This is a genomic window from Acinetobacter sp. V89_4, from assembly GCF_029967875.1.
Lineage (GTDB): Bacteria > Pseudomonadota > Gammaproteobacteria > Pseudomonadales > Moraxellaceae > Acinetobacter > Acinetobacter oleivorans.
The window spans coordinates 1-42,605 of the sequence record NZ_JASCAI010000002.1; the positions used below are offsets into that span (position 1 = coordinate 1).

The following is a 42,605-nucleotide window of genomic DNA, read 5'->3' on the forward strand; positions in this document are numbered from 1 at the left end:
AACTCGCGACCCCAACCTTGGCAAGGTTATGCTCTACCAACTGAGCTATTCCCGCGTGCCGCTTATAATACATTAAGCGAAACATGGGTCAACAACTTTATGCAAATAAATATGCTGATTGCATAAAATAAAAACAGAAATGAGCAATTAGATGTATTTTTATCGTTAAGTTGCCGAATAAATAGACATTTTGTTTGAGGCCAAAGCATACAAGAGCAACTTTTGTTTGTGTGTAGACAGGGTATACTAGGTTCAAATATACGAATAATCGTAAAGGAAAAGCTATGAGCCTTGAACAACAATTGATTGAACGGTTACAAACCCTTGCACCTAGCCATTTGGAAGTTATTAATGAGTCGGCTGGACATGGTGGTTATTTCCCAGGTAAAGAGTCACATTTTAAAGTGATTGTAGTGAGTGAAGAATTTAACGGATTACGTTTAGTTCAACGTCATCAAAAAGTTTATGCCTTAGCTTCAGACTTAATGAATCCAGGTCAAATTCACGCTTTAGCAATTCATGCCTATTTACCAAGTGAGTGGCAAGGACAAGCACCTGCTAGCCCAGAATGTGCACATGCACCTAAAAGCTAAGGGCTAATTTCATGGATGCACATTTACTCACTAAAATTATTCATATGACTGCCGTGGCTGCCGCACTTATGGTTTTTGTCTTGCGCGCTTCAACTCTGTTTGTAGGCGTGCAAGGGGAGCAACCAAACCCCGCGGGACGTAAAATATTAGTTGCCTTACAGCATCTATCATTTACCGTAGTTTTTATTACGGGCGCAATTTTATTGGTCATGAAAGACTTTCAGGTACAGCCGTGGTTTTACGCTAAAATTATTCTATTTTTAGTCTTGTTATCTTCGCTGATGAAAGCCTTTAAAAAAGATGACACTCTTTTATTGGCACAACGTAGGGCGGGTTTAATCATTAGTGCGATCGCATTTATTGCTATTATTATTTTAGTAATTGTGAAACCTGTTTTTGCTTAATTGTTCTACATTCTTTGCCTTTTTGCTTAAGCTCTAGGTTAAACTGCGTACAGTAAAAAAATATGCAGAGGGAAACATGTTAACTCGTGTGGTGTTTAACCAAAAAGGCGGTGTAGGGAAATCAAGTATTACTGTAAATTTGGCCGCAATTAGTGCCAAACATGGCTTAAGGACGTTGGTCATTGATCTTGATCCTCAAGCCAACTCTAGTCAGTACCTTTTAGGGGATGACGCAACCTATTCTGCTGAAAAATCAATTTTAGAACCAAATATCGAAAATTTCTTTGATGATGTGTTGGGAAATAATCAACAAAAGGGGTTAATCGGTAATGCATTAGGTTCGATTTTAAAAGCCCCACGAAATAAAGATATTGATAGCTTTGTACACTCAACTCCCTTTGCAAAATTAGATGTGCTTCCTGCTAGCCCAACACTTGGTGCTCTTGAACATGCTCTTGAAAGTAAACATAAAATTTATAAATTACGTGATTCAATTCAAAACTTAATTGGACGATATGATCGTATCTATATAGATACACCACCTGCATTTAACTTTTTTACTTTATCGGCACTCATAGCAGCAGATAAAGTCTTAATTCCCTTCGATTGTGATGTCTTTTCAAAGCGTGCGTTACAAACATTGATTGAAAATGTTCTCGAAACGCAAGATGATCATAATGATCGCTTGGAAATTGAAGGAATTGTCGTCAACCAATTTCAAGCTCAAGCAAAATTACCTCGGGAAGTGGTTCAGCAGTTGAAAGATGAAGGGTTGCCTGTACTTAATAGCATGTTACCGCCTTCGGTTTTAATGAAAGAATCGCATCAGAAAAATTTACCTTTGGCTCATTTGGCACCAGAACATAAATTGACTCAAGCTTATGAGACATTGTTTGGTGAAATTGAGCCAAAACGATAAGAGAAAAATGATGAAAGGCTTATATATTGCGCCTTTGGTGGCAGCCACTTTATTACTCGGCGCTTGTGCTACGACGGTAAAACCGACTTACGTGTCTCCGACTCAATATCAATCTTTGGGCTGTCAGCAGCTACAAAGTGAATATAACCGTATCCAACAATATATCGATAATGGTGTACAAACTCCGAAAAGTACCGGTATGGGTGTTGGACTTGGACTCGGCGGTGGTTGGGGACGAGGCGGTTGGGGATTCGGTCCATCTATCTCTGTAAATATGGGACAATCTTCTTCAACGAAAAATACCGAACTTTCACGTGTTTTAGGTCAGCAAGAAGCAATAGTTCAGGCTGCTCAGTTTAAAAATTGCCCGATTATTGTTCGAAAAAAGGTGAATTAATAGTCGATTTTGCATCACAATATGCTAATTAAGGCATATTGTGATGAATAAAGTTTAGCAAAATGTTTCATAATAAAATTAATATAAATCAATGTATTTTAAATTTTAAAGCTTAATAAATTCTGTATTTTCTATAATCAAAAGCCCTCACAAACTTGCTATATTTTGCCTATTTCGTTTAAGGTGGCCCCATCTTGGATGTTGTGGAAATTTTATGATTGAGAGTTGGTTTTTTGTATTGGCAATGTTGGCTGTTTTGCTTATTCCGGGGCCGACAAATGCTTTACTTGCAACCGCTGCTCATTCTCAAGGTTTATCTAAAGCATTCTGGCTTATCCCAATGGAATGGTTAGGCTATGCCTACGGTATTAGCTTTTGGGCTGTCTTTATTCATTTAGCTGCTCCAATTTGGCCAGCACTACTGCTCATTTTGCATATTACGAGTGTACTTTATGTATTCTGGCTTGCTTTTCACTTATGGAAGAACACCCATTTACAACAGTTCAGTCAAAGTCATCGCAATATTCGGCCACGTCAATTATTCTTATCAACCTTAAAGAATCCTAAAGCTTTGCTATTTGCAGCCGGTATCTTTCCTGTTGAAGCATGGAATTCGCCTGAAAATTTTCTTATTGTATTTGGTGTTTTTACATTAATCCTGATTCCGGCAGCAAGTTTCTGGATGCTTTTTGGACGAGCGTTGTTAGCGGGTCCAATCAAAAAAATAAAAGCCGATCATTTATATAAAGGATCGGCCATGTTGCTCATTTTATGTATGCTTCCGGTGGTATTCCGTTTCTTCTAATTAGTCTTGAACATTGGCTTTTCGGTTTTTGAGTTTTTCACGTATAAATCCGATGATGCCTGGTAAAACACTAATAATAATGATGCCGAAAATAAGATGGGTAAAGTTATCTTTAACGATTGGCATATTTCCAAATAAATAGCCTAAAGTGACAAAAGAAGCGACCCAACACAATGCTCCAATCAGGTTATAAGTTAGGAAAAACTTATAGTTCATGCTACCAGCCCCAGCAACAAAAGGCGCAAAGGTGCGGGCAAATGGAACGAAGCGAGCAAAAATAATCGTCTTGCCGCCATGGCGAGCAAAGAATTCTTGAGTTTTAACTAAGTGCTGTTTATTAATGAATCGGGAATTCATTTCAAACACACGTGGACCGATAAAACGTCCAATATGGTAGTTTACTGTGTCACCTAAAACGGCAGCAATGAAGAGTAGAGTGCCCAGTACCCATGGATCCATCGAACCTGTAGATGCTGCTAAAGCACCAGCTGCAAATAGCAAACTATCTCCCGGCAAGAACGGCATAACCACTAAACCGGTTTCAACAAAAATAATTAAAAATAGAATGCCATAAATCCACGTTCCGTAATTTATAATAAATTCGGCGAGATGTTGATCAACGTGTAGAATAAAATCAATAAGTTCCATGATAAGAGCAAGTGGTAAACCGTGCTCAAATCCTAGCAGTGAGCCTATAGAAAGTCAGTATAAAGCATCAAAAAAATACAAATTGATCATCTCGTTTATGCAACGATATATATGGATTTTGAGTATTTAATTATCAATGTCCCAAACCTAGAATGAGCTCATCAATAAATAAGCATTTAAATAAAGGTGGCAATATGTTTAATCCAAATGTAGTGGTCAAAAATATCGTAACGCAATCAGGCGCAGACAGTTTCATTAGCCTTATTGCGCGTCTTCTTATCGCCTATATCTTCCTTGTTGCAGGTTGGGGGAAAATTACCGGTTATGCAGCAACTGCTGGATATATGGAAGCAATGGGGGTTCCAGCTGGAATTCTTCCTTTAGTGATCTTGGTTGAGTTTGGTGGTGGTTTAGCCTTGTTATTTGGTTTCCAAGCACGCTTTGCGGCTTTTGGACTTGGAATCTTTAGTATTCTTACTGCATTTTTATTCCACCAAGGTGGTGCTGATGCAGCAGCGCAATATAACAATGGCATCCATTTCATGAAAAACCTTGCAATGGCAGGTGGTTTATTCTTCCTGATGCTTCATGGCGCTGGACGTATTAGTTTGGATCATGCAATCGAGAAATAATATTCAAGACAAAAAAAAACCGGATGATTAACTCATCCGGTTTTTTTTATTTCTAGGAACGTAAAATTAGAGCATGAACTGGATTTGTAATTCCCCAACCACAAAACCAAGTACTGCACCTACTGCAATGAGTGCCCACTCATCTTCTTTAAACGCAGGACGTAACATACCTTCAAATTCAGATGGTGTTAGTTTTTGCATACGTTCAATTAAAGTACTGCGAATATTCATAGCATCTTCTGCATAAGATTCTACGTATTTCATCGTCTCTGGAAGTCGTTGCATAATACGTTCAGCAACTTGCGATTTCATATCCTGATATTTTTCTCCGCCAATTGCGTAAACAACAAGTGGACGAATCACACCTGCTTGCATATCAATTTCTTGTTTGACATGGCGGTTAACCAGATCAATAACACGTGCAGAATGTGTACCAGAAAATAATTCTTCCATCATGTGGCGAGAAGTTAAAAGCTGTTTGGAAATTAACGCTGCGTAGTCGGCGGCAACTTCATTTTGACGTTTAATAAACAAACCTTGCCACGTATAACCCAATATTTTCTTAGGATAAAGTGGTCTAAACATCATTTGTAATGCAATCCAGTCACTGAAAAAACCCACAAAGCCGCCAAACATTGGCAGCATCCAAGGGTATTTACCTTGCGTGATAATCCAGCACAGCATCTGAATCACACCAATACCGAAGCCAAATACAAATCCGACATTACTAAAAAATTTAAATTCTTGTTTGCCCACTCGTTTAAAAATATTGTTGAGTAGGCGTTTGTCTTTAAGCAAGTTGCTAATAACAAGATGTTTAATATCAAAATATCGGTTCACATCACGTTGTACTTCACTCATGATGTGCTCAACAATCTCGGGCGCTTTTGATTGCACACGACGAATGAGTCTTTGACGCGCAAACTCTGGCATGCCTTCCCATAATCCCGGCTGATACTCTTGCGCAACATCACGGGTAATATCTTCAGCTGCGGCAAGCAGTGGTTTTTCTATTTCTTTGGCAATACGTTTAGGATCTAGGCGTGCAAAAATTTCTTCAGGTTTAATGAGCTTGGCTGTCATGAGTTCAACAGCAATTGTTGCCATTTTCTCGGCTTTGCGTGGCACGATGCCTTGCCAACCTAGAAATGGTTTAATGCCTTTAAACTCAAGTGGCGAAAACATCATCTGAATGGCAATCACCTTGGTGATGTAGCCAATTAAACCACTCATAAAAGGAATAGAGATATACAACCAAAAATGTTGCTGGAAATCTGCAATCATAGTTTGAAGCATTGTTGTTCCTTAGATTTCTATTGATTTTGATAGGGGGCAACAAGCCATAAAAATGGATAATTGTTTAAGCACAGACAAATATCGCTTATGGTATTTACCTTTCCATGGTAATGCCTGTTTTATCGGGTCATCTTAACATCAAATTCATGGTGATGTTGCATAGAATGTGATGAATTTATCAATACGTATGAAGTTTTTAAGACTAATCCAGATGTTTGATAAATATAAGTAAATATTGATTTATGTCAAAGAATTCAACGATAGAAATGATTCAGAAATGAAAAAAATAAGATATATGATGATTTGCGGTGCGCCGAAGCGTGAAAAATGTTAAAATGGCGCGCTTAATTCTTTTGCCATTTAGTGGTTTGTCATGACTACCAATACTCAAATTACTGAAGATCGTATCCTGATTCTGGATTTCGGCTCTCAATATAGCCAGCTCATTGCACGTCGTGTACGTGAAGCCGGCGTTTACTCTGAAATGTATGCTTTTGATATGTCTGAAGAAGACGTTCGCGCTTTTAAGCCAAATGGCATTATTTTGTCAGGTGGACCTGAGAGTGTGCATGAAGAAGGCAGCCCACGTGCACCACAAGTAGTGTTTGAGTTGGGTGTTCCAGTATTGGGTATTTGCTATGGCTTGCAAACCATGTCTGAACAGTTAGGCGGTAAAGTTGAGCCGGGTACTGTACATGAGTTTGGTTATGCCGAAGTTGATATCGTTAAACGTGACCAACTGATTGGCAACTTACAAGATCGTGAAGACCAACTTCATGTTTGGATGAGCCATGGCGACAAAGTGAGCCAGATTCCAGAAGGTTTTAGCATTACTGCAAGCACACCAAGTTGTCCTGTTGCTGCTGTAAGTGACGAAACACGCCGTTTCTATGGTGTGCAATTCCACCCAGAAGTAACGCACACGGCAAAAGGTGAAGAATTACTTGCAAATTTTGTTCATAAAATTTGTGGATGTGGTGGTCTTTGGACACCTGAGCACATCATTGATTTGCGTGTAGAACAACTACGTGAACAGATCGGTGATGAAAAAGTTCTTTTAGGTCTTTCTGGTGGTGTTGACTCATCTGTCGTTGCTGCGCTTTTACATAAAGCAATTGGCGACCAGTTAACATGCGTATTTGTTGACAACGGTTTACTTCGTTTAAACGAAGGTGACCAAGTAATGCAAATGTTTGCTGAAAACATGGGTATCCGTGTTATTCGTGCAGATGCTGAACAACGTTTCTTAACTGCATTGGCTGGTGAAGTTGATCCAGAGAAAAAACGTAAAATCATTGGTCGTGAGTTTATTGAAGTTTTTGCTGAAGAAGCACGTAAACTTGATGGCGTGAAATTCTTAGCACAAGGTACGATTTACCCAGACGTAATCGAATCTGCTGCAAGTAAACAAGGTAAAGCACACGTTATTAAATCTCACCACAATGTGGGTGGCTTACCAGACGATTTAGAGTTTGAGTTAGTTGAACCTTTACGTGACTTGTTTAAAGATGAAGTTCGTAAATTAGGTACGACACTTGGCTTACCACACAGCATGATTTACCGTCATCCATTCCCGGGCCCTGGTTTAGGTGTTCGTATTTTGGGTGAAGTGAAAAAAGAATATGCAGATATTCTTCGTCTTGCTGATGATATCTTTATGCAAGAGCTTCGCGACAGCGGCTGGTATGACAAAACAGCTCAAGCATTTGCCGTATTCCAACCTGTTAAGTCAGTTGGTGTAGTCGGTGATGGCCGTCGTTATGCATGGGTAATCGCACTTCGTGCAGTTGAAACAGTTGACTTTATGACAGCTCGTTTTGCACATTTACCATATGAACTAGTTGATAAAATCTCAACACGTATTATGAATGAAATTAAAGATGTATCACGTGTTGTATACGACGTGTCATCTAAACCACCAGCAACGATTGAGTGGGAATAATTTTCCCCAGTTAGTTGGTAAGGAAAAGGACGCGTTAGCGTCCTTTTTTATTACTTAACGTTTAAAGACTAAAATTAATTTTGATAATTATCAAAATGATAGATCTATTCTTATTACTTATTCTTGAAAAAAGATATATTAAGATATATCTTAATAATTATAAAGTGATCATTTTTAGGTTTTAAAAGATGAAACAACAATCAGAACATCATCATGCTGAACACAATGGGCATCATCGAGAACATCACCGTTCAGGGCGTCGCGGAAGACTTTTTGAAGCTGGACGTATGAAACTTTTAGTACTTCACCTCATTCAGCAAAGCCCAAAGCATGGCTATGAAATTATTAAAGAAATAAGTGATTTGGTGGGTGATGGTTATACGCCAAGTGCAGGAACCATTTATCCAACATTAACCAGTCTGGAAGAAATGAACTTAATTAATTTGCTAGACGTAGAGCGTAAGCAATATCAAATCACAGAAGTTGGAGAAGCCTACTTAACTGAACAACAAGATAAGTTGAATGAGTTATTAGAAAAATTACGCCTTAGACGTGAAATTCACAGTAATGATGAATTAATCGAAATTCATCGTGCAATGGAAAACTTAAAGACTGCCTTACGTTTGAAGTTGAGCTCGGCAGGTTTACAGCAAGAGCAGATTTATCAAATTGCCGAAAAAATTGATCAAGCTGCGGTTGCAATTGGGCGATTATAGGTTGGAAATCGAAATGTTAGACCTACAGCATAAAATCAAAGAAGCGGGCCTAAAAGTCACTCATCCAAGACTTGCTGTTTTGTCTTTAATTCAGCAGCAAGCAGAAGATCTGACTGTTAAACAGATTTACAAAAAGTTATATACCCAAAAACAGAAATTAAGTTTAGCCACAGTTTATCGGGTAGTGAATGACTTAGTCGGAGCGGGTTTAATTTCAAATCGTCAGCCACAACGGGATGAAGCTAAATTTAATTTGCCAACAGTCGAGAATGATCAATTATTGCAAATTCGCTGTACAGATTTAACGGTCGCTAAACAAGACGAATTTTTAGCGTCTTTACAGTCAGTGTTTACAGCGTATCAAGTCGATCTTAAACAGGTTGAAATTATTCAAAGACATTAATTTTAAATAGAGAATTTATAAATGAAACAACATCAATACCATGTCACTGTGCAACATCTAAAAAACGCGAAAGGAGAAGCCTCTACCTATACTGAACGTCTTGAGTTCTATGCGGGAAATCATGATGATATCTTTGAAATTGTCGAACGCTTAAAAAAAGCAGATTTTTTTGATGATGAAACTACAAAATCCTTTGGAGTTGGGCTAAAACTTTTTAGCGAAGTCATGTTGGAAAATCGAGACCATCCGCTATTTCAAGAGTTTTTTCCTCAATTTGGGCAATTTATGAAAAACTTAAAACAGCTCGTTAAAACTCAAACATCTTAAGCTGCTCAATGCAGCTTTACTATTTTCTATAATTAAAAAAATTGATTGTCTCATTCATAACACCCTGTGTATTACTAAAAGACTATATTGAATAATGAGTGTATTGTTAAGATCATTAGAACAACTCATTGCAAAAGCATAGGTAAAAGAGAGTAATATCATGAGCAATAATAATGATTACGATATTTCTGATTCAAAGGATTGCGAGAAATTTGCCAATCAGTTCATTCAGGAATTTCCAATTCGCTCTGCTGAAATTGGACAGGGGACAGTCATTAAGCGGGCTTTACCTAGCCGACAAAAACGAATGATTGGAGCATGGTGTTTCTTAGATCATGCAGGCCCAGTCACCTTTCCTGCGGGTGATGGTTTAGATGTTGGCCCTCATCCTCATATTGGTTTGCAAACCTTCACTTGGATGATTGAAGGGACCATGATGCATACCGATAGCTTGGGTTCAAAACAACTTATTCGACCTAAGCAAGTGAACTTAATGACGGCGGGTCATGGCATTTCACATACAGAAGTTGCACCTGATATAGAAACTCAAATGCACGCTGCGCAGCTTTGGATTGCTTTGCCAGATCAAAAGCGCAATATGGATCCGAAATTTGAACATTACCCAGAGCTACCTGTTGTTGAAAAAGACGGTCTAGAATTTACTGTTCTTGTAGGTGAATATTTGGCAACGACTTCTCCAGTAGTGGTTCATACACCGTTAGTGGGTGTCGACTTAATTGCTACCGAAGATACTAAAACCCGTATTCCATTAAATCCTAATTATGAATATGGCTTTATGGCATTAGAAGGTGTTGCCCATGTAAATGGTCATGAGTTAACTGCTGACAACATGGTTGTTTTGGATACTGGACTGAGTGAAATTGAGATTGAAGTAAAAAAAGGCAATCGTATTCTTTTGATTGGTGGTGAACCGTTTGAAACGCCAATTTTACTCTGGTGGAATTTTGTTGCACGTACAATGGATGATTTAAAAGAAGCGCGTGAGCAATGGATTAACCATGATGTACGTTTTGGTGAAATTCCAGATTATGTTGGTGCACGTTTAGAAGCCCCTGTTCTTCCAGATCAAATGAGAGCATCAAAATGACAGCAGTAATCGCAAGCAGTAAAGCAAAGCCCCTTGCTGAACAATGGAAGGGCGAAATCACCAGTGGACGTCATCAATATTTTTGTGATGAGCCTGAAAAACTTGAAGGGCAAGACCAAGGCCCAGCACCCTATGATTTGCTCACCGGAAGTTTAGCTGCATGTACGCTTATTACTTTAAGAATGTATGCGAAGCATAAGGGTTATGATTTGGGTGAGTTCTCGGTTGAAATTGATTTTCATACCAATAGAGAGCATGAAGAACATATTGAACGTCGTATTGTTTTTAAAGACTTACCAGATGAAGAACTTCAGCAAAAAATCTTAACGGTATGTAGTAAAACGCCAGTGACTAAAACTTTGTTACGTAGTTTAGACATTCATACTGTGCTTGTTACAGTGTAAAAATGCTATTTTGTGGAGGTGGATGATTTTATATCCATTCCACAAATGGAATAAAACAGCATGTTCACATGCTGTTTTTTATGTAAAAAGAAAAATAAAAGCAGGCAATAACATGATTAGTGTACACCACCTGGAATGTTCGCGATCGTTTCGAATTTTATGGGCTTTAGAAGAGTTAAGCTTAGATTATGATATTCATTATTATCAACGCTTACCTAACTATTCCGCTCCAGAAACATTGAAATGTATTCATCCTTTAGGTAAAGCTCCAATTTTGACTGATGATGAGCAAGTCATCGCAGAATCTGCTGTGATTTTGGAATATCTACAGCAGCGTTATGATCAGAAGCAGCAATTTAAACCTACACAGCCCCAAGATTTACAGCAGTATATTTACTGGATGCACTATGCTGAAGGTTCACTTATGCCACTATTAGTCATGACTTTAGTCATGAATAGTGTAAACAAGCATGTGCCATGGTTAATTCAACCAGTAGCAAAAAGAATCACGGAAGGCGTGAAGGCAAATTTTGTTCGCCCACGTATGAAAGATCATATTAGTTTTTTAGAAAACTATTTGGCAGAGCATGAATATTTCGCAGGCGATTTTTCATTTGCTGATATTCAAATGAGTTTCCCACTGGAAGCTTTGCAATCACGTTTGCAAGGGAAATATCCTAATATTCAGGCTTTTTTACATCGTATTCAGCAAAGACCCGCATTTCAGAAAGCGAAACAAAAGGGAATGGGTACTAATGAAAGGAATTGTGCTGATATTTAAAAGAAAAGGAACAATTATTTGTTCCTTTTTTATTTGCCCTTTACTTGCGTTTGATCACGATAGAATCAATGCCACTGTGTTGTAAGGTTTGTTGAGCGGCCAATGCAGCATCTTGGGAGTCATAAGGACCTGAAATAACGCGGTACCATATTTGCCCATTTTCACTACTTTTGACTACATCTGCAGATAAGCCATTCAAAATAATTTCTGCACGGCGAGCGTCAGCCTGATCGGGATCGTTATAGCTGCGAACTTGTAAAATATAGGTAGGCTGCTGAGGAGCAGTGGCTGATGGATTAGCATCAATTCCTGCACTTTCTGAAGCTGCTGGTTGAGCTGCACTTGGTGCCTCAACAATCATGGCTGTACCTTGATTTTTGCTTTCAGGAATTGCCTGTTCCGGAATAGGGGTTACTTGTTGTTGAGGTAATAGATCGTAGAAACGATAGTCTTTATTGGTATCTTCTTCTTGATAGTGTTCAGAGGTAATCTGATTTTTTGCGGGAACAGGTTGCCAAGGTTTCCAAAGCATAAGCACTACAGCGATACATAAGACCGCCAAAATAGCGACAAGTGTCCCTAACCATTTAGGAATTAGGGGCTTTTTAGGCTTGTTAGGTCTTTCAGATACACCGCGTTGCGTTTTGCCAAACACGTGGATTATTCCTCTGTATTTTGATTGTTTTAATTCGAGTTTGAGTCTCGTATTACGATGCTGAAACAGTGGTTCGTATCAGCTATTTTAACTCTACAAACCACTGCTTACTATATTGCGTGACCTTTATTTTAGTGCCATGCAATATAATTTTTACATAGATTCTGGTGCAGATACACCAAGCAATTCTAAACCATTGCGCAACACTTGTTGTACATTGATTGAAAGTAATAAACGTGCTTGTGTAAGCTCGGCATCGTCGCTTAATACTTTATGTTCATTGTACCAACCGTGGAATAAGGCAGCTAACTCTTTCAAATAGTTACCCAACTGATGTGGTTCATACGCATTTGCAGCTCGCAACACTGCATCTGGATAAGCTGCTAATTTAGCAAGAATTTCAGTTTCAGCATCAAGAGACAAGCGTGCCGCATGCGGGCGAGCAGTGTTTACATCGAATGGTAAGTTTGTGCTTGCTGCTTTTTCTAACATGCGGCAAATACGTGCATGCGCATATTGGATGTAATACACAGCATTGTCTTTACTTTGTGACACAGCAAGGTCAAGGTCAAAGTCGATGTGTTGTTCGCTCTTACGCATTACATAGTAAAAACGAGCCGCATCATTGCCCACTTCTTTACGCAAGTCACGTAAAGTCACGAACTGACCTGAACGAGATGACATTTGAACCATCTCGCCACCACGCCATAGACTTACGAACTGAACTAAAAGTACAGTTAATTTTTTAGAGTCGTAACCCATCGCATCAATTGCCGCTTTTACACGAGAAATATAACCGTGGTGGTCAGAACCCCAAATGTCGATTAGGTCTGTATAACCACGTTGTAATTTATTCAAGTGATATGCAATGTCTGATGCAAAGTATGTAGTTTGGCCATTACGACGTTTAACAACACGGTCTTTTTCATCACCAAATTCAGTTGATTTAAACCAGATGTTGCCATCTTTTTCATAAAGGAAGCCACGTTGATCAAGTGTTTCTAACGCTTCATCAATTTTTGCACTAAGAGACGCTTCGCTAAACCATTGATTGAAAGTTACACCGAAGTCAGCAAGGTCATCTTTAATGTCATCTAAAATGGCATGAAGAGCAGCTTGGTGGAATACACGGTAGCCTTCACCTAACAATTGTTGTGAATTGGCAATAAGGCCATCAATATGTTTTTCTTTGTCCCCAGATAAAACGACTTTATTGCCGTCGCTATCTAGTTCTTCTGCATATTGTACGTCTTCTGGCACATCTTTGTAGACATCAGCCACTTCACGAAGGTAGGCATCGCCATCTTTATCAATAATAGTCTGTGCGATTTCTTTAACGTAATCGCCTTGATAAGCATTTTTTGGAAATACAAGGTTTTGACCAAGTAATTCTAAATAGCGTAAATAAGTAGAAGTCGCCAAAATATCCATTTGACGGCCAGCATCATTTACATAGTATTCACGGTCAACTTTAGCACCTGTTGCTTCAAGTAACGTAGCAACAGTCATACCATATGCAGCACCACGACCATGTCCTACATGTAGACTAGACGTTGGATTTGCAGAAACAAATTCAACTTGGATCTTTTTCGCCGCATTCGCTTGGCTGCGACCAAAGATTTCTTTTTGTGCTTGAATTTGATCAAGAATAGCAAAGCGCTGGTCTGCATTTAAAAAGAAGTTAATAAAACCAGGTCCTGCGATTTCAGCTTTGCTGATATCTGCAACTTCTGGTAATGCAGCTAGAACTTTCTCAGCTAAATCACGTGGTTTCATACCAGCAGCTTTCGAGCCGATCATGGCAATATTAGAAGCAAAGTCGCCATGGCTTCGGTCTTTGGTGCGTGTTAAGTTGCTTGTGTTTTTCCAGTCGGAAGGAAGCACCCCTTCTTGTTGAAGAGTTTGCACTGCATGGTCGAGAGCTGCTTGTATTGCCGTATTCATATCAATCGAAAATAGATGTCGCAGAAAAACGTCAAATATAGCAAATTTCCTAGGAGTTAGGGGAGTGGATTTAATATTCGAATAATTCTTTTTGTGCCACTTACTGAGTATTATTTTTTAAATGAATATTGCAGGGTGGACTGTCTCATTATTCTAAAAACAAATAAATACAAGCCTTCTGTGGTTTTTTAATCAGTAAATGACACTAAAAACCCACCATTATTTCTTAGGGAAATATATGGTAGTATTAAAATATATGGTTTAGGCCGCTAAAATTAAAATAATAAAAGATTTTTTAAAAACATAAAATAATTAAGTTGCTGATATTTATTGTTTAATTTTATACATGTTCTAACTAAATAGTCTTCAATTTTAACATCACAGTTTAAAATATCTATTTTGAACGAATTAGGCTTAAGCTTATACGCACAAAGAGTTTTAGAGACCATACAAAAACGTGTTTTTCTCTACTCTAAGCTGGAAAATGAGATAGGCAATGATATCAGGACACCCAAGTAAACATCCCCTTTATATCCCATATGCAGGTTTTACACTTTTAGAGTTACCACTTCTAAACAAAGGTTCTGCTTTCACTGAAGAAGAAAGAAGTAACTTTAACTTACACGGTTTACTCCCCCATATTATTGAAACTATTGAAGAGCAGAGCCAGCGCTCTTATCAACAATATTGCGCTTTTACTGATGATATTAACCGACATATCTATCTGCGTAATATCCAAGATACTAATGAAACCTTGTTCTATCATCTAATCGAAAATCATCTTGAAGAAATGATGCCGATTATTTACACCCCAACAGTAGGTGAGGCATGTCAGCGTTTCTCTGATATCTATCGTCGTCATCGTGGTGTTTTCATTTCATATCCAGATCGTGATGTGATTGATGATATTTTGCAGAACGTAAATAAAAATAATGTAAAAGTCATCGTGATCACTGATGGTGAACGTATTTTAGGTCTTGGTGACCAAGGTATTGGCGGAATGGGGATTCCTATTGGAAAACTTTCGCTTTACACAGCTTGTGGTGGGATTAGTCCAGCTTATACATTACCAATCACAATTGATGTTGGAACGAACAATCCACAACTGTTAAATGATCCGATCTATATGGGTTGGCGTCAGCCGCGTATTAGCGGCGATGAATATTACGCATTTGTAGATATGGTGATTGATGCTGTGAAGCGTCGTTGGCCAAAAGCATTAATTCAGTTTGAAGATTTTGCACAAAAAAATGCGATGCCACTTTTAGAAAAATATCGTGATAAAATTTGCTGTTTTAACGATGATATTCAAGGAACAGCAGCAGTATCGGTTGGCAGTTTAATTGCTGCGAGTCGTGCAGCGGGTAAGCAATTAAAAGATCAAAAAATTGCTTTCTTAGGTGCAGGTTCGGCGGGTTGTGGTATCGCGGAGCAAATTGTTGCTCAAATGGTTGCTGAAGGTCTAACCGATGCAGAAGCGCGTGCTCGCGTTTATATGGTAGACCGTTTTGGTTTGATCACTGAGAATCAACCAAACTTGCTCGACTTCCAACGTAAGTTAGCACAAAAAGCTGAGGTAGTTGATCAGTGGGGCAATATTGAAGAAGTGATTTCACTACTTGATGTTGTTAAAAATGCTAAGCCTACAGTGTTAATTGGTGTTTCTGGTCAGCCTGGTTTGTTCACCGAAGAAATCATTAAGACCTTAGCGGCAAATTGCGAACGCCCAATTGTCATGCCATTGTCAAACCCAACTTCACGTGTTGAAGCGGTACCTGCTGATATTGTGGAGTGGACTGAAGGCAAAGCATTAATTGCAACAGGTAGTCCGTTTGCTCCAGTGAACCATCATGGCAAACTTTATAATATTTCTCAGTGTAATAACTCATACATTTTCCCAGGCATTGGCTTAGGTGTGGTGGCATCGGGTGCTAAACGTGTTACTGAAAATATGTTAATGGCGTCAAGTAGTGCTTTAGCAAATTGTTCTCCATTGCTTAAAGATCCACAGGCTGATTTGTTGCCACCGTTGGGTGAAATTCAACAAGTGTCTAGAGTTATTGCATTCGAAGTTGCGAAAGCCGCTATGGCTGATGGTGTAGCTGTAACGATTAGTGATGATTTACTTAAGCAGAAAATTGATCAATCATTCTGGAAACCTGAATACCGCAAATATAAGCGTATTCCTTTCTAAGAATGAGAATATAAAAAGAGGAGCTTTATGCTCCTCTTTTTATTTTTAGTCTTCTAGAATTTCTTCTAATAATTCTTCACTTGGTGCAAAGTAATAAGCGCCATCAAGTGGGGTCACGAAGTGCAATAAACGGTCATGAATACCATCTCCGCTTGTACCGAACATACGCTTTAACATGGCATCAATAATGGCGAGGTCTTTAGTATAGGCAATGAAAAATAAGCCTTGATCGCCTCGACCATCACCATAAGGAAGGCTATGGCGCAAGATTTCCATTTCTTCGCCTTCATCATCCTCAACAACAGTACGGGCAACATGGGCATTTTCTGGTTTTACGTCATCATCTAATTCAATAGATTCAAGTTTGGTGCGGCCCATAACATTTTCTTGCGCATCAACTTTCAATTTTTTCCATTTTTCTAAATCATGAGCATAGCGCTGCGCGAAAATGAAACTACCATCGGCAAATACTCCAGCCTCTTCAGGTAGAAGAGCTGTTTCTGCACGGTCATCGGGGAATTGAGGGTTTTCAGTACCGTCTATAAAACCTGTAATATCTCGACCATCGAAATAACGGAAGCAAACACGCTCATCAAGAACTTCGACTTTATCTTTAATACCTTCAAAAAACGCTTGGCTTAATGCAAAACAAATATCAGAGCGCATGCTGGCAATATGAATGAGTACATCTGCTGGCACAGATGGCATGTTGAATGCACCTTGTTCTGGCTCAAGCTGTTTAAATCCTACAGGAATTTGCGAATAGAGCTGTTTCCATAGTTCAGGACCAAAAGCGACTGCTGTTTTAATTTGAGCATCAGAATGCTGAGTAATTAGACGGTCTCGTGCTTCAAATAAAGCTCCAATTTGTTTTTTTAATTCATCAATTGATAAGTCTTTTAAACGAAGAACAATGAAGCGAGCATGATCTGATGGCAATGGCAAAATGACAGATTGAGCAGTCATTGGAAGGTATCTCCTCAATTATAATTTAGTATGAGCTTTAATTATTGTGCCTGATGCGAAGAGCCGTTAGTAGTCTATTTGTTGATTTTATTGTTTGAATTCTGACTAAGATAGCTTTATAAAACAGTATAATTCCACTTTTATAGTCTATTTTTTGCTATGTCTCTGCAAGTTTGGTTCGCTTATATGTTGGCCTGTTGGGTCATTAGTATCTCACCGGGTGCAGGAGCAATTGCTTCAATGTCGAGTGGTCTAAACTATGGTTTTAGGCATGGCTATTGGAATGCAATAGGTTTGCAAATCGCTTTGTTACTTCAAATTATGGTGGTTGCAGCAGGTGTGGGAGTTTTATTTGCAACGACACCTTTGGCTTTTCAGTTTGTTAAATGGTTTGGTGTGATTTATTTGTTATACCTTGCTTATTTACAGTGGACAGCACCTATAAAAGACATTGAAATTCAACATGAAAAAAAGAATAAGTCTATTTCTGCTCTGCTGTTAAATGGCTTTGTGGTTAACATTAGTAATCCTAAAGCGATTGTATTTTTATTAGCTGTTTTACCCCAGTTTCTAGATTTGGGTAAGCCTCAATGGATACAGTACCTGATTATGGCTGTAACAATGATTACGATTGATTTGATTGTAATGGCTGGATATACAGGGCTAGCATCAAAGGTTCTAAGATTACTTCGCTCCCCTAAACAGCAAAAATATTTGAATCGGGGTTTTGCTGTGATGTTTAGTTGTGCGGCTTTATTATTGAGTACAGTTCATCAGGCGTCCTAATTTAGGCCGCCTGTGTTTGATTTTTTAGCTTTTGAGTTATAAAAATAACAGCGAAAGTTAAGGCCATGCATAAAACAATACTCAAGCCTGTAGAGATGTTGAGTGCTGCGCTTGACCATAGGCCTACACTCACCCCAAGCTGAGCTAACACAAATGCCCAAACGACCATTTGCTTTGGTGAATTTGCTAGTAGGCGAGCGCTTAAAGCAGGTATTACGAGTAATGCACCCATAAGTAAAGAACCTACCGCACGTAAGGCTAATACAGTAAATAAAGCTAATAACAGCATGAAAATAAGACGTTGCCAGTTCGCATTTACACCTTCACTAATTGCAATATCTGGATCAATTGCAAACTGTATTTGCGGCTGCCAAAAGCGGTAAAGAATTGCGAGTGATAGTGCAATGATTAAAGTGAAAACAGGTAAGTCGGGCCAATCAATACTCAGTAAGTCACCAAATAAATAACTTAAAAGTTCTGGCCTTAAACTTGGAACATGTTGAATAAATAATAAACCACTACAAAGTAATGTCGCTGAACATAAGGCTAATAGCGCATCATTGGGTAAGCGATTGTCATGTAGGGCCCATAAAATTGCGACCAGTAAAACCGCAGTGCCTGCAACACCAAGCCAAAGAGGAAGGCTTAAAGCACCTGCGATAGCAACTCCAAGTAGTGTACCGTGTGCCATGGTGTCAGCAAAAAAAGACATGCGTCTCCAAAGCATTAGGCAACCAAGAGGTGCAGTTAAAAACACCAGTAAGGTTCCCATAATCCATGCGGGTAACAATAATTGTAACCATTCCATCATGGCTTAAGCTTCCGGTTCAGGGTGGATGTGAGGACGGTCGTTATGAGGGCAGGGGTGTGCTGCATCACCGTGAGCGCAATGATCATGATGATGTTGGTAGAAAACTCGTTGAGTTCCAAAGATAGCCTGATATTCAGGATGTTGTTGAATATTCTCGGGTAACCCACTACAGCAAATATGTTTATTCAAACACACTACGCGGTGTGTTCCTTCCATCACCCATTGTAAGTCATGAGAAACAATTAAGATTGCACAACCATATCGTTCTGGCAGGCTACGTACATAATCATAAAGTTCAGCTTCTGACTGAATGTCTAAACCTTGCATCGGTTCGTCAAGAACTAAAATATCTGGCTGACGAAGTAGGGCACGCGCTAGTAATACGCGTTGGCGCTCACCACCGGAAAGTTGTTGTACTTTTGATTGTTGTAACTTGGATATGCCTGTGTCTTGAATAATTTCCTGACGCAGGGCAGGGGTACATTTTTCTAAATCAAGTAGATCCTGAACACGTAAAGGCAGGCTGTGTGAAGGATTAAATTTTTGTGGCACATACGCCATTTTCAGTTTTTTATAATTAACAATACGTCCGCTACTCGGTTGGAGAATACCAAGTAGAACTTTAATCAGTGTTGATTTGCCAGCACCATTTGGTCCAATTAAAGACACAATTTCATTTTGATGTAGAGCAAAATCAACTTTTTTTAAAATTTCCCGATTATCACGATGAACAGAAACCTGCTCAAGCTGAATTAATACAGGATTTAACGAGTTGTGCGGCACTGTTGGCATTTCCCCGAAATTTCAATAATGCTGTGTTGAGCCACGAACTCATCTGACGCTGCAAGTTGGTCAAGCTGGTGAGTTAAACCTTGAGAAGAGGCTTCTTTAACCATATGACATTCGGTACAGATTAGGAATGCTGCTTGATGGCCTTCGCGAGGGTGGCAACAGGGAATATAGGCATTAATAGAAGTTAGGCGATGGATCAAACCTTTTTCTAATAAAAAATCTAAAGTTCTATAAACAGTTGGAGGAGCAGCTGGACGATCAGTTTGACTTTTTATACGTGCGAGTAAGTCATAGGCACCCATTGGGCCAGAAGCATTTAAAATGAGTTCCAAAACTTCTTTGCGCAAAGGTGTAAGTCGTGCGCCAGTCGCAGAACATAAATTTTCTGCTTCAGCTAAACGGTTTGCGACATTATGGTGATCATGTACACCATGCAAAGAATCATGATGTTCATGCGAGCAGGAACTCATAGAAATAACCTCGAATTTTTAACGGAATATTAGCATGAAGCGATGCTTCATTCGATTAATCTTAGGTATTTTTGTAACTTTGTTATATTATAACATGCTTCGAGCTAATTTAAATTGATGGTCTGTCATGTTCCGTTTTTTTGTTTTCAGTATGTTCTCTCTTTTGAGTACGTTAGGGTGGAGTCAGGGTTTGGTGGTTTCTACACACCCGATCTATCTGATTGCAAAAGAAGTCACTCAAGGTGTTGAAGAACCACAACTCTTATTAAAGGGACAAACTGGGCATGACGTACAATTAACCCCAGCGCACCGTAAAGCAATTAATGATGCATCTTTGGTGATTTGGTTGGGTAAAGCTCATGAAGCACCTCTAAATAAATTGCTAGGTAATAATAAAAAAGCGATTGCCTTATTAGATAGTGGCATAGTTTCTGTTTTACCCCTGCGTAGTACACGCGGTGTGGCTTTACCTAATACAGTAGATACCCATGTGTGGTTAGAACCAAACAACGCGGTTCGAATCGGTTTCTTTATTGCTGCTTTACGTTCTCAGCAGCATCCTGAAAATAAGGCTAAATATTGGAATAATGCTAATATCTTTGCCCGCAAAATGTTCCAGGCAGCACAAGCTTATGACAGCACAAGTAATGGTAAGCCATATTGGTCATATCATGATGCCTATCAATATTTAGAACGCTCTTTAAATTTAAAGTTCGCAGGCGCTTTAACAGATGATCCTCATGTTGCACCAACAGCAGCTCAAATTAAGTATCTTAATGATAATCGACCAAAAGATCAGATGTGTTTGTTAGCGGAAAGTTTTACCACTAAAAGTCAGTATCAAAAATTAGGTAACATTACTTTTCAACCCGTAGACGAGAGCATGAATAACGAGGATGATTTCGTCACTGCATGGAAGAAACTGGCTATAAAAACAGATAAATGTGTATTAAGTACGCAAAAGTAAGATAAAAAATAAACAAAGGCTGACTGTAGCGTCAGCACCACCTGTCATGAAAAACCCCGACTAAAGTCGGGAAAAGATTGCATGTTCAGGGGTGTAACTCTATAATGCCTGCGATTAAAAGCGATCATCAGCTAAACTTGTCAAGCATTTATGCTGTGAGTGGATAAATAATGAGCCGAACTAGTCGCTTGATTGACCGACGATTAGCAAAAGCTTTGGTCTTCTTACAAGCATGTATGATCCCTGTTTCCGCCCTCGTGGCGTGGAGCATAAAAGACATGACAGCAGCATTAAGTGCGGCACTTGGTGCACTGGTTTGCTGGCTTGCTATGAGTTATTTCTCTTGGCAATCCTTCAGAACAGCAGGTGCGAGAGCATCAAAACAAGTGCTGTCTAACATGTATAGGGGCATGTTAGGCAAATTTGCAATCATGATCGTTGGATTTATTTTGATTTTGAGCAATGTTAAACCTTTATCACCGTTAGCATTGCTGTTTGGTTTTATTCTCGTTCAGGCAATGTCGTGGGTCGCTCCGTTTTGGGTGTCACGTCTACAAAAACGGGTGTAGAAACAAGAAGAATTGAAGATTTTTTGGAGGGTGGCGAGATATCGACAGTGCGCCGATGTTCGTTTCCCTTCTTTTTAGTAATTGACATTGACCAGGTGTGATTTATGGCTGCTGAAGAACATGCCCTCACTTCGACAGAGTATATCAAGCATCACTTGACCAATATGACCTATGGCAAAATGCCAGACGGTACATGGAAATTGGCTGAGACTGCTGAAGAAGCTCATTCGATGGGGTTCACTGCAATTCACTTGGATTCAATGGGTTGGTCAATTGGCCTTGGTGTTATTTTCTGTTTGATGTTCTGGATCGTTGCGAAAGCTGCTAATGCAGGTGTTCCAACTAAATTCCAGTCTGCAATTGAAATGATCATCGAGTTTGTTGACTCAAGTGTCCGTGATACTTTTCATGGCAAATCACGTTTAATCGCTCCGCTTGCACTCACTATTTTCGTGTGGATTTTCCTCATGAACTTAATGGACTTGATCCCAGTTGACTGGATTCCTCAAGTTGCAGCGTTTGTAGGTGCAAACGTATTTGGTATGGACCCTCACCACGTTTACTTCAAGATCGTTCCATCTACAGATCCAAACATTACTTTAGGTATGTCTTTATCTGTATTTGTACTTATCTTGTTCTACAGCATCCGCGAAAAGGGTGTTAGTGGTTTCGTCGGTGAATTGGCACTTAACCCATTTAACCCAAGTAATCCAGTTGCAAAAGCGTTGCTTATTCCAGTGAACTTGATTTTGGAATTGGTAACATTCCTTGCTCGTCCGATTTCATTAGCTCTCCGACTATTCGGTAACATGTATGCCGGTGAGTTGATCTTTATCCTAATTGCTTTATTGCCGTTCTGGATTCAATGGGCGTTGTCTGTGCCTTGGGCGATCTTCCACATTCTTGTAATCACGTTGCAGGCATTCATCTTTATGATGCTTACCATCGTTTACTTGAGCATGGCAAGCGAAAAACATTAATGGTATTGCCTAACTATCAAACGATGGTTGGGCTGAATTTTTTTAATTTAATTTGGTAATAACCTAACCTCTGAGGAATTTTTCATGGAACTCACTTTAGGTCTAGTTGCAATTGCATCTGCTATCTTGATCGCTTTCGGTGCTTTAGGTACTGCGATTGGTTTTGGTCTTTTGGGTGGTCGCTTTTTAGAAGCTGTTGCTCGTCAACCAGAATTGGCTCCACAACTTCAAACTCGTATGTTCTTAATCGCGGGTCTTCTTGATGCTGTGCCTATGATCGGTGTTGGTATTGGCTTGTTCTTCATCTTCGCTAATCCATTTGTAGGTTAATCATCTTAATTCCTAAATCCACTATTTGAGGAATTGCAATGAATATCAACCTCACATTGATTGGTCAAGCGATTGCGTTTGCATTCTTTGTTGCATTCTGCATGAAGTTTGTTTGGCCACCACTAATCAATGCGATTAGTGAGCGTCAGCGTAAAATTGCTGATGGCTTAAATGCAGCAGAAAAAGCGAAAGCTGATCTTGCCGATGCACAATCGCAAGTAAAGCAAGAGCTTGATGCAGCTAAAGCACAAGCGGCTCAATTGATCGAACAAGCGAACCGTCGTGCAGCACAATTGATCGAAGAAGCTCGTACTCAAGCTGCGGCTGAAGGTGAGCGTATTCGTCAACAGGCTAAAGAAGCTGTTGATCAAGATATCAATTCTGCTCGCGAAGAATTACGTCAACAAGTAGCTGCTTTGGCAGTAACTGGCGCAGAAAAAATCCTGAACCAGCAAGTTGACGCAGAAGCTCATAATGCCATGCTGTCTCAGCTGGCTGCTAAACTTTAAGAGAGGCGAATCATGGCTGAACTCTTGACGTTGGCACGTCCGTATGCCAAAGCAGCATTTGCTTATGCTTCTGAGCAGGGTGCAACAGACAATTGGTCGAATGCGTTACAAGTGCTCAGTGCTGCGGTGCAAGACGAAGCATTTTCCGCTTATTTAAATCGCCCTGAACTTACTCCTGTGGAGCAAGTGAAGCTTTTTGCTAAAGTTTTAGGTGAAGGTCAATCTCAAGCAGTGTCTAACTTTTTGACACTTCTTGCAGATAACGATCGTTTAATGTTGTTACCTGAAATTGAAGCAGAATATGAACAGCTTAAATCACAGAATAACAACAATGTGGATGTCGTGATTGAATCGGCTTTCCCATTAACTGCTGAACAAGAGCAATTGTTGAAATCTGCTTTAGAAAAGCGTTTCAACAGTACTGTAACTGTTTCAGTTGAAGTTAAACCTGAGCTTATTGCAGGTGTTGTAATTCGTGCAGGCGATCAAGTGATAGATGATTCTGCGCTTAACAAGCTTGAAAAAATGCGTACTCGTCTTCTTGCATAATGCAAATGATGAAGACTGAACTAATAAAAGATTGAGGAATAGCGCAATGCAACAACTGAATCCATCCGAGATCAGTGCGCTCATTAAACAGCGTATCAGCGATCTGGACACCAGCGCGACCGCTAAAAACGAAGGTACCATTGTTATGGTATCCGACGGTATCGTGCGCATTCACGGTCTTGCTGATGCAATGTACGGTGAAATGATCGAATTTGACGGCGGCTTATTTGGTATGGCACTGAACCTAGAACAGGATTCAGTGGGTGCCGTTGTCTTAGGTAACTACTTAAGCCTTCAAGAAGGTCAAAAAGCTCGTTGTACAGGTCGTGTACTTGAGGTTCCAGTTGGTCCGGAACTTCTTGGCCGTGTTGTCGACGCTTTGGGTAACCCAATTGATGGTAAAGGCCCAATTGATGCAAAATTAACTGATGCTGTTGAAAAAGTAGCACCAGGCGTAATTTGGCGTCAATCTGTAGACGAACCTGTTCAAACTGGTTACAAATCAGTTGATACCATGATTCCTGTGGGTCGTGGTCAGCGTGAGTTGATTATTGGTGACCGTCAAACTGGTAAAACAGCGATGGCGATCGATGCGATTATCGCTCAGAAAAATTCTGGCATTAAGTGCGTATACGTTGCGATTGGTCAAAAACAATCAACAATTGCAAACGTTGTACGTAAGCTAGAAGAAACTGGCGCTATGGCGTATACAACTGTTGTCGCTGCTGCGGCTGCTGATCCTGCTGCAATGCAGTACTTAGCTCCGTACTCTGGCTGTACAATGGGTGAATACTTCCGTGACCGCGGTGAAGACGCTCTTATTATTTATGATGATTTGTCTAAGCAAGCAGTTGCTTACCGTCAAATTTCATTACTTTTACGTCGTCCACCAGGTCGTGAAGCGTATCCGGGTGACGTATTCTATCTTCACTCACGTCTTCTTGAACGTGCTTCTCGTGTATCTGCTGACTACGTTGAGAAATTCACTAATGGCGCAGTAACTGGTAAAACTGGTTCTTTAACTGCATTGCCAATTATTGAAACTCAAGCAGGTGACGTATCTGCATTCGTACCAACGAACGTAATTTCGATTACTGACGGTCAGATCTTCTTAGAAACATCATTATTCAACGCAGGTATTCGTCCTGCTGTGAACGCGGGTATCTCTGTATCTCGTGTTGGTGGTTCTGCTCAAACTAAGATCATCAAAAAATTGTCTGGTGGTATCCGTACTGCTTTAGCACAATACCGTGAATTGGCTGCGTTTGCTCAGTTCGCTTCTGACCTTGATGAAGCAACTCGTAAGCAACTTGAACATGGTCAACGTGTAACTGAGTTAATGAAGCAAAAGCAATATGCTCCTTACTCAATTGCTGACCAAGCTGTTTCTGTTTATGCATCTAACGAAGGCTATATGGCTGACGTAGAAGTTAAGAAAATCGTAGACTTTGATGCTGCGTTAATTTCTTACTTCCGCGCTGAATATGCTCCGTTGATGAAACAAATCGATGAAACTGGTGATTACAACAAAGACATCGAAGCAGCAATCAAAGCAGGTATTGAAAGCTTTAAAGCGACTCAAACTTACTAAGTTCAGTTTTAGTTAAGTTTGGTTCACGGATCAACCTTCGGAAGCTCGAAAGAGCTTTCGAATACTAGGTTAAGCGTATGGCAAATTTAAAAGAAATTCGCGCCAAAGTAGCTAGTATCAAGAGCACGCAAAAGATTACTCGCGCGATGCAAATGGTAGCTGCTTCTAAAATGCGTCGTGCGCAAGAGCGCATGGCTCAGGGCCGTCCGTATGCCGATAATATGCGCCGTGTAATTGCTCACTTGGTCCAAGCAAACCCTGAATACAAACACCGTTATATGGTTGATCGCCCAGTTAAGCGCGTTGGCTATATCGTAGTGTCTTCAGATCGTGGTTTGGCAGGTGGCTTGAACATTAACTTGTTCAAGAAAGTTGTGCAGCATGTCAAAGCACAACAGCAGCAGTCAATTGAAGTTGAATTTGCTTTAATTGGTCAAAAAGCGGTTTCGTTTTTTAAGAATTACGGCGGTAAAGTGCTTGGTGCAACTACCCAACTTGGCGATGCGCCGAGTTTGGAACAGTTAACTGGCTCAGTACAAGTTATGCTTGATGCATTTGATAAGGGCGAATTAGATCGTATCTACCTCGTATCAAATGGCTTCGTTAATGCAATGACTCAGCAGCCTAAAGTAGAACAACTTGTTCCTTTAGCACCAGCAGAAGAAGGCGATGATCTCAACCGTACTTATGGTTGGGACTATATCTACGAACCAGAAGCAGAAGAATTGTTAAATGGTTTGTTGGTTCGCTATATCGAGTCTATGGTTTATCAAGGTGTGATTGAAAACGTTGCATGTGAGCAGTCAGCTCGTATGGTCGCGATGAAAGCAGCGACAGACAACGCAGGACAACTGATTAAAGACCTACAACTCATTTACAACAAGCTGCGTCAAGCCGCGATTACTCAGGAAATTTCCGAGATCGTTGGCGGTGCCGCTGCCGTTTAACATTATTAAGTTTGAATTGAGGAGACAGCAATGAGTAGCGGTCGTATCATTCAGATCATCGGCGCGGTTATCGACGTCGAGTTTGAGCGCAATAGCGTTCCTAAGATCTATGACGCTCTCCAAGTTGACGGTACTGAAACTACATTAGAAGTTCAGCAACAGCTTGGCGATGGTGTTGTTCGTACCATCGCAATGGGTTCTACAGAAGGTCTTAAACGTGGCCTTAACGTAACCAGCACAAATGCACCGATTTCTGTTCCAGTAGGTCCAGCTACGCTTGGTCGTATCATGGACGTTTTGGGTCGCCCGATTGATGAAGCAGGTCCTGTAGCGACTGAAGAGCGTTTGCCGATTCACCGTGAAGCACCTTCTTATGCTGAACAAGCAGCTTCTACTGATCTTTTAGAAACTGGTATTAAAGTAATTGACTTACTTTGCCCGTTTGCGAAAGGTGGTAAAGTTGGTTTATTCGGTGGTGCGGGTGTTGGTAAAACCGTTAACATGATGGAGTTGATCAACAACATCGCGAAAGCTCACTCAGGTTTATCTGTGTTTGCTGGTGTTGGTGAGCGTACTCGTGAAGGTAACGACTTCTATCACGAAATGAAAGATTCTAACGTTCTTGACAAAGTAGCAATGGTCTACGGTCAGATGAACGAGCCACCAGGTAACCGTTTACGCGTAGCGTTAACTGGTTTGACTATGGCTGAATACTTCCGTGATCAAAAAGACGAAAATGGTAAAGGTCGTGACGTATTATTATTCGTCGACAACATCTACCGTTATACACTTGCAGGTACTGAAGTATCAGCATTGTTAGGTCGTATGCCATCTGCGGTAGGTTACCAACCTACACTTGCAGAAGAAATGGGTGTTCTTCAAGAGCGTATTACATCTACTAAATCTGGTTCGATCACATCGATCCAAGCAGTATATGTACCTGCCGATGACTTAACAGATCCATCGCCTGCAACTACATTTGCTCACTTAGATGCAACAGTAGTATTGAGCCGTGACATCGCATCTTCTGGTATCTATCCAGCGATCGATCCACTTGACTCAACTTCACGTCAGTTAGACCCATTAGTTGTTGGTCAAGAGCATTATGAAATTGCTCGTTCTGTACAGAACGTATTGCAACGTTATAAAGAGCTTAAAGACATTATCGCAATCTTGGGTATGGATGAGTTAGCTGAAGAAGATAAATTGGTTGTTTACCGTGCGCGTAAAATCCAACGTTTCTTCTCTCAACCATTCCACGTAGCTGAAGTGTTTACTGGTGCTCCTGGTAAATTAGTACCACTTAAAGAAACGATTCGTGGCTTTAAAGGTCTATTAGCTGGTGAATACGATCACATCCCAGAACAAGCGTTCTATATGGTTGGTGGTATTGACGAAGTGATTGCTAAAGCTGAGAAACTCTAATTTAAGGAGATCATCTCATGGCGACTATGCAATGTGATGTCGTAAGTGTTAAAGAGTCTATTTACTCTGGCGCAGTGACGATGTTAATCGCGAAAGGTGCTGGTGGTGAGCTTGGTATTTTGCCAGGACACGCTCCACTCGTAACCTTGCTTCAACCGGGCCCGATTCGTGTTCAGTTGGAAAATGGTACAGAAGAAATCGTCTATGTATCTGGCGGTGTTTTAGAAGTTCAACCTCATGTTGTAACGGTTCTTGCAGATACTGCAATCCGTGCAGACAATTTGGATGAAGCTGCAATTTTAGAAGCACGTAAAAATGCTGAACAATTGCTTGCGAACCAAAAGAGTGATTTGGACTCAGCTGCTGCTTTGGCATCTCTATCAGAGATCTCAGGCCAGCTTGAAACAATCCGTAAAATCAAAAACCGCGCTCAATAAGACGCGGTTCGAGATTGAAAAAGCCACCTTACGGTGGCTTTTTTTATAAGTTAATTTCTAAGATTCAGTTTTTGAATCTGATTTTTCATCTCCAGCCATAATCATGGCGGCTAACTTAACCATATCCATTTGAATAGTATTCAGCTGTTTTTCAATTTGGTCAAAATTGATTTGATCTAATTTCCCATTTAATAACGGCATACTAAGAGCTTGTTGATTGGCATGTAGTAAACTTTGGCGGATATTCTCAATTTCCTGGCTTTTGATATCTAAGGTGAGAAGGGCTTGATTTAAACCTTGTAGTTGCTGTTTTAAAGTTGAAACAGTTGTTTTTAATTCACTTTGATTCTTATCTTGAATTGCTTGTTCAACGTCAAGTTGAGTGTCTTTAAGCTGTTCAACATAATCTCCAGCTTTAAGCTGTAAATTAGCAGCATCTCGGACCATATAAAAAATATTGCCGCTTTTGAGTTCAGTTTTGCTAGGAGCAATATCTGATTCTTGTCGTTCAATAGCTTGATCAGATGCCTGTTCACTTATTTCAGTATTTTCTTGTTCAGTAGCATGATCTCGTGCTTGATCACACCCGAGTAAAAGCATGCCTGAGGCAAAAATTACAAAAGGAAGAAATGCACCCTGTAAAACTTTTTTCATAACTACAAACAACATCAAATAAAGCAAATAGGTACTATAGGCATAAAATATGGAGAAAGATTGTATTTTTGCAAACAAACAACACTTTGAGTAGATAATAAAAAAGAGCGTAGAAAACGCTCTTTTTCATCTTTTTAAAAACGTTATTTTGCTAACTCTGCTTCAACTGCTTTAACAATTTGTTCATCATCAGCAGTTAGGTTTGGAGCAAAACGAGCTACTACTTCGCCATTTTTATTAATTAAGAATTTTTCAAAGTTCCATAAAACTTCTGGAGCTGGATTAGTTGGAATACCTAAACCTTCTAAGCGTTCACGGAAAGGTCCTTCACCAGTACGTTCTGGTTGAGCTGATGTCAAAGTTGCATAAAGTGGATGCTTATCTTCACCTGCAACAGATACTTTAGAAAATAAAGGGAAGTGAACATCGTAATTTAATGAACAGAATTGCTGAATTTCTTCATCAGAACCTGGTTCTTGCTCTTTAAAGTTGTTTGCAGGGAAACCTAAAATTTCAAGACCTTGATCTTTTTTTTCTTGATAAAGCTTTTCTAGACCTTCGTACTGTGGAGTTAAACCACATTTAGAAGCAGTATTTACAATAAGTAAAACTTTACCTTTGTATTGTTCGAGGTCAACCGTTTCACCTGAAATGGCTTTTACTGGAATGTGATATACAGATTGTGTCATGAGTCTTTCCTAAAGATTGTAATTGATATCAAGTAACGCATTTGTTTTAACTGCTATTGATGGGCAGTGCAATAATATTCGTGTTCAAAAAAGAAAAAGATTTTAAAAGATAAACTAAATTCTAGTTATTTCTAATTTGGATAGGCGTTTGCCCAGTATAACGTTTAAAAAACTCGATAAAACTTGAGCTATGTTGATAACCTAAATCGTATGCTAAACGCTTAATGGATGTCCCTTGGCGGATCTGATGAATAGCATAAACAATTTTGGCTCGGTTACGCCATTCCGACAACGAAAGCTGAAGCTCTTGTTGACTCAAACGTAATAAGTGGCGATCACTGACCGAGAAATTTTGAAGCAACTGCTGTAAAGAGTGATCAAAAAGTAATGGGTCTGAGAGTTTTTCTAGTATAGGCAATAAAATAGGATGTCGCGTTTGTGGTAAATAATGTGAATAGGCAGGAGCTTGTTTAAGTTGATCGAATAAAACTTGTAAAAGATGTTCTAAATATTCAGGTTTTCCAGTTTGTTTTTGCTGTTCGAGAATTTGTAAAACTAAGGTTCGAAAGAAAGGCTGAATACTAAAGCATTTACAGACGTCACCTAAAATAGAACAGAGGCTAGGGTGTAATCGAATACAGATATAGTGAATTTCATGGTCGATATGAGTAGATTGATGAACTGTTTGAGGTGGAATCCAAAGCCCATAGCTTGGAGGAGATAAGTAGATTTGTTCCTCTACTTGCATTTCCAAAATGCCATTCAAACTGAAATTAAAATCTCCCCAGAGAGATGCATGAGGACGAACAATATCTTCTTTTTGGTATAGAAATTCATGAACTTCTATACTGTTCAATAAAGAAAATTGTTGGTCCTCATTTTTCATTTATTTACTCTGAATAATATTTTAATTTTCACAAGTCGCTTTAGGATTATTTAAACCTTTTGCTAAGGTAAATGTACTTAGTAATGCTAGGGCAACAAAGCTTAATACACCATAAATTAAAGTATTTTCATTGAAATGATCAACTACATATCCACCTAATAATGAACCTGTCGCAATCATCACCTGAAACATACCTACAAAAAGTGGCATACCTTTTTCAACTGCATTTGGTGCATGTACAAACATCCAGATATTTGCTGAGGTAGGGAAAGCGCCAAATGCGAAGCCCCATAAAGCTGTTAAGACAATAGCACCAAATTCATGAATGGCAAAAAGTGGGAATCCAAAAAATACAATTGCAAAACAAGCACTAACAAAGGCAAGTGTATATCGGACATTTAAATTGCCGCTATATCCGGCGAATGCATTTCCGAAAATACCTGCAATTCCATAGAGCAATAGTAATGAACTAATTGTTGTGCCGTTAAAGCCTGCAATATTTTTGAAGAAAGGTGCTAAATAGCTATAGGCACAAAAATGAGCAAGTCCAATCAGTAAAACAATCAACATACCACTACGTGCTTTAGGGGTGCGTAATAGTGCTGGCAAATCTCTTATGTGAATTGCGGAGTCTGGAACAAGTTTAGGTAAGAAGATTAATTGTAAGATTAAAACAATTAAACCAATTCCTGCGGTAATTCCAAAAGCGCTGCGCCAACCATAAAACTCACTTAACCATGTTCCAATCGGAACACCTAAAACTGTCGCAAAAGTTACACCAGCCATTACTACAGCCGTTGCTTTCGCAATAGGAAGATGCGAGGGAGCTAATTTCCCACTTAAAGCAATTGCTGTCGCCCAGAACCCCCCAATCGAAATTCCTAAAATTAAGCGACTGAGCAATAAAACATGGAAATTTTCTGCAAAGGCAGTAATGGTATTGGCAATGACCATAATGGCTGTCAGCAAGATAAGCACATAACGCCGATCAAGTTGTTTCACAGATACAGGTAATAGAGGGGCGGCAATTGCTGCCATAATGCCGGGTACAGTAATAATAAGACCGGCTGTACCTACTGAAATATTTAAATCTGTTGCAACACTATTTAAAACACCAACAGGTAAAAATTCACTTGTTACTAATGCAAACGCTGCAATCGCAACGGCCAAAATGGCAAACCAGCTCCCTTGAGGGGAGGTCGTGGGTCGCGCTTTAGAAATAGAAGATTGGTCCATAGGAAATCCTTACTTGGCTAAATTTAGAGTGAAGAAAGGCAATTTATTAATTAACTAACGATCATTATGAAAATAAAATAGTTGATAAAAAATCGAACGTCAATTAATTTAATAACGATTGTTATAAAAATAGATGTGATCTTTATGACAAATAGGCATGAAACGAATTTAGCTGCTACAGAAGACGCGCTTAAAAAAAAGCGTGGACGTCCTAAATGCTTTGATGAACAACAGGTTTTGCAAAAAGCAATGTTGCTGTTTTGGGAGCATGGTTATGAAGCAACGTCTATTAGTGATTTAACACAAGCTTTGGAAATTACAGCACCGAGCTTATATAGTGCCTTCGGCGACAAAGAAGGGCTGTTTTACAGATGTGTTGATTACTATTTAGCTCATGAAGGATGTCCGATTGACACTATATTTGTAGAAGCAAAAACTGCAAAAATTGCTGTTGAGTTATATCTTTATGACATTGTTAAAAGACTGGTTCAGCCGAATAAGCCAGCTGGTTGTATGGTGGTTGTTGCTGCTATGAATTGCTCTGATGCAACTCAAGATGTACAGCAAAATCTATTAGATAAGCGCATAAAGACAAAAGAAAAATTATTAAAACGTCTTCAGCAAGGTGTGGAGCAAGGGGATTTATCTTCTCATGCGCCTTTACAGGAAATGACTGATTTTTATACCACTGTCATTCAAGGGCTGACTATTCAAGCGAGAGATGGTGCGAGTAGCGAGCAATTACATAAAGTGGTAGGTCATGCGGTGAAAGCTTGGACATTATTTTAGATTTTAGAAAAAGATGATGTCCTAAGTTCAATATCAATGTCGGAAATACGATATTTCAATTTATTAAGACATTCTTCAAAATAAAATCTCTTTTGTAGATGGTGTATTACTATGAGTCAGGTCATGAAATATCACAAATGGGCATTTATTTTTCCCATTTTGGCAGTACTGATTTGGTCTTTAAACATTGTAGTCACCCGCTATGTCTCGGATTATATTTCTCCGGTAAGTATCAGCTTCTATCGGTGGTTAATCGCTTTTATTATTTTGACTCCATTTATGTTTATGCCTGTGTGGAGACAAAGACGACTAGTAATACCATATTTACCTAAGTTGGCTGTGTTAAGTGCATTTGGGATGGTGCTTTATCAAGGACTTGCTTATACAGCTGCCCATTATACCAGTGCAACCAATATGGGAATTGTGAATGCATTTATTCCTATCTTTACGATCTTTGTTTCGCTTGCGATTTTAAAAGATGTGCCTAATCGATTTGCAGTTTTTGGCAGCATTTTATCCTTCGCAGGTTTGCTATATGTTATGTCCCAAGGAAATATTAATAAGCTTTTAAGTGGTGGCGGACACCTTGGTGATGCATTGATGATTATTGCCGTATTCTTCTATGCATTTTATGGGGTTTTCCTTAAAAAATGGCAGCTTCCACTTCCAATCATGACAAGCTTATATGTTCAGATCGGATTTTCTGTAATATTTCATCTTCCTTTAATTTTTTGGTTTGGACTAGATGCTTTAAATGTACAAAACGCGCCAAGTGCTATTTATGCTGGTGTATTCGCTTCACTCATTGCACCGTTAGTTTGGATGTTGGCTGTTCAACAATTGGGTCCCAATAGAACAAGTATTTTTATGAATTTGGTTCCTGTTTTTACAGCAATTATTGCAAGCATTTGGTTGTCTGAGCAATGGACCATCTATCACACAATAGGTGGGATTGTTATCTTAATTGGTATCATTATGGCTCAGAAAAAAGTCAGTCCTAAAAAGAACAGCTTAATGCAAGAGCAAAACTAAAGTCGTTAAAAAAACTATGGCATATTTTGAAAAAAACTGATGAAAATATGCCATTTTTTTCTTAGTTAAAGTTTTTCTATATGATTTATAAATAGTTTATAAGAATAGATTGAAATATAAATATTAAAAAAGCCGAGTAAAAATATTAATATAATTTTAATTTATAAGCGAAAATTCGTAAATTCCCTACACTTTTCATGCTTTTTTTAGAGAAATAATATATTTCTCTCATTTGATCTCTTACTACATAATAGCGACCACTACGAAAGACGTGCTTTTTTTACAAATTATCTTTCGTTGCAGAGATATTCAAACCCTCTGGATGCGGTATATACCCATCCTTTTTTATGCTCAGTTATCCCTATATAACTGAGCTTTTTTTTGTCTGAAATTAGGCGCGAATAATCTCTCCAGTGAGAGCATTAATAATTCTACTTGGCTGCTGACTTTGGCCTAAATCACCATTGAGATAGTTTAATTGTGAACCAAAGTATTGGCAGGCATCTTGTAGTGAATGAGCAGGTTCTTGCCCACTTGGGTTGGCACTCGTCGAAACAATAAAACCATGAAAAGCATTGCATAATGCCACACACAAAGGATGTGTGGTGACTCGAACAGCAACAAGTGGATGTTCACCTTTAATCCAAGAAGGAATATGTTCGCCAGCAGGTAATAGCCAAGTTGTGGCTCTTTCTGAAGGTTGATGATTCGTCCAACAATCAATAATTTCTTGTTGGGTTGTTTGAGGTAGAGAAGTTAGTAGGTGCTCAACTTGGCTAATATGACCTGCTAATAAAATCACTCCCTTTTCAATAGGCCTTTGCTTTAACTCAAGAATCTTTTGAAAAGCTTGTTCGTTAAAAGGGTCGCAACCTAACCCCCAAACTGCCTCAGTTGGATATGCCAAAACTTGACCTTGTTGTAAACATTCGGCTGCTTCGGTAACTGAGGTGGTAATCATGGTAATACTCTTCCTTTCAATCAAACAGAATTGCTATTACGCTCCAGCACTAAGAGCGACAACGTAAATACAGCCCTGATTGTTGCATACATAAACCAAGTAGTTCTAGTTCCATGAGTGAAGAGGTGAGTTCTGCCACAGGTTGTGAGTGGTGTATGACAAGCTGGTCAATATTTTGTCCGACCCAGTCTAAAGACTGATAAAGGTTAATCAAATGTTCAGGAATTTCTGGGGCACAAGAAACCACGACCTCTTCAGTTGAGTTCTGTTGCTGACTTTGCCATTGAGTAGGTAAAGCAAGATCTTCAATAATCTGCTCAGGATGATCGACTAAAATGGCTCCTTCACGAATAAGTTGATGGCAGCCCTGATGAAACTCACTGTAAATATGGCCAGGAATGGCAAATACGGTTTTACCTTGCTCAGCAGCTTTGTTCGCAGTAATGAGAGAACCACTTTTTAAAGTCGCTTCTACCACTAAAACACCTAAACTCAGGCCACTGACAATTCGGTTCCTACGAGGAAAATGTTGCTGTAATGGGGGCGTACCGGGCAAAAACTCAGTAATGATGGCGCCGTTTTGAGCTAAGATATGTTCTGCAAGTTTTTTATTTTGAGCAGGGTAGGTACTGTCTAAACCTGTTCCTGTCACAGCAATCGTACGTTGATGTGCTGAAGCTCCTTGGTGAGCAGCTTCGTCAATCCCATATGCCAAACCACTACTTATATAAAATCCTTTTTCACTTAAGTAATAGGCAAAATCATAAGCAACCTGACGACCATGCGGGCTTGGTTTTCGACTACCTACAATCGCAATTTGTGGTTGTAACAAAGCTTGAGCTTGGCCTTTTCCAAATATGATGGGTGGATGGTCTGTATAAGGTAGTAATTGCGTAGGATAGCCAGAGTCTTCTGACGTTAAAATAAAGTCGGTATATTGCTGAATCTGCTCAATCAGTTTTTCAAACTGAGCTTGACCCTGAGCAGTTTGAAATTCATCTATGCGTTTTAAATGATTAGCATGTAACCCGAGATTGCGCCATTGAGATAACCCAGCAGGTTGGACCGCCTTTTCACAGCTCCCAAAACAGTTGACAATTTTTTTGAAGCTAACTAATGAGTGTTGCACCAAATACCACACTTTAAGCGTGTGGTAATGGTGTGAAGAAAGTTGAGTAAGCATTGTAAAGGGTATATCCAGCGTTAATCATCAAAACGAGGTGGCTGAATACTTGAACCAACTTTAATAGGTAGGTCACTTTCTAATACGTAGGCATAGCTAAGCTGATCAAAGGTTCTGAAAACCATCAGACTACCAATCTGTTGTCCTGGTAACTGTATTGGTTCTTTGGTTTTAGGGTCTCGAATAGTCTCACCCTTTTGAGTAATATCAAAAACTTGCCCTACTTGAATCCCTTGTGCTGTACCTCGGTCCAAAGTCACCACACTATTTTTTGCAGCGCTGCCAATTGAACCCATTACACGAATGATCTTGCCAGCATCTGTAACTTGAGTGGCATCTACTGGATAAAACAAAGTAGGTAATGTTGCTTCTTCTTCCGGCATAACCCGATCACCACGACGCACTTCGGAATTATAGCTATCCGTTAACTCAAGCGTTGTTATGTCTTTTTCAGAAGAGATCGCAATCCCTGAGGCAACTTGTTGCAGTTCAATACCTAGACTATGCTTTTTACCTTTACTGTCTGTGAAATAATAAGGTTCACCTTCACGGTAGACTGCATAACGTTGACCATTAACTAAACCTTGTCCGCGTGCATAAATGGTTTGGCCTCTTGCGGCAAGCACGCGTTGATCAGCAGTTCCCACAATATAAGGAGTGTGTTCAATTGCGTCGGCTGGCAAAATTGTGCTGTGTTCTAACCACTGTTTGATATGTTCAAGTGGAATAACAGGCACATTGTCGTTAAGCGATTCCACACGAACTTGAGGTTGCAAGTTTGTCATTTGGCCTGTGTAGCGACGAATAATGCCAACGCAACCATCTCCCTCATCTTTACCGATCAATGGTCGACCCGCTAAACTGCATAACAACAATCGGTCACCAGGATAAATCCAGTGTGGATTTTTGACATGTTGATTATTTGCCCAGATTTCTGGCCAGCGCCAAGGTTTACTTAGGAAATGACCGGAAATATCCCACAGCGTATCTCCGCGTTTTACAACGTAGACATGTGGTGCATTACTTTTTAGAGAGGGTGGATTATGGTTTGGACTAGCAGCATGAACCTCTGCTACTGTACCCATTGCAACCCCTGTAAAAAGTGCGAAAGCAAGTAAATGCTTTTTTATCCCCAAAGCATGAAATTCAACCATGCCGTTAAAAACCTTTTTCATTATGATAATTCCTAAAAATTATGCGTGCAGATGCGTTATAATAGGCGGCTAACACACAATTTTTCGATGAAGTATTTCCTTCATTTGGTTTTTCAATCAATGGCATAAGTGAGGACGTCAGTATGGCCTTATTACCTATTTTAAGTTTTCCTGATCCCCGTCTTCGTACCATTGCTAAGCCTGTTGAAGAAGTTACTGATGAAATTCGTCAACTTGCAGCAGATATGCTTGAAACCATGTATGCCGCACCCGGTATTGGTTTAGCAGCTTCACAAGTAGATCGTCATATTCAGTTAATCGTTATAGATTTATCTGAAGCTAAAGATGAACCCTTGGTTTTTATTAACCCCAAAATCACTCCACTGACAGAAGATAAGCAGCAGTACGAAGAAGGCTGCCTATCGGTGCCACAAATATACGACAAAGTTGAGCGCCCGTCACGTGTGAAAATTGAGGCAATTAACCTTGAAGGTCAAGCATTTGAGATAGAAGCTGATGGACTTCTCGCTGTTTGTATCCAACATGAAATGGATCACTTAAATGGCAAATTATTTGTGGATTATTTGTCGCCACTTAAACGTCAGCGTGCTCGAGAAAAAGTCGAAAAAGTTGTTCGTCAACGTGAGCGTGAAAAAGTTGCAGTAAAACGTTAAAAATTTCTATTCTTGAAACATTAATATAGTGTGGATGTGATTTTTGGTTTTTCGTAGTGGTTTACTGCTTGCATGTGCAGCAGTATTTTTACAGGTTGCGGTATTTCTACAGCCGCTATTACCGAAGCAATATCAAATTGCTCCGGTCTGTGAAACTATTACTCGTGCTTTGCTTAAACCCAAAGCACAGATGGAAACCATGTCACATACCATGCATTCACATCATGAACATCATATTGAACAGGCACAAGCTTCTGGGCAACATGATCATCATGATGCAAATCACCAGTGTCAATATTGTACCGTCTATGCCAATCTGGTTTTACCACCTGAATTTGGTGTAAAAGAAGTTTTAGTCCGCATACAAGTCCGCTTAGTTGCCTATCAACAAGCATTTCGACATGTTTACTTTGCGCTACAGCGACTTTTCCTACTCCCGCAAGGGCGCGCACCGCCTCTATTTGCATAAATAAAAGCAATTTTTTGTTGGGGTCTTAACTGACTTCAATATCACTTTATTTATGTTTTAGAGCGTATAAAAATGCCACATTCTAAATTCTTATTACAGCCTCTATGGGTTGCGATGCTTGCTGTCTCTCATTCGGGTCTAGTTTTTGCTGATTCAGAAAGAAATGATGTTGATACCAAAACACTTCACTCATTAGCACCTATTGTTGTTACAGCACAGCAAGGCAATGATGCAAATGGTCTGATTGTACATGCCGACCCGAAACAGCCCATTCAGCCAGTACCTGCTACAGATGGGGCAGATTATCTACAAAGTATTATGGGTTTTAACTCAATACAAAGCGGTGGAACAAATGGTGATGTGACCTTCCGAGGCATGTTTGGTTCACGTATCAAAATTTTGACAGATGGAACAGAAAACCTAGGTGCATGTCCAAACCGTATGGATGCTCCAACTTCTTATATCTCTCCAGAAAGTTATGATCGTATTTCTGTCATTAAAGGTCCACAAACGGTTCAATATGCCAATACAGGTTCTGCTGCAACAGTGCTTTTTGAACGTCAACCTGAGAAACTCACCTCTGAAAAACCTTATCGTGGGCAAGCGAGTGTCTTATTAGGTTCCTATGGACGTATTGACCATAATGTTGAAGCGGCAATTGGTGATGAGAAGAAATATATCCGTTTAAATGCCAACCGTTCAGAGTCTAATAGTTATCAAGATGGTGACGGCAATACCGTGCCTTCAGGATGGAAAAAGTGGAATGCTGATGTAGCACTTGGCTTTACTCCAGATGAAAACACATGGATTGAACTCACAGGCGGAAAATCTGATGGTGAGTCGCTTTATGCTGGACGTTCAATGGATGGTTCTCAGTTTGCGCGTGAAAGCTTAGGGCTACGCTTTGAAAAGAAAAATATCACTGACGTCATTAAGAAAATTGAAGGACAGGTGAACTACAGCTATAACGACCATATTATGGATAACTTTAGCTTACGTACTCCGCCATTAGTTGAAATGAATCATGGTGGTATGACCATGCTGATGCCGAACGCGATGGCAATGCAGGTAACGCGCCGTACATTAAACTCACGTTTGGCCATGACTTCTGAATGGAATAAGTGGAGTTTGATTACAGGTGTAGATTCTCAATTCAATAAACATGGCGGTAGCATGTCATCGCCAAATATGCCTTCCATGAATGTTCCATATCGTCAAGATATGCGTTTTCAATCATACGGTGTTTTTGGTGAACTTGGTTATCAATGGAACGATCTCAATAAACTGGTCACAGGTGTGCGTTTAGATCGAGTCACAGTTGAAGATGAACGTGCCGATTCTCAAGCACAAGGTTTTAACACCAAACTTGAAAAGACTTTACCAAGTGCATTTGTACGCTGGGAAAATCAACATCCTGAGCATGACCTAAAAAGCTATATCGGTTTAGGTTATGTAGAGCGTATGCCTGATTATTGGGAGCTTTTCTCGCCTAAACACGGTAATGCTGGCTCAACCAATACTTTTAACGGTGTGAATCCTGAGAAAACATTACAGTTGGATATGGGCTTCCAGCAGCAACATGGTGCTTTAAATACATGGGCTTCTGCTTATGCAGGCTTAGTAGATGACTACATTTTAATGAGTTACCACCATCATCCAAGTATGGGAATGGATGGGCATGACATGAGTCATGATATTACTGCGGGTGCCAAAAATGTCGATGCAACCATCGCAGGCGCGGAAGCGGGTATTGGATATCAATTTACCGACCATATTCAGGCAGATTTGAGTGCTATGTATGCGTGGGGTAAAAACACCACAGATGACAAACCGCTACCTCAAATTTCCCCTTTAGAAGGTCGCTTAAATATTCGCTATGTGGCTGACAAATATAACTTAGGTCTGTTGTGGCGTGCTGTTGCTGAGCAAAACCGCGTGAGTCTACATCAAGGTAACATCGTGGGGTATGACCTCAAACCAAGTAAAGGTTTTTCAACTCTTTCTTTAAACGGAAGTTACAACCTTCGTAAAGATATTGATGTCTCTGTTGGTATCGATAACGTACTAGATAAAACCTATACCGAACACTTAAACAAAGCGGGTAGTGCAGGTTTTGGATTTGCGAGTGAAGAGCAATTCAACAATATCGGAAGAAATTACTGGGTTCGTATGAGTATGAAGTTTTAATAACCTATAGCGAATGAAATGAACTGAAAATATTAATTGAATGAGAGAAATGAAATGACAAATAAATTATCGCCTGAACAATCGTGGTGGGGATGGAAGTCACTTATTGTGGCTTGTATCTTGAGCTTATTGTTTATGATCATTTTTTACTTGGCGATCAACAATGAGCCTGACTACATGCCAAGTCAAAAAAATAAGCAAATGGTGGAAACACCTGAGCAAATGAATCACGCTGAAATGCATAGTTCATCATCTCAATAAGCATCTTAATATTTGAAAAAGGAAGTCTGGTTAACAGACTTCCTTTTTTATTTTTAGGTTTTAAAAATTATTGATGCATACTTGCTAAGGTTTTTGCCTTACCTTGATTCTGATAAAGCGTTAAGCCAAGTTTTTGTAAATTACGACCCGATTGAGTTAAAAACCTTTCAACTTTTGGTGAAAATTTTGCGCCGTTATAAAGTACTGAATTACGCAAAATCAGATAATAAGCAAACCATGAAGCAGACTGCTGTGGCAACCCGAGTAGTTTCATTCTTTTCTTACCAATAAAAAATTGGGTAAGTTCTAAATGTTGCCGATAAGCAAGTTTCTGCTGTAAAGAACGCAAATGCAGATATTGTCTCTCAAAAGGCTCTTTAGATAAGCTTGATCCTAATTCAATACTGCTGTGATCGGAACGAGGGTGTGCAAACTGCATCAAGTAAAGTAATCGCCAGCCTTCAGTTTCAGATTGAATAAGCCACTTTTCATCAATACCCATTAACCAGCCGACATAACGCCAAAAATGTAAAAAACTCTTAGCTTCTTCTTTTGTTGGCCATACACCTAAAGCTCTAATACCGAGTAAAACTACACTGCTAAAGGCCAAATTAGTCATTGCTAAATCAAATTGATTAAGAGGAATTCCCCAAACTTCACTATCCCAACGATCAGACTTTTTTAATTGTCGGCGAACAAGTGCGTGAATAAAGCGAACATAAATCGTTGAGGTGAAACCTGAGCTTAAACGAGAAAGTCCTTGAGGTTCAGTAATATCAACCCACCATTTTGTAGTTTCTGCTAAACGAGTACCCGCCTGTTTCTTTAATGCGCCCGTTAAAATTAGAGGCTGATTAAATCCCGGATATAAGTATCCTGCCATTAAAGATAAATCTCTAAGGATAAAACCATTATTTACTCCTAAACGATGAGTAAATTTAACAGCCTCATCAATTTGGCGCTGGTCTAACCATTCGGGCTTTTGTTCAATGTAATTAAAGAAATTTTCTAACTCAGTAGGTTTCGGCTCAGAGAGGTCATTGCAGCCTTGAAATAATATCTTTTCAAAAATCATGCGATGATCTTTGGGGTTTTGCATAACCCAATCAATCACCTTATCCATTTCAATGTCCCCTTCACAAAGAGCACGTTGTAAAGACACATATTCTGTATAGTTTGGTTGAGCTGGTTTTTCGCAACAGATATTTAAAAACTGAGTAAAGAAATTACTGTCTTGCATGTCATTAAATGAAGCAAGTCGAGTTGGGCTAATCGTTTGCATATCGTTACTTACTTATTGAACTGAATAATAAATAGGCTAATATGAATAATTATTCGCATTCAATTCGCATTTAACGAATAAACAACCGATGAGAAAAGCTCCACAGCAACAGCGTTCAAAAATTATTGTTGACCATATTTTAGAGGCGACACAGCACTGTATTGCCCAATATGGCTTACTACATACTACGACTCCTAAAATTGCAGAGAAATCTGGAGTAAGTGTAGGTTCGATTTACCAATACTTTGATAATAAAGATCAAATCATAGAAGAACTATTACGCCGTAAAAGCGAACTATTAGGACATCAACTTAAAGAGTTGGTTATGCAGCAAGGAAATATTCCTTTAGACCTGCTCATCCCCTTGGCGATAGAACTAGGGTTTAATGCATTAAAAGCCGATCATGGATTTTTTATAGAAGTACTGAAACATTGGCATAACTATAGCCATTCGCAAGCTGCTCAGATTTTAGAAAAGCATTTTTTTGAAGTCGGGCTATATACATTTAGTAGAAATTCTCATCAGTGGGACTTCGAACAGGTGAAGCATAAATCCTTTGTAATTATTAATAGTACGCTTTTTACGATGATGCGATATGTGAGTCAGAACAATTTTCTTATATCAGAACAACAACTTAAGCGAGAATTGTCGAGTATGATCTTGGCATATTTAGGTCAAAAATAAATAATTAAAATAATTATTTATATAAAACAATATGTTATATTGGTTTTTGATTTAAAAGTGAACGCTCAAGTCATAAGTTTCTAATTTTCGCTTGCAAAGGGATGTTAATCCTCTATAATGCACATCCATCGGCGGTGATGCAGATAAGAACTTGTTGAAAAACAGT

Annotated in this window: 48 protein-coding genes; 32 read left to right on the top strand and 16 right to left on the bottom strand. The window is 39.4% G+C overall.

Features of this window, described 5'->3' with window-relative positions:
• Positions 1-284: 284 nt before the first annotated feature.
• From QLG01_RS01890 to QLG01_RS01910, 5 genes are all read left to right on the top strand, one after another.
• Positions 285-593, top strand: a complete 309-nt coding sequence (locus QLG01_RS01890; RefSeq protein WP_000051228.1) for a BolA family protein — start codon at positions 285-287, stop codon at positions 591-593.
• A gap of 11 nt (positions 594-604) precedes the next feature.
• A complete protein-coding gene (locus QLG01_RS01895) occupies positions 605-997 on the top strand; it encodes a SirB2 family protein (RefSeq protein WP_004795332.1) in 393 nt (130 codons plus the stop codon).
• Between the two features lie 76 nt (positions 998-1,073).
• Positions 1,074-1,916, top strand: coding sequence for a ParA family protein (locus tag QLG01_RS01900; protein ID WP_005037493.1), 843 nt, complete (start codon positions 1,074-1,076; stop codon positions 1,914-1,916).
• A 10-nt stretch (positions 1,917-1,926) separates the two neighbouring features.
• Entirely contained in the window at positions 1,927-2,313 is a 387-nt protein-coding gene (locus QLG01_RS01905; protein ID WP_151743829.1) for a hypothetical protein, read from the top strand.
• Positions 2,314-2,527: 214 nt separating this feature from the next.
• On the top strand, positions 2,528-3,118 hold the full coding sequence (locus tag QLG01_RS01910; protein ID WP_250374919.1) for a LysE family transporter: 591 nt from the start codon (positions 2,528-2,530) through the stop codon (positions 3,116-3,118).
• Here the strand turns inward: QLG01_RS01910 and QLG01_RS01915 are convergent, their stop codons facing one another.
• The gene (locus QLG01_RS01915; protein WP_282495712.1) at positions 3,119-3,766 is read right to left on the bottom strand and encodes a DedA family protein; all 648 of its coding nucleotides are present in this window, start codon (positions 3,764-3,766) and stop codon (positions 3,119-3,121) included.
• 194 nt (positions 3,767-3,960) lie between these two features.
• Between QLG01_RS01915 and QLG01_RS01920 the strand changes: the two genes are divergently transcribed.
• Positions 3,961-4,398: a DoxX family protein gene (locus QLG01_RS01920; RefSeq protein ID WP_004795325.1), complete on the top strand. Its 438-nt coding sequence runs from the start codon at positions 3,961-3,963 to the stop codon at positions 4,396-4,398.
• 66 nt (positions 4,399-4,464) lie between these two features.
• Here QLG01_RS01920 and QLG01_RS01925 read toward each other — a convergent pair whose 3' ends face one another.
• A complete protein-coding gene (locus QLG01_RS01925; RefSeq protein ID WP_171056882.1) occupies positions 4,465-5,682 on the bottom strand; it encodes a DUF445 family protein in 1,218 nt (405 codons plus the stop codon).
• A gap of 385 nt (positions 5,683-6,067) precedes the next feature.
• On the opposite strand from QLG01_RS01925, the gene guaA reads away from it, so the two are divergent.
• The 7 genes from guaA to QLG01_RS01960 all read left to right on the top strand — a co-directional run bounded on the left by guaA (position 6,068) and on the right by QLG01_RS01960 (position 11,375).
• A complete protein-coding gene (gene guaA, locus QLG01_RS01930; protein ID WP_004795322.1) occupies positions 6,068-7,636 on the top strand; it encodes a glutamine-hydrolyzing GMP synthase in 1,569 nt (522 codons plus the stop codon).
• A 188-nt stretch (positions 7,637-7,824) separates the two neighbouring features.
• Positions 7,825-8,352: a PadR family transcriptional regulator gene (locus tag QLG01_RS01935; protein WP_282495713.1), complete on the top strand. Its 528-nt coding sequence runs from the start codon at positions 7,825-7,827 to the stop codon at positions 8,350-8,352.
• 13 nt (positions 8,353-8,365) lie between these two features.
• On the top strand, positions 8,366-8,755 hold the full coding sequence (locus QLG01_RS01940; protein ID WP_282495714.1) for a transcriptional repressor: 390 nt from the start codon (positions 8,366-8,368) through the stop codon (positions 8,753-8,755).
• Positions 8,756-8,776: 21 nt separating this feature from the next.
• Positions 8,777-9,082, top strand: a complete 306-nt coding sequence (locus QLG01_RS01945) for a DUF3861 domain-containing protein (protein WP_013199192.1) — start codon at positions 8,777-8,779, stop codon at positions 9,080-9,082.
• Between the two features lie 160 nt (positions 9,083-9,242).
• Entirely contained in the window at positions 9,243-10,190 is a 948-nt protein-coding gene (locus QLG01_RS01950) for a pirin family protein (protein ID WP_013199191.1), read from the top strand.
• A complete protein-coding gene (locus QLG01_RS01955; protein ID WP_004795314.1) occupies positions 10,187-10,594 on the top strand; it encodes an OsmC family protein in 408 nt (135 codons plus the stop codon). Before QLG01_RS01950 ends, QLG01_RS01955 begins: the two co-directional genes overlap by 4 nt.
• A gap of 112 nt (positions 10,595-10,706) precedes the next feature.
• Positions 10,707-11,375, top strand: a complete 669-nt coding sequence (locus QLG01_RS01960) for a glutathione S-transferase (RefSeq protein ID WP_035332057.1) — start codon at positions 10,707-10,709, stop codon at positions 11,373-11,375.
• A gap of 40 nt (positions 11,376-11,415) precedes the next feature.
• On the opposite strand, the gene QLG01_RS01965 is transcribed toward QLG01_RS01960, so the two are convergent.
• Positions 11,416-12,030, bottom strand: coding sequence for an SPOR domain-containing protein (locus tag QLG01_RS01965; RefSeq protein ID WP_013199189.1), 615 nt, complete (start codon positions 12,028-12,030; stop codon positions 11,416-11,418).
• A 153-nt stretch (positions 12,031-12,183) separates the two neighbouring features.
• Positions 12,184-13,974: an arginine--tRNA ligase gene (gene argS, locus QLG01_RS01970; RefSeq protein WP_151822062.1), complete on the bottom strand. Its 1,791-nt coding sequence runs from the start codon at positions 13,972-13,974 to the stop codon at positions 12,184-12,186.
• A 496-nt stretch (positions 13,975-14,470) separates the two neighbouring features.
• On the opposite strand from argS, the gene QLG01_RS01975 reads away from it, so the two are divergent.
• The gene (locus QLG01_RS01975; protein ID WP_013199187.1) at positions 14,471-16,168 is read left to right on the top strand and encodes an NAD-dependent malic enzyme; all 1,698 of its coding nucleotides are present in this window, start codon (positions 14,471-14,473) and stop codon (positions 16,166-16,168) included.
• Between the two features lie 45 nt (positions 16,169-16,213).
• Here the strand turns inward: QLG01_RS01975 and QLG01_RS01980 are convergent, their stop codons facing one another.
• Entirely contained in the window at positions 16,214-17,134 is a 921-nt protein-coding gene (locus QLG01_RS01980; RefSeq protein WP_282495715.1) for a Dyp-type peroxidase, read from the bottom strand.
• A 159-nt stretch (positions 17,135-17,293) separates the two neighbouring features.
• Between QLG01_RS01980 and QLG01_RS01985 the strand changes: the two genes are divergently transcribed.
• Positions 17,294-17,920: a LysE family transporter gene (locus tag QLG01_RS01985; protein WP_174739668.1), complete on the top strand. Its 627-nt coding sequence runs from the start codon at positions 17,294-17,296 to the stop codon at positions 17,918-17,920.
• Between the two features lies 1 nt (position 17,921).
• On the opposite strand, the gene znuB is transcribed toward QLG01_RS01985, so the two are convergent.
• The 3 genes from znuB to QLG01_RS02000 are packed head-to-tail and all read right to left on the bottom strand — an operon-like array spanning position 17,922 to position 19,993.
• Positions 17,922-18,731: a zinc ABC transporter permease subunit ZnuB gene (znuB, locus tag QLG01_RS01990; protein WP_004795302.1), complete on the bottom strand. Its 810-nt coding sequence runs from the start codon at positions 18,729-18,731 to the stop codon at positions 17,922-17,924.
• A 3-nt stretch (positions 18,732-18,734) separates the two neighbouring features.
• The gene (gene znuC, locus QLG01_RS01995) at positions 18,735-19,523 is read right to left on the bottom strand and encodes a metal ABC transporter ATP-binding protein (RefSeq protein ID WP_199988160.1); all 789 of its coding nucleotides are present in this window, start codon (positions 19,521-19,523) and stop codon (positions 18,735-18,737) included.
• A complete protein-coding gene (locus QLG01_RS02000) occupies positions 19,496-19,993 on the bottom strand; it encodes a transcriptional repressor (protein ID WP_005309148.1) in 498 nt (165 codons plus the stop codon). Before QLG01_RS02000 ends, znuC begins: the two co-directional genes overlap by 28 nt.
• A 127-nt stretch (positions 19,994-20,120) precedes the next feature.
• On the opposite strand from QLG01_RS02000, the gene QLG01_RS02005 reads away from it, so the two are divergent.
• From QLG01_RS02005 to QLG01_RS02050, 10 genes are all read left to right on the top strand, one after another.
• On the top strand, positions 20,121-20,960 hold the full coding sequence (locus tag QLG01_RS02005) for a zinc ABC transporter substrate-binding protein (RefSeq protein ID WP_049838246.1): 840 nt from the start codon (positions 20,121-20,123) through the stop codon (positions 20,958-20,960).
• Between the two features lie 170 nt (positions 20,961-21,130).
• Entirely contained in the window at positions 21,131-21,529 is a 399-nt protein-coding gene (locus QLG01_RS02010; RefSeq protein WP_282495716.1) for an ATP synthase subunit I, read from the top strand.
• Between the two features lie 104 nt (positions 21,530-21,633).
• Positions 21,634-22,509: a F0F1 ATP synthase subunit A gene (gene atpB / locus QLG01_RS02015; protein WP_004795298.1), complete on the top strand. Its 876-nt coding sequence runs from the start codon at positions 21,634-21,636 to the stop codon at positions 22,507-22,509.
• A gap of 84 nt (positions 22,510-22,593) precedes the next feature.
• Complete coding sequence (atpE, locus tag QLG01_RS02020; RefSeq protein ID WP_000424060.1) at positions 22,594-22,839, top strand: F0F1 ATP synthase subunit C; 246 nt, start codon at positions 22,594-22,596, stop codon at positions 22,837-22,839.
• Positions 22,840-22,877: 38 nt separating this feature from the next.
• Complete coding sequence (locus QLG01_RS02025; protein ID WP_004795296.1) at positions 22,878-23,348, top strand: F0F1 ATP synthase subunit B; 471 nt, start codon at positions 22,878-22,880, stop codon at positions 23,346-23,348.
• 12 nt (positions 23,349-23,360) lie between these two features.
• Positions 23,361-23,897 carry a F0F1 ATP synthase subunit delta gene (locus tag QLG01_RS02030; protein WP_004795294.1) on the top strand — a complete coding sequence of 179 codons (537 nt, stop codon included), beginning with the start codon at positions 23,361-23,363 and terminating at the stop codon, positions 23,895-23,897.
• 46 nt (positions 23,898-23,943) lie between these two features.
• The gene (gene atpA, locus QLG01_RS02035; RefSeq protein WP_004795293.1) at positions 23,944-25,488 is read left to right on the top strand and encodes a F0F1 ATP synthase subunit alpha; all 1,545 of its coding nucleotides are present in this window, start codon (positions 23,944-23,946) and stop codon (positions 25,486-25,488) included.
• A 77-nt stretch (positions 25,489-25,565) separates the two neighbouring features.
• A complete protein-coding gene (gene atpG, locus QLG01_RS02040) occupies positions 25,566-26,435 on the top strand; it encodes a F0F1 ATP synthase subunit gamma (RefSeq protein WP_002114131.1) in 870 nt (289 codons plus the stop codon).
• 30 nt (positions 26,436-26,465) lie between these two features.
• On the top strand, positions 26,466-27,860 hold the full coding sequence (gene atpD, locus QLG01_RS02045; RefSeq protein ID WP_004795290.1) for a F0F1 ATP synthase subunit beta: 1,395 nt from the start codon (positions 26,466-26,468) through the stop codon (positions 27,858-27,860).
• 17 nt (positions 27,861-27,877) lie between these two features.
• Entirely contained in the window at positions 27,878-28,297 is a 420-nt protein-coding gene (locus QLG01_RS02050; protein WP_004795288.1) for a F0F1 ATP synthase subunit epsilon, read from the top strand.
• Positions 28,298-28,354: 57 nt separating this feature from the next.
• Here QLG01_RS02050 and QLG01_RS02055 read toward each other — a convergent pair whose 3' ends face one another.
• The 4 genes from QLG01_RS02055 to QLG01_RS02070 form a co-directional block, all read right to left on the bottom strand.
• Complete coding sequence (locus QLG01_RS02055; protein ID WP_081402319.1) at positions 28,355-28,951, bottom strand: hypothetical protein; 597 nt, start codon at positions 28,949-28,951, stop codon at positions 28,355-28,357.
• A gap of 143 nt (positions 28,952-29,094) precedes the next feature.
• Positions 29,095-29,640, bottom strand: coding sequence for a glutathione peroxidase (locus QLG01_RS02060; RefSeq protein WP_252060638.1), 546 nt, complete (start codon positions 29,638-29,640; stop codon positions 29,095-29,097).
• A gap of 121 nt (positions 29,641-29,761) precedes the next feature.
• On the bottom strand, positions 29,762-30,526 hold the full coding sequence (locus QLG01_RS02065) for a helix-turn-helix transcriptional regulator (RefSeq protein WP_282495717.1): 765 nt from the start codon (positions 30,524-30,526) through the stop codon (positions 29,762-29,764).
• Between the two features lie 21 nt (positions 30,527-30,547).
• The gene (locus QLG01_RS02070; protein WP_004795280.1) at positions 30,548-31,762 is read right to left on the bottom strand and encodes an MFS transporter; all 1,215 of its coding nucleotides are present in this window, start codon (positions 31,760-31,762) and stop codon (positions 30,548-30,550) included.
• 135 nt (positions 31,763-31,897) lie between these two features.
• Here QLG01_RS02070 and QLG01_RS02075 point away from each other — a divergent pair, with 135 nt between their 5' ends.
• Positions 31,898-32,551: a TetR/AcrR family transcriptional regulator gene (locus QLG01_RS02075; protein ID WP_282495718.1), complete on the top strand. Its 654-nt coding sequence runs from the start codon at positions 31,898-31,900 to the stop codon at positions 32,549-32,551.
• Positions 32,552-32,662: 111 nt separating this feature from the next.
• Complete coding sequence (locus QLG01_RS02080) at positions 32,663-33,583, top strand: DMT family transporter (RefSeq protein WP_282495719.1); 921 nt, start codon at positions 32,663-32,665, stop codon at positions 33,581-33,583.
• 391 nt (positions 33,584-33,974) lie between these two features.
• Here QLG01_RS02080 and QLG01_RS02085 read toward each other — a convergent pair whose 3' ends face one another.
• From QLG01_RS02085 to QLG01_RS02095, 3 genes are read right to left on the bottom strand one after another with little or no spacing between them, the layout of a single operon-like run.
• A complete protein-coding gene (locus QLG01_RS02085) occupies positions 33,975-34,544 on the bottom strand; it encodes a Sua5/YciO/YrdC/YwlC family protein (protein WP_013199176.1) in 570 nt (189 codons plus the stop codon).
• A gap of 49 nt (positions 34,545-34,593) precedes the next feature.
• Complete coding sequence (gene dprA / locus QLG01_RS02090; RefSeq protein WP_282495720.1) at positions 34,594-35,727, bottom strand: DNA-processing protein DprA; 1,134 nt, start codon at positions 35,725-35,727, stop codon at positions 34,594-34,596.
• Between the two features lie 20 nt (positions 35,728-35,747).
• Entirely contained in the window at positions 35,748-36,902 is a 1,155-nt protein-coding gene (locus QLG01_RS02095; RefSeq protein WP_191900723.1) for a LysM peptidoglycan-binding domain-containing protein, read from the bottom strand.
• Positions 36,903-37,024: 122 nt separating this feature from the next.
• Here QLG01_RS02095 and def point away from each other — a divergent pair, with 122 nt between their 5' ends.
• The 4 genes from def to QLG01_RS02115 all read left to right on the top strand — a co-directional run bounded on the left by def (position 37,025) and on the right by QLG01_RS02115 (position 40,472).
• Positions 37,025-37,555 carry a peptide deformylase gene (gene def / locus QLG01_RS02100; RefSeq protein WP_004795267.1) on the top strand — a complete coding sequence of 177 codons (531 nt, stop codon included), beginning with the start codon at positions 37,025-37,027 and terminating at the stop codon, positions 37,553-37,555.
• 43 nt (positions 37,556-37,598) lie between these two features.
• Positions 37,599-38,024: a DUF2946 family protein gene (locus QLG01_RS02105; protein ID WP_005309169.1), complete on the top strand. Its 426-nt coding sequence runs from the start codon at positions 37,599-37,601 to the stop codon at positions 38,022-38,024.
• Positions 38,025-38,096: 72 nt separating this feature from the next.
• Entirely contained in the window at positions 38,097-40,211 is a 2,115-nt protein-coding gene (locus QLG01_RS02110; RefSeq protein ID WP_282495721.1) for a TonB-dependent copper receptor, read from the top strand.
• A gap of 54 nt (positions 40,212-40,265) precedes the next feature.
• On the top strand, positions 40,266-40,472 hold the full coding sequence (locus QLG01_RS02115) for a hypothetical protein (RefSeq protein ID WP_013199171.1): 207 nt from the start codon (positions 40,266-40,268) through the stop codon (positions 40,470-40,472).
• Between the two features lie 67 nt (positions 40,473-40,539).
• Here the strand turns inward: QLG01_RS02115 and QLG01_RS02120 are convergent, their stop codons facing one another.
• Positions 40,540-41,754, bottom strand: coding sequence for an oxygenase MpaB family protein (locus tag QLG01_RS02120; RefSeq protein WP_282495722.1), 1,215 nt, complete (start codon positions 41,752-41,754; stop codon positions 40,540-40,542).
• Positions 41,755-41,842: 88 nt separating this feature from the next.
• On the opposite strand from QLG01_RS02120, the gene QLG01_RS02125 reads away from it, so the two are divergent.
• Positions 41,843-42,439, top strand: coding sequence for a TetR/AcrR family transcriptional regulator (locus QLG01_RS02125; protein ID WP_282495723.1), 597 nt, complete (start codon positions 41,843-41,845; stop codon positions 42,437-42,439).
• The last annotated feature ends 166 nt before the right edge of the window (positions 42,440-42,605 follow it).

What these genes read in the sequence shown, in the direction of transcription:
- QLG01_RS02060 (WP_252060638.1), bottom strand. Translation starts at nt 29,640, where the DNA reads ATGACACAATCTGTATATCACATTCCAGTAAAAGCCATTTCAGGTGAA.
- QLG01_RS01890 (WP_000051228.1), top strand. Translation starts at nt 285, where the DNA reads ATGAGCCTTGAACAACAATTGATTGAACGGTTACAAACCCTTGCACCT.
- QLG01_RS01915 (WP_282495712.1), bottom strand. Translation starts at nt 3,766, where the DNA reads ATGGAACTTATTGATTTTATTCTACACGTTGATCAACATCTCGCCGAA.
- QLG01_RS01980 (WP_282495715.1), bottom strand. Translation starts at nt 17,134, where the DNA reads ATGACTGCTCAATCTGTCATTTTGCCATTGCCATCAGATCATGCTCGC.
- def (WP_004795267.1), top strand. Translation starts at nt 37,025, where the DNA reads ATGGCCTTATTACCTATTTTAAGTTTTCCTGATCCCCGTCTTCGTACC.
- QLG01_RS01895 (WP_004795332.1), top strand. Translation starts at nt 605, where the DNA reads ATGGATGCACATTTACTCACTAAAATTATTCATATGACTGCCGTGGCT.
- QLG01_RS02125 (WP_282495723.1), top strand. Translation starts at nt 41,843, where the DNA reads ATGAGAAAAGCTCCACAGCAACAGCGTTCAAAAATTATTGTTGACCAT.
- QLG01_RS02065 (WP_282495717.1), bottom strand. Translation starts at nt 30,526, where the DNA reads ATGAAAAATGAGGACCAACAATTTTCTTTATTGAACAGTATAGAAGTT.
- QLG01_RS02085 (WP_013199176.1), bottom strand. Translation starts at nt 34,544, where the DNA reads ATGATTACCACCTCAGTTACCGAAGCAGCCGAATGTTTACAACAAGGT.
- QLG01_RS02095 (WP_191900723.1), bottom strand. Translation starts at nt 36,902, where the DNA reads ATGAAAAAGGTTTTTAACGGCATGGTTGAATTTCATGCTTTGGGGATA.
- QLG01_RS02010 (WP_282495716.1), top strand. Translation starts at nt 21,131, where the DNA reads ATGAGCCGAACTAGTCGCTTGATTGACCGACGATTAGCAAAAGCTTTG.
- QLG01_RS02120 (WP_282495722.1), bottom strand. Translation starts at nt 41,754, where the DNA reads ATGCAAACGATTAGCCCAACTCGACTTGCTTCATTTAATGACATGCAA.
- QLG01_RS02050 (WP_004795288.1), top strand. Translation starts at nt 27,878, where the DNA reads ATGGCGACTATGCAATGTGATGTCGTAAGTGTTAAAGAGTCTATTTAC.
- QLG01_RS02030 (WP_004795294.1), top strand. Translation starts at nt 23,361, where the DNA reads ATGGCTGAACTCTTGACGTTGGCACGTCCGTATGCCAAAGCAGCATTT.
- QLG01_RS01960 (WP_035332057.1), top strand. Translation starts at nt 10,707, where the DNA reads ATGATTAGTGTACACCACCTGGAATGTTCGCGATCGTTTCGAATTTTA.
- atpB (WP_004795298.1), top strand. Translation starts at nt 21,634, where the DNA reads ATGGCTGCTGAAGAACATGCCCTCACTTCGACAGAGTATATCAAGCAT.
- znuC (WP_199988160.1), bottom strand. Translation starts at nt 19,523, where the DNA reads ATGCCAACAGTGCCGCACAACTCGTTAAATCCTGTATTAATTCAGCTT.
- QLG01_RS01905 (WP_151743829.1), top strand. Translation starts at nt 1,927, where the DNA reads ATGAAAGGCTTATATATTGCGCCTTTGGTGGCAGCCACTTTATTACTC.
- QLG01_RS01985 (WP_174739668.1), top strand. Translation starts at nt 17,294, where the DNA reads ATGTCTCTGCAAGTTTGGTTCGCTTATATGTTGGCCTGTTGGGTCATT.
- QLG01_RS01935 (WP_282495713.1), top strand. Translation starts at nt 7,825, where the DNA reads ATGAAACAACAATCAGAACATCATCATGCTGAACACAATGGGCATCAT.
- QLG01_RS01925 (WP_171056882.1), bottom strand. Translation starts at nt 5,682, where the DNA reads ATGATTGCAGATTTCCAGCAACATTTTTGGTTGTATATCTCTATTCCT.
- QLG01_RS01910 (WP_250374919.1), top strand. Translation starts at nt 2,528, where the DNA reads ATGATTGAGAGTTGGTTTTTTGTATTGGCAATGTTGGCTGTTTTGCTT.
- atpG (WP_002114131.1), top strand. Translation starts at nt 25,566, where the DNA reads ATGGCAAATTTAAAAGAAATTCGCGCCAAAGTAGCTAGTATCAAGAGC.
- QLG01_RS02025 (WP_004795296.1), top strand. Translation starts at nt 22,878, where the DNA reads ATGAATATCAACCTCACATTGATTGGTCAAGCGATTGCGTTTGCATTC.
- QLG01_RS01945 (WP_013199192.1), top strand. Translation starts at nt 8,777, where the DNA reads ATGAAACAACATCAATACCATGTCACTGTGCAACATCTAAAAAACGCG.
- QLG01_RS02110 (WP_282495721.1), top strand. Translation starts at nt 38,097, where the DNA reads ATGCCACATTCTAAATTCTTATTACAGCCTCTATGGGTTGCGATGCTT.
- atpD (WP_004795290.1), top strand. Translation starts at nt 26,466, where the DNA reads ATGAGTAGCGGTCGTATCATTCAGATCATCGGCGCGGTTATCGACGTC.
- QLG01_RS02115 (WP_013199171.1), top strand. Translation starts at nt 40,266, where the DNA reads ATGACAAATAAATTATCGCCTGAACAATCGTGGTGGGGATGGAAGTCA.
- QLG01_RS01900 (WP_005037493.1), top strand. Translation starts at nt 1,074, where the DNA reads ATGTTAACTCGTGTGGTGTTTAACCAAAAAGGCGGTGTAGGGAAATCA.
- QLG01_RS01920 (WP_004795325.1), top strand. Translation starts at nt 3,961, where the DNA reads ATGTTTAATCCAAATGTAGTGGTCAAAAATATCGTAACGCAATCAGGC.
- QLG01_RS02055 (WP_081402319.1), bottom strand. Translation starts at nt 28,951, where the DNA reads ATGAAAAAAGTTTTACAGGGTGCATTTCTTCCTTTTGTAATTTTTGCC.
- QLG01_RS02000 (WP_005309148.1), bottom strand. Translation starts at nt 19,993, where the DNA reads ATGAGTTCCTGCTCGCATGAACATCATGATTCTTTGCATGGTGTACAT.
- QLG01_RS02080 (WP_282495719.1), top strand. Translation starts at nt 32,663, where the DNA reads ATGAGTCAGGTCATGAAATATCACAAATGGGCATTTATTTTTCCCATT.
- dprA (WP_282495720.1), bottom strand. Translation starts at nt 35,727, where the DNA reads ATGCTTACTCAACTTTCTTCACACCATTACCACACGCTTAAAGTGTGG.
- QLG01_RS01975 (WP_013199187.1), top strand. Translation starts at nt 14,471, where the DNA reads ATGATATCAGGACACCCAAGTAAACATCCCCTTTATATCCCATATGCA.
- QLG01_RS02070 (WP_004795280.1), bottom strand. Translation starts at nt 31,762, where the DNA reads ATGGACCAATCTTCTATTTCTAAAGCGCGACCCACGACCTCCCCTCAA.
- argS (WP_151822062.1), bottom strand. Translation starts at nt 13,974, where the DNA reads ATGAATACGGCAATACAAGCAGCTCTCGACCATGCAGTGCAAACTCTT.
- atpA (WP_004795293.1), top strand. Translation starts at nt 23,944, where the DNA reads ATGCAACAACTGAATCCATCCGAGATCAGTGCGCTCATTAAACAGCGT.
- QLG01_RS01950 (WP_013199191.1), top strand. Translation starts at nt 9,243, where the DNA reads ATGAGCAATAATAATGATTACGATATTTCTGATTCAAAGGATTGCGAG.
- QLG01_RS01940 (WP_282495714.1), top strand. Translation starts at nt 8,366, where the DNA reads ATGTTAGACCTACAGCATAAAATCAAAGAAGCGGGCCTAAAAGTCACT.
- QLG01_RS01955 (WP_004795314.1), top strand. Translation starts at nt 10,187, where the DNA reads ATGACAGCAGTAATCGCAAGCAGTAAAGCAAAGCCCCTTGCTGAACAA.
- QLG01_RS02005 (WP_049838246.1), top strand. Translation starts at nt 20,121, where the DNA reads ATGTTCCGTTTTTTTGTTTTCAGTATGTTCTCTCTTTTGAGTACGTTA.
- atpE (WP_000424060.1), top strand. Translation starts at nt 22,594, where the DNA reads ATGGAACTCACTTTAGGTCTAGTTGCAATTGCATCTGCTATCTTGATC.
- znuB (WP_004795302.1), bottom strand. Translation starts at nt 18,731, where the DNA reads ATGATGGAATGGTTACAATTATTGTTACCCGCATGGATTATGGGAACC.
- guaA (WP_004795322.1), top strand. Translation starts at nt 6,068, where the DNA reads ATGACTACCAATACTCAAATTACTGAAGATCGTATCCTGATTCTGGAT.